This is a genomic window from Curtobacterium sp. C2H10, assembly GCF_025407985.1.
GTDB lineage: Bacteria > Actinomycetota > Actinomycetes > Actinomycetales > Microbacteriaceae > Curtobacterium.
Map to the genome: position 1 here is coordinate 1 of NZ_JABXGF010000032.1, position 40,515 is coordinate 40,515.

At 71.2% G+C, this 40,515-nt stretch carries 40 protein-coding genes and 1 pseudogene; 23 read left to right on the forward strand and 18 right to left on the reverse strand.

What is annotated here, in order from left to right; genetic code table 11:
* Nucleotides 1–14: 14 nt before the first annotated feature.
* On the reverse strand, nucleotides 15–218 hold the full coding sequence (locus HWD93_RS12315; RefSeq protein ID WP_261646967.1) for a hypothetical protein: 204 nt from the start codon (nucleotides 216–218) through the stop codon (nucleotides 15–17).
* Here HWD93_RS12315 and dacB point away from each other — a divergent pair.
* Together dacB and HWD93_RS12325 are read left to right on the forward strand one after the other, a co-directional pair.
* The gene (dacB, locus tag HWD93_RS12320) at nucleotides 217–1,335 is read left to right on the forward strand and encodes a D-alanyl-D-alanine carboxypeptidase/D-alanyl-D-alanine-endopeptidase (RefSeq protein WP_261646968.1); all 1,119 of its coding nucleotides are present in this window, start codon (nucleotides 217–219) and stop codon (nucleotides 1,333–1,335) included. The two genes, HWD93_RS12315 and dacB, sit on opposite strands and share 2 nt — an antisense overlap.
* Before the next feature lie 23 nt (nucleotides 1,336–1,358).
* Complete coding sequence (locus HWD93_RS12325; protein ID WP_261646969.1) at nucleotides 1,359–1,979, forward strand: isochorismatase family protein; 621 nt, start codon at nucleotides 1,359–1,361, stop codon at nucleotides 1,977–1,979.
* Between the two features lie 37 nt (nucleotides 1,980–2,016).
* Here the strand turns inward: HWD93_RS12325 and HWD93_RS12330 are convergent, their stop codons facing one another.
* The 8 genes and pseudogenes from HWD93_RS12330 to HWD93_RS12365 all read right to left on the reverse strand — a co-directional run bounded on the left by HWD93_RS12330 (nucleotide 2,017) and on the right by HWD93_RS12365 (nucleotide 10,084).
* Entirely contained in the window at nucleotides 2,017–3,837 is a 1,821-nt protein-coding gene (locus tag HWD93_RS12330; RefSeq protein WP_261646970.1) for an ABC transporter ATP-binding protein, read from the reverse strand.
* Between the two features lie 7 nt (nucleotides 3,838–3,844).
* A complete protein-coding gene (locus HWD93_RS12335; protein ID WP_022907338.1) occupies nucleotides 3,845–4,060 on the reverse strand; it encodes a hypothetical protein in 216 nt (71 codons plus the stop codon).
* A gap of 108 nt (nucleotides 4,061–4,168) precedes the next feature.
* A complete protein-coding gene (locus tag HWD93_RS12340; RefSeq protein WP_070418423.1) occupies nucleotides 4,169–5,581 on the reverse strand; it encodes an MFS transporter in 1,413 nt (470 codons plus the stop codon).
* 211 nt (nucleotides 5,582–5,792) lie between these two features.
* Nucleotides 5,793–6,419 (reverse strand): annotated as a pseudogene (gene ribA / locus HWD93_RS12345) (GTP cyclohydrolase II); the annotation flags it as partial.
* Between the two features lie 29 nt (nucleotides 6,420–6,448).
* Nucleotides 6,449–7,501, reverse strand: a complete 1,053-nt coding sequence (gene ribD, locus HWD93_RS12350) for a bifunctional diaminohydroxyphosphoribosylaminopyrimidine deaminase/5-amino-6-(5-phosphoribosylamino)uracil reductase RibD (protein ID WP_261646983.1) — start codon at nucleotides 7,499–7,501, stop codon at nucleotides 6,449–6,451.
* 90 nt (nucleotides 7,502–7,591) lie between these two features.
* On the reverse strand, nucleotides 7,592–8,191 hold the full coding sequence (locus tag HWD93_RS12355; RefSeq protein WP_261646971.1) for a GNAT family N-acetyltransferase: 600 nt from the start codon (nucleotides 8,189–8,191) through the stop codon (nucleotides 7,592–7,594).
* 2 nt (nucleotides 8,192–8,193) lie between these two features.
* Nucleotides 8,194–9,204: a tryptophan--tRNA ligase gene (gene trpS / locus HWD93_RS12360; RefSeq protein WP_070418426.1), complete on the reverse strand. Its 1,011-nt coding sequence runs from the start codon at nucleotides 9,202–9,204 to the stop codon at nucleotides 8,194–8,196.
* 37 nt (nucleotides 9,205–9,241) lie between these two features.
* Nucleotides 9,242–10,084 carry an exodeoxyribonuclease III gene (locus tag HWD93_RS12365; RefSeq protein WP_071296540.1) on the reverse strand — a complete coding sequence of 281 codons (843 nt, stop codon included), beginning with the start codon at nucleotides 10,082–10,084 and terminating at the stop codon, nucleotides 9,242–9,244.
* Between the two features lie 56 nt (nucleotides 10,085–10,140).
* On the opposite strand from HWD93_RS12365, the gene HWD93_RS12370 reads away from it, so the two are divergent.
* A complete protein-coding gene (locus tag HWD93_RS12370; RefSeq protein ID WP_261646972.1) occupies nucleotides 10,141–10,302 on the forward strand; it encodes a hypothetical protein in 162 nt (53 codons plus the stop codon).
* Nucleotides 10,303–10,368: 66 nt separating this feature from the next.
* Here the strand turns inward: HWD93_RS12370 and HWD93_RS12375 are convergent, their stop codons facing one another.
* The gene (locus tag HWD93_RS12375; RefSeq protein WP_070418429.1) at nucleotides 10,369–10,641 is read right to left on the reverse strand and encodes an HPr family phosphocarrier protein; all 273 of its coding nucleotides are present in this window, start codon (nucleotides 10,639–10,641) and stop codon (nucleotides 10,369–10,371) included.
* Between the two features lie 76 nt (nucleotides 10,642–10,717).
* Entirely contained in the window at nucleotides 10,718–11,488 is a 771-nt protein-coding gene (locus tag HWD93_RS12380; RefSeq protein WP_070419505.1) for a DeoR/GlpR family DNA-binding transcription regulator, read from the reverse strand.
* A gap of 266 nt (nucleotides 11,489–11,754) precedes the next feature.
* On the opposite strand from HWD93_RS12380, the gene ptsP reads away from it, so the two are divergent.
* The 4 genes from ptsP to HWD93_RS12400 all read left to right on the forward strand — a co-directional run bounded on the left by ptsP (nucleotide 11,755) and on the right by HWD93_RS12400 (nucleotide 16,709).
* A complete protein-coding gene (ptsP, locus tag HWD93_RS12385) occupies nucleotides 11,755–13,410 on the forward strand; it encodes a phosphoenolpyruvate--protein phosphotransferase (RefSeq protein WP_083403184.1) in 1,656 nt (551 codons plus the stop codon).
* A 65-nt stretch (nucleotides 13,411–13,475) separates the two neighbouring features.
* Nucleotides 13,476–15,032 carry a PTS mannitol transporter subunit IICB gene (locus HWD93_RS12390; RefSeq protein ID WP_071294736.1) on the forward strand — a complete coding sequence of 519 codons (1,557 nt, stop codon included), beginning with the start codon at nucleotides 13,476–13,478 and terminating at the stop codon, nucleotides 15,030–15,032.
* Nucleotides 15,033–15,117: 85 nt separating this feature from the next.
* Nucleotides 15,118–15,555 (forward strand): PTS sugar transporter subunit IIA, encoded by a 438-nt coding sequence (locus HWD93_RS12395; protein WP_022907882.1) that lies wholly within the window; start codon nucleotides 15,118–15,120, stop codon nucleotides 15,553–15,555.
* A complete protein-coding gene (locus HWD93_RS12400; protein ID WP_261646973.1) occupies nucleotides 15,552–16,709 on the forward strand; it encodes a mannitol-1-phosphate 5-dehydrogenase in 1,158 nt (385 codons plus the stop codon). Before HWD93_RS12395 ends, HWD93_RS12400 begins: the two co-directional genes overlap by 4 nt.
* A 92-nt stretch (nucleotides 16,710–16,801) precedes the next feature.
* On the opposite strand, the gene HWD93_RS12405 is transcribed toward HWD93_RS12400, so the two are convergent.
* Complete coding sequence (locus HWD93_RS12405; RefSeq protein WP_261646974.1) at nucleotides 16,802–17,800, reverse strand: diacylglycerol kinase family protein; 999 nt, start codon at nucleotides 17,798–17,800, stop codon at nucleotides 16,802–16,804.
* Between the two features lie 186 nt (nucleotides 17,801–17,986).
* On the opposite strand from HWD93_RS12405, the gene HWD93_RS12410 reads away from it, so the two are divergent.
* The 4 genes from HWD93_RS12410 to HWD93_RS12425 all read left to right on the forward strand — a co-directional run bounded on the left by HWD93_RS12410 (nucleotide 17,987) and on the right by HWD93_RS12425 (nucleotide 21,463).
* On the forward strand, nucleotides 17,987–19,249 hold the full coding sequence (locus HWD93_RS12410) for an ice-binding family protein (protein WP_261646975.1): 1,263 nt from the start codon (nucleotides 17,987–17,989) through the stop codon (nucleotides 19,247–19,249).
* Between the two features lie 10 nt (nucleotides 19,250–19,259).
* Nucleotides 19,260–20,204 (forward strand): NADP-dependent oxidoreductase, encoded by a 945-nt coding sequence (locus HWD93_RS12415; RefSeq protein ID WP_229086425.1) that lies wholly within the window; start codon nucleotides 19,260–19,262, stop codon nucleotides 20,202–20,204.
* A gap of 72 nt (nucleotides 20,205–20,276) precedes the next feature.
* Nucleotides 20,277–20,801: a DUF805 domain-containing protein gene (locus HWD93_RS12420; protein ID WP_261646976.1), complete on the forward strand. Its 525-nt coding sequence runs from the start codon at nucleotides 20,277–20,279 to the stop codon at nucleotides 20,799–20,801.
* Nucleotides 20,798–21,463, forward strand: coding sequence for a DUF805 domain-containing protein (locus HWD93_RS12425; RefSeq protein WP_306577305.1), 666 nt, complete (start codon nucleotides 20,798–20,800; stop codon nucleotides 21,461–21,463). Before HWD93_RS12420 ends, HWD93_RS12425 begins: the two co-directional genes overlap by 4 nt.
* A 74-nt stretch (nucleotides 21,464–21,537) precedes the next feature.
* On the opposite strand, the gene HWD93_RS12430 is transcribed toward HWD93_RS12425, so the two are convergent.
* The 6 genes from HWD93_RS12430 to HWD93_RS12455 form a co-directional block, all read right to left on the reverse strand.
* Nucleotides 21,538–22,182, reverse strand: coding sequence for a TNT domain-containing protein (locus HWD93_RS12430; RefSeq protein WP_261646977.1), 645 nt, complete (start codon nucleotides 22,180–22,182; stop codon nucleotides 21,538–21,540).
* A 75-nt stretch (nucleotides 22,183–22,257) separates the two neighbouring features.
* Entirely contained in the window at nucleotides 22,258–23,031 is a 774-nt protein-coding gene (locus tag HWD93_RS12435) for a succinate dehydrogenase iron-sulfur subunit (RefSeq protein WP_071295792.1), read from the reverse strand.
* Nucleotide 23,032: 1 nt separating this feature from the next.
* The gene (gene sdhA, locus HWD93_RS12440) at nucleotides 23,033–24,826 is read right to left on the reverse strand and encodes a succinate dehydrogenase flavoprotein subunit (protein ID WP_070418437.1); all 1,794 of its coding nucleotides are present in this window, start codon (nucleotides 24,824–24,826) and stop codon (nucleotides 23,033–23,035) included.
* Nucleotides 24,827–24,896: 70 nt separating this feature from the next.
* Nucleotides 24,897–25,343, reverse strand: a complete 447-nt coding sequence (sdhD, locus tag HWD93_RS12445) for a succinate dehydrogenase, hydrophobic membrane anchor protein (protein ID WP_070418438.1) — start codon at nucleotides 25,341–25,343, stop codon at nucleotides 24,897–24,899.
* An 11-nt stretch (nucleotides 25,344–25,354) separates the two neighbouring features.
* Nucleotides 25,355–25,804 (reverse strand): succinate dehydrogenase, cytochrome b556 subunit, encoded by a 450-nt coding sequence (gene sdhC, locus HWD93_RS12450; RefSeq protein ID WP_083295282.1) that lies wholly within the window; start codon nucleotides 25,802–25,804, stop codon nucleotides 25,355–25,357.
* Nucleotides 25,805–25,882: 78 nt separating this feature from the next.
* Nucleotides 25,883–27,121, reverse strand: coding sequence for a glycosyltransferase family 1 protein (locus HWD93_RS12455; protein WP_229086419.1), 1,239 nt, complete (start codon nucleotides 27,119–27,121; stop codon nucleotides 25,883–25,885).
* Nucleotides 27,122–27,377: 256 nt separating this feature from the next.
* Between HWD93_RS12455 and HWD93_RS12460 the strand changes: the two genes are divergently transcribed.
* The 12 genes from HWD93_RS12460 (at nucleotide 27,378) to HWD93_RS12515 (ending at nucleotide 40,430) form a co-directional block, all read left to right on the forward strand.
* Nucleotides 27,378–28,493, forward strand: a complete 1,116-nt coding sequence (locus HWD93_RS12460; RefSeq protein ID WP_070418440.1) for a mannose-1-phosphate guanylyltransferase — start codon at nucleotides 27,378–27,380, stop codon at nucleotides 28,491–28,493.
* A gap of 209 nt (nucleotides 28,494–28,702) precedes the next feature.
* On the forward strand, nucleotides 28,703–29,779 hold the full coding sequence (locus HWD93_RS12465; RefSeq protein ID WP_070418441.1) for a BMP family protein: 1,077 nt from the start codon (nucleotides 28,703–28,705) through the stop codon (nucleotides 29,777–29,779).
* A 75-nt stretch (nucleotides 29,780–29,854) separates the two neighbouring features.
* A complete protein-coding gene (locus tag HWD93_RS12470) occupies nucleotides 29,855–31,375 on the forward strand; it encodes an ABC transporter ATP-binding protein (RefSeq protein WP_261646978.1) in 1,521 nt (506 codons plus the stop codon).
* Nucleotides 31,376–31,424: 49 nt separating this feature from the next.
* A complete protein-coding gene (locus HWD93_RS12475) occupies nucleotides 31,425–32,783 on the forward strand; it encodes an ABC transporter permease (protein ID WP_374115163.1) in 1,359 nt (452 codons plus the stop codon).
* 5 nt (nucleotides 32,784–32,788) lie between these two features.
* Nucleotides 32,789–34,072 carry an ABC transporter permease gene (locus HWD93_RS12480; protein ID WP_071295798.1) on the forward strand — a complete coding sequence of 428 codons (1,284 nt, stop codon included), beginning with the start codon at nucleotides 32,789–32,791 and terminating at the stop codon, nucleotides 34,070–34,072.
* Nucleotides 34,073–34,235: 163 nt separating this feature from the next.
* The gene (locus HWD93_RS12485) at nucleotides 34,236–34,634 is read left to right on the forward strand and encodes a cytidine deaminase (RefSeq protein WP_070419511.1); all 399 of its coding nucleotides are present in this window, start codon (nucleotides 34,236–34,238) and stop codon (nucleotides 34,632–34,634) included.
* 5 nt (nucleotides 34,635–34,639) lie between these two features.
* A complete protein-coding gene (locus HWD93_RS12490; protein WP_261646979.1) occupies nucleotides 34,640–35,929 on the forward strand; it encodes a thymidine phosphorylase in 1,290 nt (429 codons plus the stop codon).
* Between the two features lie 132 nt (nucleotides 35,930–36,061).
* A complete protein-coding gene (locus HWD93_RS12495; RefSeq protein WP_261646980.1) occupies nucleotides 36,062–37,174 on the forward strand; it encodes an adenosine deaminase in 1,113 nt (370 codons plus the stop codon).
* Nucleotides 37,175–37,177: 3 nt separating this feature from the next.
* The gene (locus tag HWD93_RS12500) at nucleotides 37,178–37,624 is read left to right on the forward strand and encodes a PTS sugar transporter subunit IIA (protein ID WP_070418446.1); all 447 of its coding nucleotides are present in this window, start codon (nucleotides 37,178–37,180) and stop codon (nucleotides 37,622–37,624) included.
* The gene (locus HWD93_RS12505) at nucleotides 37,621–37,899 is read left to right on the forward strand and encodes a PTS sugar transporter subunit IIB (RefSeq protein ID WP_070418447.1); all 279 of its coding nucleotides are present in this window, start codon (nucleotides 37,621–37,623) and stop codon (nucleotides 37,897–37,899) included. Before HWD93_RS12500 ends, HWD93_RS12505 begins: the two co-directional genes overlap by 4 nt.
* Nucleotides 37,900–37,929: 30 nt before the next feature.
* Complete coding sequence (locus HWD93_RS12510) at nucleotides 37,930–38,769, forward strand: purine-nucleoside phosphorylase (RefSeq protein WP_261646981.1); 840 nt, start codon at nucleotides 37,930–37,932, stop codon at nucleotides 38,767–38,769.
* Complete coding sequence (locus HWD93_RS12515; protein WP_261646982.1) at nucleotides 38,766–40,430, forward strand: phospho-sugar mutase; 1,665 nt, start codon at nucleotides 38,766–38,768, stop codon at nucleotides 40,428–40,430. Before HWD93_RS12510 ends, HWD93_RS12515 begins: the two co-directional genes overlap by 4 nt.
* Nucleotides 40,431–40,515 lie beyond the last annotated feature (85 nt).

The window sequence follows — 40,515 nt, forward strand, 5'->3', positions numbered from 1 at the left end:
CCTGTGTCTCAGGGTCAGCCGACGACCACGGCGGCCGCGACGGCGTCCGCTACCGCGTCGAGCAGCCCGGCACCGACGACGGCCGCCCCCACCCCGACACCGACGCCGAGCGGCCGCACGGTGCCGGACGACGCCGCGGGCCCCTCCGCCCTCCGGACCTGCACGATCACGAACGCCGCCTCGGCGAGCGGCCTCGGCGCGTTCGAGGGGTACGTCATGAACGCGAAGACCGGCGAGGTGCTGTTCTCGCGCAACGGTGACGAGGCCGCGCAGACCGGCAGCGTGATGAAGACCCTGACGACGGCGACCGCGCTGGCCGTCCTCGGCGGCGACCACCGCATCCCGACCACCGTGACGAAGGAGTCCGGCGGTGCGATCGCCCTCGTCGGCCACGGTGACGCCACGCTCTCGGCAGGCGGAGCGACGGTGTACCCGGGCGCCCCGACGCTCGCGCAGCTCGCCCAGCAGGTGAAGGCGAAGCTCGGCACCACCCCGGTGACGACGATCGTCACGGACGACACGTACTGGAACGACGCCGACGCCTGGGACCCCACCTGGCCGGTGAGCGAGCGGACGATCGGCTACCAGCCGAACGTCACGGCGCTCATGGTCGACGGTGACCGCGCGAACCCGGGTGCCCAGACCTCGCCGCGCTCCACCGACCCGGTCGGTCGCGCCGGGGACCTGTTCCGCACGGCCCTCGCGAACGCCGGGGTCGCCGGTGCGGGGAACGCGCAGATCGTGCAACGTGCCACGACCAGCACGGACACGATCGCCACGGTCTCCTCGCAGCCGGTGTCGACGCTCATCGGGCAGATGATCCCGAACTCGGACAACACCCTCGCCGAGATGCTCGCGCGGATCTCGTCGAAGGAGTCCGGCTCGGACGGCTCCGCAGCCTCGCTGACCGCCGTGTACCAGGCAGCCCTGAAGTCGTACGGCGTCGACCCTGCAGGCATCGTCATCAAGGACGGCTCGGGGGAGAGCGCCGCGAACGCCGTGTCGCCGAACTTCGTCGCGCACCTCATGGTGCAGGTCGCCGCCGGTGCGAAGGGCCTCGGGACGCTCGCGAACGCCCTGCCGGTGTCCGGGCAGTCCGGCACGCTGGCCAGTCGGTTCACCGGGGCGAACGCCGTCGCCCGGGGCAAGGTGCACGCGAAGACCGGGTGGATCGACAGCGCGAACACCCTCGGCGGCTACATCGACGCGGCCGACGGCACCCGGCTGACGTTCGCCTTCTACGCGATCGGGTCCTCGCGGGCCGCGGCGCTGCCCGCACTCGACGCGGTGACGGCGGCGACGTACTCGTGCGGGAGCAGGCTCACCGGCTCCTGAGGCCGCGGGTGTTGGATGGACCCATGTCCAGGGCACTCCTCGTCGTCGACGTCCAGAACGACTTCACCGAGGGCGGTGCCCTCGGTGTGACCGGCGGGGACGACCTCGCGCGACGCATCACCGCGTTCCTCGGTCGGCACGCCGACGAGTACGACCTCGTCGTCGGCTCCCGCGACTGGCACCACGGCGACGACGACAACGGCGGCCACTTCGCCGGTCCCGAGGGTCCGGACTACGAGACGACCTGGCCGGTGCACTGCGTCGCCGGGACCCCGGGGGCCGAGTACCACCCGCGGCTCGACACCGCTCCGATCGACGTGCACGTCTTCAAGGGGCAGGGCACGCCGGACTACTCGGCGTTCCAGGCGCGCACCGAGGACGGCGTCCCGCTGCCCGAGGTCCTCGCCGAGCGCCGCGTCGTGACGATCGACGTGGTCGGCATCGCCACCGACCACTGCGTGCGCGCCTCGGCGCTCGACGCCCGGGCTGCGGGATACGACGTCGCGGTCTACGACGACCTGGTGGTCGGGGTGGACGACGCCCGGAGTGCGCGGGCGCTCGACGAGATCCGCGCCGCAGGTGGGCACGTCGACCACAGCGACATGGACGAGGGGCTGGCGAACCCCGGCGGCGCGCTCCTCTGACCTCGGCGCACCGTCGACCGACCGCTGCCGCGCCGGCTCAGACGAGCAGCTGGTGCTTCGCCAGGTCGCGGTAGAGCGGCGTCGACTCGACGAGTTCCGAGTGGGTCCCGACGCCGACGACCCGGCCGTGCTCGAGCACGACGATCACGTCCGAGTCCACCACCGTGGACAGCCGGTGCGCGATCACGAGCAGCGTGCGGTCCTCGGCCACGGCGTCGATCGCGAGGCGCATCTTCTGCTCGTTGACGCCGTCGAGCGACGAGGTGGACTCGTCGAGCAGCAGGATCGGGGGAGCGGCGAGGAGTGCCCGGGCGATCGCGAGCCGCTGCCGTTCACCGCCGGAGAGCATGACGCCGTCCTCGCCGACCTGGGCATCGAGGCCGCGGGGGTCGCGGTGCAGGACCTCGCCGAGGTTGACGGCCTCGAGCACGCGCACGCAGTCGTCCTCGGTGGCGTCCGGTGAACCGAGCAGCAGGTTCGCCCGGATCGTGCCGGCGAGCACCGGAGCGTCCTGTTCGACGTACCCGATCTGCGCGCGGAGCTCGGCGCGGTCGAGGCCACGGACGTCGACGCCGCCGAGCCGGATGACCCCGTCGGTCGGGTCGTAGAACCGTTCGATGAGTGCGAGCGTGGTCGACTTGCCCGCGCCGGACGGACCGACGAGTGCGACGCGTGATCCGCGGGGGACCCGGAAGGACACGTCGTGCAGCACCACGTCGTCGGAGGCGGTGTCGTCGTCGACGGCCGGCTCGGCGCCGTCCGCACCGGAGGCCTGGGCCGGACGCGCGTACCGGAACGACACGCGTTCGAAGGCGATCGCGTCGTCGCTCTCCACCGCGGCGGCGACACGGACGGCCTGGTCGTCCTGCGCCTCGGTCGGGAGGTGCAGGATCTCCTCGATCCGGCCGAGCGCACCGAGCGCCTGGGCGACGGCGACGGCAGCGCCCATGGCCTGGCCGAGCGGCATGATCATCATGAAGAGCAGCAGGATGAACGTGATGAGCGTCGCGATCGTGATGGTGCCGGCTGCGACCTGCGCACCACCGACGCCGAGGACGGCGATGAACGCGACCTGCATGACGATGCTCGCGACCGGGACGACGAACGCCGACATCCGCGCGATGTCGAGGCCACGACGGTAGGCCTCGGTCGCGTGGCCGTCGACCTCGTGCACCTCGCGCTCGGTGGCACCGGCGGCACGGATCGTGCGGACGGCACCGATGCCGCGTTCGACCGCCGCGGTGAGGTCGCCGACCTTCTCCTGCGCACGCTTCGACGCGACGCGGATGCGGCGGCTGAGCCCGCCGACGACGACGATCGCGACGAGCACGATGACGACGACGATGCCGAGGAGCAGCGGGTCGATGACGGCCATCGCGATGATGGCGCCGATGAACGTCAGGGCGCCGCCGATCGACTCGATGAGGCCCTGCGTCAGCACGGCGCGCAGCAGTGTCGTGTCGCTGCCGACGCGGGAGACGAGGTCGCCGGTGCGGCGCGTGTCGAACTCGGAGATCGGCAGGTTGAGGATGCGCGCGATGAGCTTCCGCCGGGTGGACAGGACGACGCCTTCACCCGCGCGCTGCAGCAGGAAGTGCTGCACACCGTTGAGGACGCCCGCGACGATGACGAGTCCGACGAGCAGCCAGACGAGGGTGCTCAGGGTGTTGCCGTGCTGGACGGCGGTGATGACCTGGTTGACGAGCAGCGGCTGCGCGAGGGACGCACCGGCACCGAGGACGCTCAGCACGATGATGACGACCATCGCGGGCTTGTTCTCGAACAGGTAGCTCAGCAGTCGGCCGAACGTGGCGCGGGGACCGTCGGTCTTCTTGGGTCTGGCGAAGGGGGAGCTCATCGTGTTCCTAGTTTCTGCCGTACTTCTTGTGCACTGCCTGGCGGCTGACGCCGAGCAGCGTCGCGATCTCCTGCCACGAGGCGCCGGCGTTCCGGGCACGTCGGGCCGCGAGTTCCTCGGTCCGGTCGAGCTCACGACGGAGTTCGCGCACGCTGGCGAGGGCGGAGAACGGGTCGTCTCCGGCTGCGCCGGCGGCGAGGCTCGTGATGGTCGGTCGGTCCACGCGTGTCAACCTACATTGACGCACCGACGGCTGTCAACCCGGGTTGACGACAGACGGGAGGCGCGGTGCCAGCCGGCACCGCGCCTCCCGTCTGCGCAGGTGGTCGCGTCAGGCGCGCGCGTCCACCGGTGCTGCGTCCGGTTCACCGGCGGTGTCCGCCGCGTCGAGCGCGGCGCTCTTCGTCTCACGGATGAAGAACAGGGCGACGAGCGTCACGACCGCGGCGATCGTGAGGTAGAGCCCGACCAGGAAGATGTTGCCGTCCGGCTGCCACAGCGCGAGCGCGATGGTCGGAGCGAGCGAAGCGCCGAGGATCGACGCGACGTTGTAGGCGATCGCCGAACCCGTGTACCGCACGTTCGTCGGGAAGAGCTCCGGCAGGAGGGCGCCCATCGGACCGAACGTCAGGCCCATCAGCGACAGTCCCACGATCAGGAACGTCACCACCGTGATCGGACCGGTCGACGCGGCGAACCAGAACTGGAACGTCAGGCCGAAGAGCGCGATGCCGATCGTGGTCGGGATGAGCGTGCGACGACGGCCGAACTTGTCGGCGAGGATGCCTGCGATCGGCGTGAAGATGCCGAAGAACACGACGCCGATCATGAGCAGCGTGAGGAACTCGCCACGGGTGTAGCCGAGGCCGATCTTCGGGACGAGGGGGCCGGCCTCGGCGCCCGTGGTGCCGTAGGACAGCGTGAACGTCGTCATGAAGTAGAAGAGGACGTAGGTCGCGACCATGCCGAAGGTGCCGACGATCACGGCGCGCCACGAGGTGCGGAACACCCGGCCGAGCGGGACCTTGGCGACCGAACCGGACTCCTGGACGCCACGGAACACCGTCGACTCGACGAGCTTGAACCGCACGTAGAGGCCCACGATCACCAGGACGGCCGACAGCAGGAACGGGAGTCGCCAGCCCCAGGCCTGGAAGTCCGGGTTCGGGGTGCCGTCGGCGCCGGCGGGCATCGCCGCGTTGATCGCGATGAACAGGCCGTTGGCGAGCAGGAAGCCGATCGGGGCACCGAGCTGCGGCATCGAGCCGAACACCCCGCGCTTGCCCTTCGGCGCGTTCTCGGTCGCGAGCAGCGCCGCGCCCGACCACTCGCCACCGAGCCCGACGCCCTGGGCGAAGCGCATCACGGCGAGGAGCACCGGCGCCCAGATGCCGATCGAGTCGAACGTCGGCAGGCAGCCGATGAGGAACGTCGCGGTGCCCATCACGAGCAGGGACGCCACGAGGGTCGCCTTGCGGCCGACGCGGTCGCCGAAGTGGCCGAAGATGATCGAGCCGACCGGGCGGGCGAAGAACGCGAGGGCGAACGTGACGAACGAGGACAGCTGCGAGGCCGTCGGGTCCTCGTTCGGGAAGAAGAGCGTCGGGAAGACGAGGACCGCGGCGGTCGCGTAGACGTAGAAGTCGTAGAACTCGATGGAGGTGCCGACGAGGCTGGCGATCACGACGCGGGAGCGCGGGTTGCCTGCGGTCTTCGGGGATGCGGGTGCCGGTGCGGCGGACATGGGGTGAGGAGACTCCGTGGATGACGCTCGGGGGGAGCGCAGCGGTGTTCCGGACGGCGGACACCGATCGGTTCGCGCGGGGTGGCGCGGGCACTGATCGGGTGCGTTCGGTTCGTGGTGGTGTACCGCTTGTGACGGGGCCACCATCGTACGACAGATGTCGTGAACCTGCGAATCCGCTGGATCGTGGCCGGGTCGGGCCGGCGCTCGGTCAGGCCAGCGGGCTGCCCGCTTCGAGGTGCGCGGGGAGCTGGTGCCCCATCCGGTCGCGCTTCGTGTCGAGGTACGCCGCGTTCTGCGCGGAGACGCCGACGACCAGCGGCACCAGGCTCTCCACCGTGATGCCGTGCTCCTCGAGCTGGCGACGCTTCTCCGGGTTGTTCGACAGGAGGCGGACGGTGGTGATGCCGAGGTCGGCGAGGATGCCGGCCGCGCCGCCGTACGCCCGCGAGTCGGCGGGGAGACCGAGCGCGAGGTTCGCGTCGAGCGTGTCGAGGCCGTCCTCCTGCAGGCGGTAGGCCTTGAGCTTGTTGATGAGACCGATGCCGCGGCCCTCTTGCCCGCGGAGGTAGATCACGACGCCGCCCTCGGCCGCGATCGTGTCGAGCGCGGCGTCGAGCTGCGGGCCGCACTCGCACTTGAGGGAGCCGAACGCCTCGCCCGTCAGGCACTCCGAGTGCACCCGGACGAGGGCGCCGTCGCGCGGTGCTGCACCGTCCGGGCCGGTGGCGATGATCGCGACGTGCTCGGCGCTCGTCACGAGGTCGCGGTACGCGCGCATCTCGAACGTGCCGTGCGTGGTCGGGACGTTCGTCGACACCTCGAACTGGACCGGGCTCCCGGGGGTGGGGGAGGTGAGTGCATCGGTCATGTGGTGCTCCGGTCGTTCTGGGGCCCCGCGATCCCGGGCTCGGCCGCCGCCGGCCGGGGTGCGCGGTGGGGTCGTGCTCGGACCAGCAGGTCGGGGCCGAGGCTGGTGGTCGATAGTACGTCCAACCGCCGACGCTCGCCGATGCTTCCCACACCGACGTCACCGAGGGCGACACGGGGGCCGCCGAGCAGGACGGGCGCGAGGTAGACGAGGTACTCGTCCACCAGACCGGCCGCGATCAGCGCCGAGGCGACGGTGGGCCCGCCCTCGACGAACACCGAGTGCACGCCGTGGTCCCGCAGTGCGCGGAGCGAGGCGGCGAGGTCGTGGCCGGACAGCGTCAGCAGGGCGCGAGGGTGGCGGCGGACCGCGGCGTCGTCGGGGACCGGCCGGTCGCCGAACACCACCGGGACGGGCTGGTCGGCGAGGAGTTCCCCGGCGTCGCCCCGCGCGGTGAGGCTCGGGTCGTCGGCGAGGACCGTGCCCGTCCCGACGAGGATCGCGTCGTGCGCGGCGCGCTGTTCGTGGACGTGCTGGCGTGCGGCCGCACCGGTGATCCACTGGCTCGTGCCGTCGGCCGCCGCGGCCCGGCCGTCGAGGCTCGACGCCCACTTCACCGTCACCCACGGGCGTCCGAGGCGCACCGAGAGGAGCCAGCGCTCGAGGAAGTCCTCGACCTCGTCGGCGAGGACGCCCGAGACGACGTCGACTCCGCCGGACCGGAGTCGCTCGGCACCCCCGTGGGCTGCCGGCCCGGGGTCGTCGACGGCGTACACGACGCGGCCGATCCCCGCTTCGAGCAGGGCGACGGCGCACGGACCGGTGCGTCCGGTGTGGTTGCAGGGTTCGAGGGTGACGACGGCGGTCGCGCCGACCAGGTGTGCGGGGTCGACCTTCGACATCGCGTCGACCTCGGCGTGCGGGGTACCGGCGCCCTTGTGCCAGCCCTCGGCGAGGACCGCTCCGTCGGGGGAGAGGATCACGGCGCCGACGCGGACGTGGTCACCGACCGCGGGGCCGAGGGCCGCGAGCTCGAGGCCACGGCGCATCGCACGGAGCTCGGCCGGCGAGACCGAGGGGTGCGCTGCGGGGGAGGCCGCGGAGTCCGACGGCCGAGGGGTGACGGTCACGGTCCGAGACTATCCGCGAACGGTCGGTGACGCGTCATCCGGGCGTGCCGTCGTCGTCTCGGCCGGCCACGGCAGGTCGGACGCGGGAGCGCCGTCGGCCCGCCGGAGCCCCTTCCACGCCGTCGTCGGAGCGCCGTCCCGCCCGGGGATGAGCGCGTCGCCGGTGCCGGTGTACGAGAACCCCGCGGCACGGGCGACCGAGGCCGAGGCGGTGTTGCCGACGTAGCACTCCCAGTACACGTCCGGCGCACCCTGCGCGAAGGCCCAGTCGAGCACGAGGCCGACGGCGTCGTGCATCAGTCCGGCGCCGCGTGCGGAGGGTGCGAGCCAGAAGCCGAGGTCCCGCCGCGCCGTGCGGTACCCGATGATCCCCTCGAGCCAGGTGGACCCTGTCCGACGGATCGCCCAGGTGTACTCGCGGTCGGAGGCCCACCCCGGACCGACGAGCGCGTCGACGAAGGTCGTGGCGTCCCGGGCGGTGTACGGCGTGGGGATCGTCGTCCAGCGCACGATGTCCGGGTCCTGGCAGGCCTCGGTGATCGCCGACGCGTCCGCCCGGGTGGGCACGTCGAGGTGCACCCGGGCGGACGACAGCGTGACGGGGCGCACGGTCAGCGCCGGGTGCGGGGCACGAAGCCGATGCGCTCGTAGACCTTCGCGAGGGTCTCGGCGGCGATCGACTCGGCACGCTCGGCGCCGACGGCGAGGAGCCGGTCGAGCTCGGCCGGGTCGTCGAGCAGCTCGAGCGTGCGGGCGCGCACGGGCTCGAGCTCGGCCACGACGGCGTCGGCGACCTCGCCCTTCAGGTCCCCGTAGCCCTTGCCCTGGAACGACTCCTCGAGCGCGGCGACCGGGGTGCCGGTGAACGCCGAGAGGATCGACAGCAGGTTCGTGACGCCCGGCTTCGCCTGACGGTCGGCCCGGATCTCGCGTTCGGTGTCGGTGACCGCCGAGCGGATCTTCTTCGCGGTGCGCTTCGGGTCGTCGAGCAGGCGGATGAGGCCGTTGTCGGACGCGGCCGACTTGCTCATCTTGCTCGTCGGGTCCTGCAGGTCGTAGATCCGTGCCGTGTCGGTGAGGATCCGGGCCTCCGGCACGACGAACGTGTCGCCGAACCGCGAGTTGAAGCGCCCGGCGAGGTCGCGGGTGAGCTCGACGTGCTGCCGCTGGTCGTCACCGACCGGCACGACCTTCGTGTCGTACAGCAGGATGTCCGCCGCCATCAGGATCGGGTACGTGAAGAGCCCGACCGACGCGGCCTCGGTGCCCTGCCGGGCGGACTTGTCCTTGAACTGGGTCATCCGGCTCGCCTCGCCGAAGCCGGTGAGGGTGTTCAGCACCCACGCGAGCTCGGCGTGCGCCGGGACGTGCGACTGCACGAACAGCGTCGCCTTGGTCGGGTCGATGCCCGAGGCGATGTACTGCGCGGCCGTCGCCCGGGTGTTCGCGCGGAGCTCGGCCGGGTCCTGCGGGGAGGTGATCGCGTGCATGTCGACGACGCAGTAGATGGCGTCGTAGTCGTCGAGCAGCGTCCGCCACTGCATGAGCGCGCCGATGTAGTTGCCGAGGTGGAGGGAACCGGCCGAGGGCTGGATGCCCGAGAAGATGCGCGTCTTGGTCATGGTGCTGTCCTGTGCTGGAGAAGTGTGGGGGTGCGGGTCAGAGTTCGTAGTCGACGACCACGGGGGCGTGGTCGGACCATCGCTGGTCGTACGCGGCAGCGCGGTCGACCGTGTACTGCGTGACCTTGGCGGCGAGCTCCGGGGTCGCCATCTGGTAGTCGATCCGCCAGCCCGTGTCGTTGTCGAACGCCTGGCCGCGCCACGACCACCACGTGTACGGCCCCTCGACGTCGCCGGCCTGGGCGCGACCGACGTCGACCCAGCCGAGACCGGGCCCGGTCGTGCCGTCGGCGCCCTCGACCTCGGCGCCCTGCTCGCCGAAGAACCGCGAGAAGTAGGCACGCTCGCGCGGCAGGAAGCCCGCGCGCTTGACGTTGCCCTTCCAGTTCTTGATGTCCCGCTGGTCGTGCCCGACGTTGAGGTCGCCGACGACGACCGCGAGCGGGTTGTGCTCGCGGAGCTTCGGCAGCCGCTCGGTCATCGCGTCGAGGAACTTCCACTTCTCGTCCTGCTTCGGGGTGTCCACCTCGCCCGAGTGCACGTACGTCGAGACGACCGTCACCGTGGTGCCGCCGATCTCGTAGTCGGCCTCGAGCCAACGCCCGGCGGAGTCGAAGTCGTCCGCACCGAGCGCGACGCGGTGCACGTGCGCGCTGTGGCGGGAGGCGATCGCGACGCCCGCCCGACCCTTCGCGGTCGCGGGGTCGTGCACGATGTCCCACTCGTCGCCGAGGAGCCCGGCGAGGTCGTCGCTCGACGCGCGGACCTCTTGCAGGGCGAGCACGTCGACGTCGCGGGTGGCGAGCCAGTCGCCCATGCCCTTCCGGAACGCGGCACGGATGCCGTTCACGTTGACGGATGCGAGGCGCAGGCGTGTCATGCAGAACACCCTATCGGCGGGTGCCGACACGGCTGCGCCGGTCGTAGCCTCGCGCCGTGACCGTCGTGATGACCGTGGGGGAGCTGCTCGCCGCGTTCCGCCCCGTGGCCGAGCAGATGCTGCTGAAGATCGCCGACGACCTGCAGGACTTCATCGCCGAGAGCGCCTTCGCCTGGGGCGAACTGCGCCCGATCCCGCCGCTGGGGCAGGAGCAGTAAGGGCGACCGGACGACGGACGGGAGGCGCGGTGCCAGCTTGCACCGCGCCTCCCGTCCGTCCTGTGGTCAGGCCGCGTCGTGGTCCGTCTTGAGGAACTCGACCAGGCTGTCCGCGGTGGTCTCGGCGTCGTCGCCGTTCACCGTGAGGGTCACCTCGTCGCCGTTCTCGATGCCGAGGCCGAGGAGCGCGAGGATGCTGCCGGCGTTCCCGGACTTGTCGCCCTTCGCGATCGTGACCTGGTGGCCGGACGCGGTCACGGTCTGGACGAAGAGGGAGGCCGGGCGTGCGTGCAGGCCGGACGCGCTGGCGACGGTGACGGTGCGGGTGGCTTCGGACATCGATGTACTCCTGTCGATGGGTGGTTGGCTCATGGTAGCGAGCGCGGGGTGGGCGGTTCCGGGGCGGGACGCAGGGTCAGTCGCGGCCGGGCCAGAAGACCTCGGTGCCGGCGGCCTCGACCTCGCGGACGAGGTCGGCGTTCACGCCGGGGTCGGTGATGATCGTGTCGATCGCGGCGAGCGGGGCGACGCGGCCGAACTCCTCGCGACCGAACTTGGTGTGGTCGGCGAGCAGGATGCTGCGGCGCGCGGACTTGATCATCGCGGACTTCACGGCGGCCTCGGCCATGTTGTGCGTCGTGAGGCCGCGCTCGGGCGTGATGCCGTTGATGCTGATGAACGCGACGTCGACGCTGACCATCCCGATGAGCTGGTGCGTCCACGTACCGACGCCGGCGAGCGAGTCGCTGCGGATGTTGCCGCCGAGCAGGTGCAGGTCGATGCCCGGCCGGTTCGCGACCGCCATCGCCACGGGCAGGGAGTGCGTCACGACGGTGAGGCCACGGTCGGTCGGGAGCAGCTCGGCGAGGCAGATCGTCGAGGTGCCGGCGTCGATCATGACCGACCCGTTCTCGGGCAGCTCGCCGAGCGCGGCCTCGGCGATGACCATCTTCTCGGCCTGGTTGATGCCGCCACGGTCGCCGACCCCCGGGTGCAGGGTGATGCGTTCGACGGGGATGGCGCCACCGTGCGCACGTCGGACCAGCCCGCGCCGCTCGAGCGAGGTGAGGTCGCGGCGGATCGTCTCCGGGGTCACCTCGAGCAGCTCGGCGAGGTCCTTGACGTCGACCCGGCCCTGCGCACGCGCCTGTTCGACGATGCGCTGGTGGCGCTCTGGTGCGTACATCGGGGCCTCGTCGTCTCGGAAGCGGTGGGGGAGTCGGAACGGAACGGACACGACCGGGCACGTCTCCGGCGACAGCGACCCGAACAGATCCGCCACCAGACGCAAACGGGCATCTGTTTCTGCATTTTTATCCCCGGATGTGTTTGTTTGTCAACGTGGATCGGGGTATGGTGCTGCTCAGTCGCACCGGCGGGGTCCCGTCTCCGCGCTGCGCGCACCGAACGAACCACCCCACCGCAAGCGCGCGTGAGATGAAGGAGTCTCGAATGTCCGAACTGCTCGGCACCGGCGTCGGCCGTGGCGTCGCCCACGGCCCCGTGCTCCGCATGGCCGACCCGCTCGGCGAACCGTCGAAGGACGCCCTGACCGGTTCGGCGGACGACGCGAAGCAGGCCGTGGCCGCCGCGATCGCAGCGGTGGCGGAGGACCTCAACAAGCGGGGGCAGCTCGCCGGCGGGGACGCCCAGGCCGTGCTCGAGGCGCAGGCGCTCATGGCGCAGGACCCGACCCTCCTCGACGACGTGCACGCCCGCATCGACGGCGGCACCAACGCCGAACGCGCCGTGTTCGAGGCGTTCGGCCAGTTCCGCGACCTGCTCGTCTCGATGGGCGGGTACATGGGGGAGCGTGCCGCCGACCTCGACGACGTCGCCCAGCGCATCATCGCCAAGCTCCGCGGCGTCCACGCCCCGGGTGTGCCCGAGTCGGACACTCCCTTCGTGCTCGTCGCCCGTGACCTCGCGCCGGCCGACACCGCACTCCTCGACCTCGACAAGGTCCTCGCCCTCGTCACGCGTGACGGCGGCCCGACCTCGCACACGGCGATCCTCGCCCGTGCCAAGGGCATCACCGCGATCGTCGGCGTGACCGGCGCGGACGACCTGGCCGACGGCACGGTCGTCGTCGTGGACGCCGCCGCCGGCACCGTCGTGACCGACCCGTCGGCCGAACTCGTCGCCGACGTCGAGCAGCGCATCGCCGACCGCCTCGCCGCGGCCGCAGCGCCCCTGACCGCCGGCGCACTCGCCGACGGGCACACCGTCCCGCTGCTCGCGAACCTCGGCAGCCCCGCCGACGCCGCGGGCGCCGTTGCTCTCGGTGCGGAGGGCGTGGGGCTCTTCCGCACCGAGTTCCTCTTCCTCGACTCGCCGAAGGCGCCGACCGTCGACGAGCAGAAGGACTCTTACAAGCAGCTGCTCGAGGCCTTCCCGGGCAAGAAGGTCGTCGTCCGGGCGCTCGACGCGGGTGCCGACAAGCCCCTGCCGTTCCTCACCGACAAGGACGAGGAGAACCCGGCCCTCGGTCGACGCGGTCTCCGGGCGCTCCGGAACCACCCCGAGGTGCTCCGCGACCAGCTCACCGCGCTCGCCCAGGCCGACGCCGAGACCGAGGCCGACCTCTGGGTGATGGCCCCGATGGTCGCCGACGCCGAGGAGACCGAGTACTTCGTCGACCTCGCCCGCGAGCTCGGGATCCGCACCGCCGGTGTGATGGCCGAGGTCCCCTCGCTCGCGCTGATGGCCGAGCAGGTGTTCACCTCCGCCGACTTCGTGTCGATCGGCACGAACGACCTGACCCAGTACACGATGGCCGCCGACCGCATGCTCGGTACCGTCGCGTCCTACCAGGACCCGTGGCACCCCGCCGTGCTCCGCCTCGTCGCGCAGCTCGGCGCAGCGGGAGCGGACGCCGGCAAGCCCGTCGGCATCTGCGGCGAGGCAGCGGCCGACCCGCTGCTCGCCGTCGTGCTCGTCGGTCTCGGCGCCACGACCCTCTCCATGACCCCCGCGGCCCTGGCCGACGTGCGCGCCGAACTCGGCAAGCACACCCTCGACCAGGCCCGCGAGATGGCCCAGGCGGCACTCGCCGCGAGCACGGCGGCGGCCGCCAAGTCCGCCGCGGCCGCGACGCACGCCGCCTGATCCGAACCCCCAGCACCACCTCCCCTCCACACGCAGCAGCAGCACCTCACAGAAAGTCACCGCACATGACAACGTCGTCCGTTGCAGCGCCCGACGCCCCCGCGAAGTCGCGGGGCGGCGCACGCGTCGCCGTTCAGAAGTTCGGCACGTTCCTCTCCGGCATGGTCATGCCCAACATCGCGATCTTCATCGCGTGGGGCATCATCACCGCCTTCTTCATCGAGACCGGCTGGACGCCCGTGGGCATCCTCGGCGGCTTCGGTGAGACGGGCGGCGTCGCGAACGTCGGCCTCGTCGGCCCGATCCTGACCTACCTCATCCCGCTCGCGATCGCGATCCAGGGTGGCCGGATGGTCTACGAGACCCGTGGTGCGGTGGTCGGTTCGATCATGACCATGGGTGTCATCATCGGCGCCAACGGCACGACGATGATCCTCGGCGCGATGATCTGCGGGCCGCTCGGCGCGTACCTCATCAAGCAGATCGACAAGCTCTGGGACGGCAAGATCAAGCCGGGCTTCGAGATGCTCGTGAACAACTACGCGGCCGGCATCCTCGGCTTCGGGTTGGCCATGGCCGGGTTCTTCTGGCTCGCGCCGCTGTTCAAGCTCATCGCCGAGGGCCTCGGCGACGCGGTGAACTTCCTCGTCCAGCACTCGCTGCTCCCGCTCGCCAGCGTGATCATCGAGCCGGCCAAGGTGTTCTTCCTCAACAACGCCATCAACCACGGTGTGCTCGACCAGCTCGGCGCGCAGCAGGTCCAAGAGTCCGGCAAGAGCATCCTCTTCCTGCTCGAGGCGAACCCCGGCCCGGGTCTCGGCATCCTGCTCGCCTTCACCTTCTTCGGTGTCGGCATCGCCCGCTCGACCGCTCCCGGCGCGATCATCATCCAGTTCCTCGGCGGCATCCACGAGATCTACTTCCCGTACGTGCTGCAGAAGCCGGTCCTGTTCATCGCCGTCATCCTCGGTGGTGCCACGGGCGTCGCGACCAACGTCGCGTTCCACTCCGGTCTCGTCGCCCCGGCGTCGCCCGGATCGATCTTCGCGGTGCTCGGTGCGACGGCGAAGGACAGCTTCCTCGGCGTCATCCTCTCGGTCATCCTGTCCGCAGCGGTGTCGTTCGCGGTCGCGTCGTTCTTCCTCATCGCGACCCGCAAGCGTGACCTCGCGAACGGTGGCGGCGACATGAGCGCCGCGATGGCGAAGCTCCAGGCGAACAAGGGCCGCGACGTCAACGCCGCGACCTCGGGCCTGCTCGGCAACAACTCCCCGGCGAACGAGGAAGAGGCGGAGGCCTCGCTCGGTGGCGTCGGTTCGGCGACCACCGCGACCGCGACCCGCGTCCAGAACCTCGTGTTCGCCTGCGACGCCGGCATGGGCTCCAGCGCGATGGGCGCCAGCGTCCTCCGCAACAAGATCAAGAAGGCGGGCATCGAAGGGGTCACGGTCTCCAACAAGGCGATCGCGAACCTCTCCGGTGACGAGGACCTGATCATCACGCAGGAGGAGCTGACGGAGCGCGCGAAGCAGAAGAACCCGAACGCACAGCACGTGTCGGTCGGCAACTTCATGAACGCGCCGCAGTACGACCAGGTCGTCGAACAGCTCAAGAACCAGTAACGAAGTGCAGTATCGGAGGGGACGGGCCACGGCTCGTCCCCTCCACACGTCCACGACGCCACGTCACGAAGCAAGGAGAACCCCGATGCCCGTCCTGCAGGAGAGCCAGATCCGGATCCACACCGAGGACACCGCACCGACCAAGTCGGAGGCGATGAAGGAGGCTGCCGAGATCCTCGAGGCTGCAGGCGCGGTCACGGCGGACTACTACCCGGCGATGCTCGAGCGCGAGAAGAGCGTCTCGACCTACATGGGGAACTTCCTCGCCATCCCGCACGGCACGAACGACGCGAAGGACGCCATCAAGTCCTCGGCGCTGTCGTTCATCCGCTACGCGACCCCGATCGACTGGGACGGCAACCCCGTCCGCTTCGTCGTCGGCATCGCGGGCGTCAACAACGAGCACCTCGACATCCTGTCCAAGATCGCGATCGTGTTCAGCGACGAGGACGAGGTCCAGAAGCTGACCGACGCACCGGACACCGCCGCGATCCTGTCGATCCTCGGCGAGGTCAACGAGTGAGCACCCCCACCGCCGTCCACTTCGGCGCGGGCAACATCGGCCGCGGCTTCGTCGGACTGCTCCTGCACGAGGCCGGCTACGAGGTCGTCTTCGCCGACGTCGCCGCGCCCCTCATCGACGCTCTCGCCGCTGCCGACTCGTACACGGTGCACGAGGTCGGTCAGAACGCGCGCGACCACGAGGTCACGAACTTCCGTGCCTTGAACAGCGCCCAGGACGAATCGGCCGTCGTCGCCGAGATCGCCACGGCGTCCATCGTCACCTGCGCCGTCGGACCGAACGTCCTGAAGTTCATCGCGCCGGTCATCGCGAAGGCGCTCCAGCAGCGCGACGCGGACGCCGCGCCGATCGCCGTGATGGCGTGCGAGAACGCCCTCAACGCCACCGACCGCCTGCGCGAGTTCATCGTCGAGGCGCTCCCCGCCGACGTCCGCGACCAGGCCCTCGCCAAGGCTGTCTTCGCGAACACCGCGGTCGACCGCATCGTCCCGGCGCAGCCCGAGGGCGCGGGCCTGGACGTCACCGTCGAGACCTACTTCGAGTGGGCCGTCGACCGCACGCCGTTCGGCGGGAACGAGCCGGAGATCCCCGGCGCCCACTACGTCGACGGCCTCGCCGCGTCGATCGAGCGCAAGCTGTTCACGGTGAACACCGGGCACGCGACCGTCGCGTACCACGGCTTCCTCGCCGGGGCGGACAAGATCTCGGACGCCATCGCGATCCCCGCGGTCCGGTCCGAGCTCGAGTCCGTGCTCGCCGAGACGAGCGACCTGCTCGTCCGCCGCCACGAGCTCGACCCCGAGGTGCACCGTGCGTACGTGCAGGCCATCATCGGGCGCTTCGAGAACCCGCACCTGCCCGACACCGTGACCCGCGTCGGCCGACAGCCGCTGCGCAAGCTCTCCCGCGACGAGCGCTTCGTGTCGCCCGCCGCCGCCCTCGCCGAGGACGGCACGGAGCCGACGGCGCTGCTCGACGCCATGGGCGCCGCGCTGCGTTTCGACGTGCCGGACGACGAGCAGAGCGTCGAACTCCAGGCGCTGCTGCGCTCGGACCGGAGCGACGCCGAGGTCGTGACCGAGATCACCGGGCTCGACGAGCAGCACCCGCTGCACGCCGCGTTCGCGGACCGGGTGCGGTCCGCGCGCGCCTAGCGTCCTCGACGCATCCACCTGACGGACTGGAGGCGCGGTGCCGGCTGGCACCGCGCCTCCAGTCCGTCACTCGCCCACGTCGGACCGCCGGGTCAGGCCGTCCGCAGCACGAGACCGCCGTGCTCGACGCGCAGGCTGGCAGCGGCCACCAGGCCGAACGGATCACCGTCCAACTGCAGCTGTTCGGGCTCGTCGAGCACGAGGTCGAGTCGCCGCGCCGTCGTGTAGCCGAGCGTCCGCGACCGCGGCAGGAAGCGCGCGAGCAGCCGTCCGAAGCGCGTCCGGTGGTAGAAGCGGTTGAGCGACAGGCCGTAGCCGATCTTCGTCCAGCCGAAGGCGCCACGTGGGCGGAACGCCACCGCGTCGAGGAGCCCGTCGTCCGGCTGCGCTTCGGGGAGGAGCAGCAGGCCCGCCGTGAGGGTCCCGCAGTTGCCCACGATGACGGTGTGCGCCCGCATGCTGTGCTCGTCGCCCTCGTCGAGGCGGTACCGGAGGTCGACCTGGTGGTTGCCGACCACGGACCGCATGATCGGGTCGGAGTAGGCGAGCCAGCCGAAGCGCTTCTTCAGCCCGGCGTTCGTGTCCGCGGCCATCCGGGCGTCGAGACCGATCCCCGCCATCACGAGGAACGCGTGCTCGGTCGTGTCCCCGTCGGCGGTGGTGAGCGCGGCGAAGGCGACGTCGACGGCACGGTCAGCGCCGTGGAAGGCCGACCGGACGGCCGCGGTGACGTCACCGATCGGGATGCCGAGGTTCCGTGCGTAGAGGTTGCCGGTGCCCGTCGGGAGCAGGGCGATCGGGATGCCGGACCCGTGCAGCACCTCGGCTGCGACCCGCAGCGTGCCGTCGCCACCGACGACCAGCACGACGTCGGGTGCGCTGTCACGAGCGGCGCGTGCGGCGGCGCGGCCGTCGTCGTCGGCCGCGGTCTCGAACCAGGCGGTGTCCGCCCAGCCGAGCGACCCCTGCTCGGTGGCGACCGCCGAGCGGAGGGCGGCGAGGTCGACCGCGGAGGGGTTCACGACGACGGCCGCGTGCTGCGGGCCGGCCGTCCGGTGCGTGCGGTCGGGGGCTGCGGGAGTGGAGGGCACCAGTCGACGGTACCGCCGGACGCGAGGCGATCGCGCCGCGGACCGGTGTGTCCGATCCCCGCGGATCCGCCGAACCTGGCAATCGGGACCCTCGCGCACAGGTGAGCGAGCGAGACTCGCGGCACGGCGAGTGCCGGGTGACTTCGACACCTGTGCGGTACCTCTCCTGAACAGGCAGGGGCCGTCATGGCCAGCACGCCCATCGTCCGCTCACTCACCCTCATCGGCACCGGGATCGGACTGGCGGCAGCGCTGGCGCTCGCGTCCTCCGGTCCCGCCTCGGCCGCGACCGTCATCGACGGTCCGATCGGGCTCGGCACGGCCGCGACGTACGGCGTCCTCGGCGCCTCGACCGTCACGAACACCGGGCCCACCACCGTCCAGGGCGACCTCGGCCTCTCCCCGGGGACCTCGATCACCGGGTTCGGCGGACCCGGCAACGGGATCGTGACCGGCACGGTGCACCAGACCGACGCGGCAGCGACCCAGGCCCAGGCCGACACCACGACCGCGTACGACGTCGCGGCGTCGCTGACCCCGACGCAGACCGGCATCTCGGAGCTGAACGGCCTCAGCCTGTCGCCCGGCGTCTACACCGGCGACGCACTGCGACTCGCGGACACCGGGACGCTGACGCTCGCGGGCAGCGCCGACTCCGTGTGGGTGTTCCAGGCCGCGTCGACGCTGACGATCGGATCGGGCACGCGCATCCTCACCACGGGTGGCGCGAGCTCCTGCAACGTCTTCTGGCAGGTCGGCAGTTCGGCGACGATCGGCAGCGCCGCGCAGTTCCAGGGCACGGTCCTCGCGGACCAGTCCGTCACGGCCACCACGGGTGCGACCGTCGTCGGGCGTCTGCTCGCGCGCACCGCGGCCGTCACGCTCGACACGAACACGATCACCGCGCCGACCGGGTGCCCGGCCCCCGGCACCCCCTCCGAGACGGTGGCTCCGACCATCACGTCCGGCACCCCCACGGCCGCGACCGCCGGCACGCCCTACTCGTTCCCGGTGACGGCGACGGGAACGCCCGCGCCCACGTACTCGGACGGCGGGACCCTGCCGCCCGGGCTCACGATCAACCCGACGACCGGGGTCATCTCCGGCACCCCGACGACGCCCGGCACCACGACGGTGACGATCACGGCGGACAACGGCACAGCCCCGGCCGACACCGAGACGTACGTGCTCACCGTCCGCGCTCCCGCGGTGGTCCCGACGCCGACCCCCACTCCCTCGGCACCGACGTCGAGCGCTCCGGCCGTGCCGGTCGCTGCGGGCTCGGGCAGCGGTGGTTCCGGGAACTCCCCGGCGGAACTCGCCTTCACCGGCAGCGACCCGACGGTGCCGCTCACGATCGCCGGAGCACTCCTCGTCGCCGGCTCCGCACTGCTCGTGCTGCGGTCCCGTACCCTGCGTGCCCGACGACGTCCGGCACCGCGCGCGTAGCGTCGGGAGCATGACGAAGCACTGGGTGGCCCCGCGGTTCGGCGGCAGCGAAGTCCTCGAGTACGTCGAGACCGAGGTGCCGGCCCCGGGGCCCGGCGAGGTGACGATCGACGTCCGCGCTGCGGGCATGAACCCCGCCGACACGAAGCACACCCGGCAGGGCGACCCGTCGGACCTGCCGATCGCGATCGGCTACGAGGTCGCGGGCGTCCTGAGCGCCGTCGGTCCGGACACCGAGATCGCGTCCGGCGGGGGAGCGGTCGGTGACGAGGTCCTCGCGTTCCGGGTCGCTGGTGGCTGGGCCGAGCGACTCACGGTGCCGGCACGGGACGTGTTCGCCAAGCCCGCGGCCCTCGGCTTCCCCGAAGCCGCGAACCTCCTGCTCGCCGGCACCACCGCCGCGGACATGCTCCGGGTGACCCGGGCCTCGGGGAACGACACGGTCCTCGTGCACGGTGCCGCCGGTGCCGTCGGGGTCAGCCTCCTGCAGCAGCTGCGCCTCCTCGGGGCGCGGGTCATCGGCACCGCCTCCGAGCGCAACGCCGACACCGTCGCGGACTTCGGCGGTGAGTGGATCGCCTACGGCGACGGGCTCGAGGACCGGGTCCGGGCACTCGTGGCCGACGGCACGGGCGACGGCGTCGACGTGGCGCTCGACTGCGTCGGGACCGACGAGGCCGTCGACGTCTCGCTCGCGCTCGTCGCGGACCGGTCGCGCATCGTCACGATCGCCGCGTTCGGTCGAGCGGGGGCCGACGGCATCCGTGCGATCGGCGGAGCCCAGCCGGAGAGCAAGGCGTTCCGAGACTCGGTGCGGCAGCGACTCATCGACCTCGCGGGCGACGGGCAGCTCGCCGTCCCCGTCGCGCGAACGTTCCCGCTCGCCGAGGCGAAGGCCGCGGCCGAGGTGCTCGAGTCGCAGCACCCCGGCGGGAAGCTCGCGCTCGTCCCCTGATCCGGCGCGGACGTGGCCGGGGCGTTCTGGTTGAATCGCACTCGTACTTCAGCCAACACCCGAGGGGGACCCATGACCGACCAGTACCCGCCGCAGAACCCGTACGGCCAGCAGCCCGCACCGACCGGGCCCGGGGGCGAACCGCCGATCTGGGCGCCCTGGTACGGCATCTCGTTCGGCAAGGCGTTCTCGCGCTTCTTCAAGAAGTACGCGACGTTCAGCGGCCGCGCGAGCCGCAGCGAGTACTGGTGGTGGTACCTCTGGAGCGCCATCATCGGCACGGTGGCGTCGATCATCACGGTCATCCTGACGGCGGCCACCGGCACGACGACCACCACGACCTCCTCGACGTACGTGGGCTTCTCGACGATGTCGACCAACCCGCTCGCCGGGACGGCCTTCTGGATCGTCGGACTCGCGCTCGTCATCCCGACGCTGGCGCTCATCGTGCGACGCCTCCACGACGCGAACATCAGCGGGCTCTTCGCGCTGCTGCTGCTCATCCCGTTCCTCGGTGCGGTCGCGGTGTTCATCATGATGTTCCTGCCGTCGAACCCGCAGGGCGCCCGGTTCGACCGACCGACCGGTTCGCGATGACGACCGGCGGCGAACCCGGGTGGGGACAGCCGGACGGGCAGCAGCCGCCGGCCGGGCAGCCGAACGGCCAGCCCTCCGCGCCGTACGGCCAACACTCGGCGCCGTACGGGCAGCAGAACGGCCAGCAGTACGGCCAGACGTTCCCGCCCTACGGTCAGCCGTACGCGCAGCTCCAGCCCCCGATCCCGGTCGGGCCGGACGGCACGCCCCCGCTCTGGGCACCCTGGTACGGCATCGGCTTCCTCGACGCCGCCACGCGGTTCTTCAAGAAGTACGCGCGGTTCGACGGGCGCGCCAGCCGGAGCGAGTTCTGGTTCTGGGCGCTCGCCAACGGGCTGGTCAACCTCGTCTTCCTCGGCGCCTACCTCGTCGCGCTGTTCTCCTGGATCGCGGCGAACACCTCGACCGACGCGTACGGCGTGGCACGGTCCGACGCCGTGGGGCCGCCCGTCGTCGCGCTGCTGATCGGCGGGGTCTGGGGGCTCTGGTGGCTCGCGACGATCGTGCCGAGCCTGGCCCTGGGGTGGCGCCGGGTGCACGACGCGAACCTGGCCGGACCGTTCTGGCTCATCGCGCTGTTCGTCGGGATCGCCGGGATCGTCTTCGGCGCCCTCGAGTCGAACCCGGCCGGTGCGCAGTACGACCGCCCCGACCTCGGGTAGCGCGACCACCACGACGAAGCGGCCCGCCCCGGCAGGGGGCGGGCCGCTTCGTCGTGGTGCGGTCGGGGCGCGGGTCAGACCACCCGGAGCCGCGAGAGCGAACCGTCCACGACCAGGTCGCGCACCGTGACGGACGGATCCGCCGTCTGGAAGCGCAACGCGCCTCCGGGCTGGTCGAACCAGGGCTGGACGAACCGGACCGTCACCAGGAACGGCCGTTCGACCAGGTAGCGGTGCGTCTCGGGCGCCGACGCGACGTGCGGCGGCAGTGAGCGCTGCGGCAGCGGGGTGTCGAGCGGGTGCAGCAGGTAGCCGTCCGGGCCACCGACGCGGTCCACGGGCACGCCGGCCGGCACCTGGATCGTGAGGCCCTGCTCGCCCGCCTGCGCCACCTGCTGCGCGAGCTGCGGGTACGTCGACGCCGCCCGGTCGCGGAGCCCGTCGAGCTCGTACCGGGGGATGTCCTTCGGCGCCGGGAACGGCCGGTTGAGGAAGCGACGGAGCATCTCGACCGCGTCCGCTTCGCCCCGGGCGGTCGCGAGACGCCGCGCGGTGCCGTAGTCGACGACCTCGAGCGCGAAGTCGCCCGTGCCCTCGACCGCCACGACGCGGAGCGCGCCCTCGACCGGGGGCTCGTGCAGGGTCTCTCCGGGGAGCTGCACGTAGCGGATCGTGTAGCTGAGCTGGTCGAGGATGGGGCGGGTGTCCGCGAAGGTCATGGAGCGGAGCCTATCGGTGGTGCCCCTGACGTGCCTTGGACGGAGCCGAGCGTCGGCCCCGTCCCGGCGACGTCGTCAGGCCCGGCCCCGCATGACGGCCTGCTTGACCTCGGAGATCGCCTTCGTGACCTGGATGCCGCGCGGGCAGGCGTCGGTGCAGTTGAAGGTCGTGCGGCAGCGCCACACGCCCTCCTTGTCGTTGAGGATGTCGAGCCGGACGTCGGCCGCGTCGTCGCGCGAGTCGAAGATGAACCGGTGCGCGTTCACGATGGCGGCGGGACCGAAGTACTGGCCGTCCGTCCAGAACACCGGGCAGGACGACGTGCACGCGGCGCAGAGGATGCACTTCGTGGTGTCGTCGAAGCGCGCACGGTCGGCCACCGACTGGATGCGCTCCTTGCCCGGGGTGGGGGCGGTCGCGGGCTGCAGGAACGGCTGGACCTCACGGAAGGACTTGAAGAACGGCTCCATGTCGACGACGAGGTCCTTCTCGAGCGGCAGGCCCTTGATCGCCTCGACGTAGATCGGCTTCGACACGTCGAGGTCCTTGATCAGCGTCTTGCACGCCAGCCGGTTGCGCCCGTTGATGCGCATCGCGTCGGAGCCGCAGACGCCGTGCGCGCAGGAGCGCCGGAAGGTCAGGGAGCCGTCCTGGTCCCACTTGATCTTGTGGAGCGCGTCGAGGATGCGGTCGGTCGGCAGCATCATGACGTCGAAGTCCTGCCAGCGCGGCTCGTCGTCGACGTCCGGGTCGAAGCGGCGGATGATGAGCGTCACCGGGAACGATCCGGGAGGGGCGTCCTGCACGGTGTCGGTGCGGGGTGCGTCGGAGACCAGGGTGTCGGTCATCTCAGTACTTCCTCTCCATCGGCTGGTACCGCGTCACGACGACTGGCTTCCAGTCGAGGGTGATGTGGTCGTCGGCGAGTGACGAGTGCGGGTCGCCCGTCAGGTACGCCATGGTGTGCTGCATGTAGTTCTCGTCGTCGCGCTTCGGGTAGTCGTCGCGCATGTGGCCACCGCGGGACTCCTTCCGGTTCCGGGCGGAGTACACGACGACCTCGGCGAGGTCGAGCAGGAACCCGAGCTCGACGGCCTCGAGCAGGTCGGTGTTGAACCGCTTGCCCTTGTCCTGCACGGAGACCTGCAGGAAGCGGTTCCGGAGCGTGTGGATGGTCTCGGTGACGCGGGCGAGCGACTCGTCGGTGCGGAACACCTGCGCGTTCTTGTCCATCTCGTCCTGCAGTTCCTTGCGGAGCACGGCGATGCGCTCGGTGCCGGTCGAGGCACGGAGCTGGGCGAGCATGTCGCGGACGCCGGCGGCCGGGTCCTCGGGCAGGGGCAGGAACTCGGCGGTCTTGACCCACTCGGCCGCGTTGTTGCCCGAGCGCTTGCCGAAGACGTTGATGTCGAGCAGCGAGTTGGTGCCGAGGCGGTTCGAACCGTGGACGGATACGCAGGCGCACTCGCCGGCGGCGTAGAGCCCGGGGACGACCGTGGTGTTGTCGTACAGGACCTCGGCGTCGGTGTTGGTCGGGATGCCGCCCATCGCGTAGTGCGCCGTCGGCATGACGGGCACCGGCTCGACGACCGGGTCGACACCGAGGTAGGTGCGCGCGAACTCGGTGATGTCGGGGAGCTTGGTCTCGAGCACCTCGGCCCCGAGGTGCGTGCAGTCGAGCAGCACGTAGTCCTTGTTCGGCCCGGCGCCACGGCCCTCGGCGACCTCTTGCACCATGCACCGGGCGACGATGTCACGCGGGGCGAGGTCCTTGATGGTGGGAGCGTAGCGCTCCATGAACCGCTCGCCCGAGGCGTTGCGGAGGATCGCGCCCTCGCCGCGGGCGCCCTCGGTGAGGAGGATGCCGAGGCCGGCGAGCCCGGTCGGGTGGAACTGGAAGAACTCCATGTCCTCGAGCGGGAGGCCGGTGCGCCAGACGATCCCGACGCCGTCGCCGGTCAGGGTGTGCGCGTTCGAGGTGGTCTTGTACATCTTGCCGAAGCCACCGGTCGCGAAGATCATCGCCTTGGCGTGGAAGACGTGGAGGTCACCGGTCGCGAGCTCGTACGCCACGACACCGGCGGGCTGCTTGCGGGTGACGCCGTCCTCGCCGACGACGTCGACCATGATGAGGTCGAGCGCGTAGAACTCGTTGAAGAAGTTCACGCCGAGCTTCACGCAGTTCTGGAACAGCGTCTGCAGGATCATGTGGCCCGTGCGGTCCGCGGCGTAGCAGGCCCGGCGGACGGGGGACTTGCCGTGGTCGCGGGTGTGACCGCCGAAGCGCCGCTGGTCGATCTTGCCCTCGGGCGTGCGGTTGAACGGCAGCCCCATGTTCTCGAGGTCGATGACCGCGTCGATGGCTTCCTTCGCGAGGATCTCGGCGGCGTCCTGGTCGACCAGGTAGTCGCCGCCCTTGATCGTGTCGAAGGTGTGCCACTCCCACGAGTCCTCTTCGACGTTGGCGAGCGCCGCGGCCATCCCGCCCTGCGCCGCACCGGTGTGCGAACGCGTCGGGTACAGCTTCGAGATGACGGCCGTCTTCGCCTTCGGGCCGGCCTCGATGGCGGCACGCATGCCGGCACCGCCCGCGCCGATGATGACGATGTCGAACTGGTGGTGGTGAACGGTGGTCTCGGTCACTGGGGCCTTTCAGGAGTGGTGCCGCGCCGGCAGGGGCGTGCGGCGGCGAGGTCGAGGACGCGTGCTGCGGCTACTGGGCCGGGCAGAACGACGGCAGGTCCGCGGCGGCTGCGCCGGCGGGGCACGGGTCGAACGTCCAGCACACGAGCAGGCCGAGCACGATGAGCACGACGCAGGCGATGAGGATCGCGACGAGCAGGGTCTTGCGGATGCCCGGCTTCGACACGTAGTCGTTGACGATCGTCCGCATGCCGTTCGAACCGTGGATCAGCGCGAGGACGAGCATGAGCGAGTCCCACACCTGCCAGAACGGCGACGCCCACTTGCCGGCGACGAACGCGAAGTCGATCTGCTTGACGCCTTCGCCCGCCACCATGTTGACGAAGAGGTGCCCGAAGATCAGCACGACGAGCAGGACGCCCGAGCCGCGCATGTAGATCCAGCCCCACTTCTCCCAGTTGGTGGAGCGGCGGGCTGCTGCTGCCGAGCGCGGGGGCTCGATGGTCTGCGTGGTCATCCGGATGCCCCCTAGTTGAAGTCCGCGACGAGGTTCATGAGCTGGCGCGGCAGGAAGCCGGCGATGGCGATCGCCCAGAGGACGATCACGATCCAGAACATGGCCCGCTGGTACTTCGGGCCCTTCGACCAGAAGTCGATGAGGATGATCCGGAGCCCGTTGAACGCGTGGAAGACGATGGCCATCACGAGCGCGATCTCACCGAGGTTCATGATCGGCGTCTTGTACGTGCCGATGACCGCGTTGTACGCCTCGGGGGAGAGCCGCACGAGGGCGGTGTCGAGGATGTGCACGAGCAGGAAGAAGTAGATCGCCACACCGGTGATCCGGTGCAGGACCCAGGACCACATGCCGGTGGACCCCCGGTAGAGCGTCCCCTGCGGTGTCCGAGAAGCGCGCGGCGCCTCGATCGTCACCCGGGGTGCGGCGGTCGCCGTACCCCCTGCGGTCTGCTCGGCCATGAGCTCGTCCTCCCATAGGACGGGCTCGCCCGATCGGCGAGCCCTTGCCGTTCGTGTTCGTGTGGAACACGACCCATCCTATGCGCGTGCGCTGACCTTCTCGTGCCAACCGGTCCGGGCACCCCGCGTCGTGGCGGGCGGCGCGCCGATCGTGCGGGCCGTGTCGTGGTGGTCGAGCAGTTCGTCGCCGATCGCCTCCCACGTCGTCCCCTCGACCCGGAGCCGCCCGGCGGAGCCCATCCGCTCGGCCAGGGCGCGGTCGTGGTGCAGGGCGAGGACGGCTCGGCGCAGGGCCTGTGGCTCGTCCGGGTCGTACAGCTCGCCGTCGAGTCCCGGCGCGACGAGGTCGAGCGGCCCGCCGGCGCTCGGCGCGACGACCGGCAGCCCGCTGGCGTGCGCCTCCTGCAGGGTCTGGCCGAATGTCTCCGCCGGTCCCGTGTGGACGAACAGGTCCAGGGCCGCGTAGGCGTCCGCGAGCGCGTCCCCGCGGAGCGGACCGGTGAACGTGACGTCCAGGTGGCGGAGGCGCCGTTCGAGCGCGGCCCGGGACGGACCACCGCCCGCGACCACGATCCGGATCCCGGGGATGCCGCCGAGCTCCGCGAGCCGCTCGACCTCCTTCTCGGGCGCGAGCCGCCCGACGTACCCGACGATGGTCTCGCCGCGCGGGGCGATCCGCCGCCGGAGCGCCCGCACGTGCGCCGACGAGCGGCGCGCGGGGTGGAACAGCTCGGTGTCGACGCCGCGGCCCCAGCGCGCGACGCGGGGGACGCCGTCCTCGGCGAGCATCGCCGCGGTCGCGCTCGACGGCGCGAGCGTCAGCGAGGCGCCGGCGTGGATGCGTCCGAGGATCTTCCGCACCAACGGGACGGTCGCGGTCAGGCCGTTGCGGCGGGCGAACCCGGCCACGTCGGTCTGGAAGACGGCGACGGAGGGGATGCCGAGCCTCCCGGCCGCCGTGATCGCGCGCCCGCCCAGCAGGAACGGACTCGCGGCGTGGAGCACGTCGGCGCCGGAGGCGGCGAGGATCGTGTCGAGCACCGGGTGGGGGAGCGCGACCGGGAACTGGCGGTAGGCCACGGCCGGTACCCGGTGGACGTCGAAGGAGCGGTACCGCTCCACCGCGGTGCGCGAGCGGAACTGCGCGATGCCGGGGGTGTCCGGCGCGATGACGACCGCGCGGTGACCGCGGCGTTCCAGGTGGTCCAGCACCGCGAGGACGCTGGTGGTGACGCCGTTGAGGGTGGGCAGGAAGCTCTCGGTCACGACGGCGACGGTCCGTTGGGACGTGCCGCGCTCCACGCTGCGTGCGTTCATGGCGGTGTCCATGCTCCGCGCGCGGCGTGTCCCCGCGGGGCCGTCGACGTGAACGCCCGGCACGCAGGCGGTGAACAGCCGCGTCGGCGGGTGGCGAACGGTCGCGTCCGCGCGTGGTGGACGACCGGACTGGAGGCGCGGCGCACGACCGGCGGGCCGGCTGCGATGGCCGTGTGCGGACTCCCGCACCGCGTGCGTGCGGGAAGCGTGCGGGAACCACCCAGGTCGCGCCCGGCCGCACCGGTACGGTGAGCACGTGGCAGACGCACTCGAGGACTTCTACGCGATCATCCCCGCCGGGGGCATCGGATCGCGGCTCTGGCCGTTGTCGCGTGCCGACGCGCCCAAGTTCCTGCACGACCTGACCGGGTCCGGCACCTCGCTGCTCCGGCAGACGTGGGACCGCCTCGCGCCCCTGGCCGGCGAGCAGCGGATCATGGTCGTCACCGGCCGTGCGCACCGGGTCGCCGTCGAGTCGCAGCTCCCCGGCGTCGAGGACCACAACGTCGTGCTCGAGAGCGAGCCGAAGGACTCCACGGCGGCCATCGGCCTCGCCGCGGCGATCCTGCGCCGCCGCGAGCCGGACGTCGTCATCGGCTCCTTCGCGGCGGACCACGTCATCGGTGACGCCCGGGGCTTCCGCCGGTCGGTCCGCGAAGCGGTCGTCGCCGCACGCGCCGGCTACATCACGACGATCGGCATCACGCCGACCGAGCCGGCGATCGGCTTCGGCTACATCCACGCGCACGACGACCCGATCGGCATCGAGGGCGCCCCGACCGCCCACGCGGTGCGCTCCTTCGTCGAGAAGCCCGACCTCGACACCGCGCGCTCGTACGTCGAGCAGGGCACCTACCTCTGGAACGCGGGCATGTTCATCGCCCGCGCGGACGTGCTGCTCGCCGAGATCGGCCGGACGAAACCCGAGCTGCTCGCCGGCATCGAGGAGCTCGCCGACGCGTGGGACACCTCGGCCCGTGGTGCCGTCGTGGACGCGGTGTGGCCGAACCTCGAGAAGATCGCCATCGACTACACGGTCGCCGAGCCCGCCGCCGCCGCAGGGCGCATGGCGGTCATCCCCGGCGACTTCGACTGGGACGACGTCGGCGACTTCGCCTCGCTCGCGAAGCTGCAGTCCGGCGGCCGCGCGAACAACCTCGCGGTGCTCGGGGACGGCGCTCGCATCCTCGCGGACTCGTCGAGCGGCATCGTCGTCTCGCACAGCCAGCGGCTCATCTCGCTCATCGGCGTCGAGGACATCGTCGTCGTGGACACCCCCGACGCCCTGCTCGTGACCACCAGTGCGAACGCGCAGCGCGTCAAGGGTGTGGTGGATGCACTGAAGATCAGCGGCCGCGGCGACGTCCTGTAGCGCTCCATCACGAAAAGCGCTTGACGCCCCCCGAACTGGGGGCAGAACCGTGACTTCGCGTTACGGGCGCGTTTCGGCGCGGTCGCGATCCCGTAACTGATCCCAGGAGTCCCTCAGGGGCGTTCTGTACCGGCCGGGCGGTCGTGTACTGTCGCCACGATCGCCCGGAACGCACGTGGTCCGGGCACGCTCCCCGGAGGAACCCACCCGTGACATCTCGTACCCGTCAGGTCCTGCTGAGCTCCCTCGCGCTCGCCGGTACCGTCGCCGTCCTCGCCGGTTGCTCGGCCGCCCCGTCCGACACCGCGTCCGGCGACAACAAGACCAGCTTCCGCCCCTGCATGGTCTCCGACGCAGGTGGCTTCGACGACAAGTCGTTCAACCAGCTCGGGTTCGAGGGCATGAAGGACGCCGCGTCCGACCTCGGTGCCACCTACAAGTCGGCCGAGTCCAAGGACGCCACCGTCTACGACTCGAACATCGAGCAGCTCATCGGCCAGAACTGCAACCTCATCGTCACCGTCGGCTTCAACCTCGCCGACGCCACGAAGAAGCAGGCCGCGGCGAACCCCGACACCGACTTCGCGATCATCGACGACAACTCGATCGACGCGAAGAACGTCAAGCCGATCACCTTCGACACCTCGCAGGCGGCGTTCCTCGCAGGCTACGCGGCCGCCTCGTACTCGAAGAGCGGCGTCGTCGGCACCTTCGGCGGCATGCAGATCCCGACCGTCACCATCTTCATGGACGGCTTCGCGGACGGCGTGAAGTACTACAACGAGCAGAAGTCGAAGGACGTCAAGGTCGTCGGCTGGGACGTCGACAGCCAGAAGGGCTCCTTCACGGGCGGCTTCGAGGCCGGCACGCAGGCCAAGGCCGTCGCGCAGACCCTGATCGACCAGGACGCCGACGTGATCTTGCCCGTCGGTGGCCCGATCTACCAGTCGGCTGCCGAGGCCATCAAGGACGCGAACAACGGCTCCGTGCTGATCGGTGCGGACAGCGACCTCTACGAGGCCGACCCGCGCTACAAGGACATCGCGTTCACGTCCGTCGAGAAGGGCATGCGCCCCGCCGTCAAGGACGTCGTCGAGCAGGCCGCCGACAAGAAGTACTCCAACGAGCCGTACGTCGGCACGCTGAAGAACGACGGCGTCGGCATCGCGCCGTTCCACGACTACGCCGACAAGGTCGACAGCGGCCTCGAGAAGGAGCTCGACACCATCAAGTCGGGCATCATCGACGGCTCGATCAAGGTCGAGACCAAGGCGACCGTCAAGTAGTCCGGTGAACGCGGGCGGGGGAACCTCCCTCGCCCGCGTTTCCGTGCGTCGATCACAGAAACAGACCCAGAGAACATGAAGCTCGAACTCCGCGGCATCACGAAGCGGTTCGGCCCCCTCGTCGCCAACGACCACATCTCGCTCACCGTCGAGCCCGGTGAGGTCCACTGTCTCCTCGGGGAGAACGGCGCCGGCAAGTCGACCCTGATGAACGTCCTGTACGGCCTGTACCAGGCGGACGAGGGCGAGATCCTCCTCGACGACGTCGTCCAGGACTTCGACGGACCCGGTGACGCCATGCGTTCCGGCATCGGCATGGTGCACCAGCACTTCATGCTCGTCCCCGTCTTCACCGTGGCCGAGAACGTCATGCTCGGCCAGGAGCAGACCGCGTTCGGCGGCCGGCTCGACCTCGCCGGCGCCCGCAAGCGCGTGCGGGAGATCTCCGAGCGCTTCGGGTTCGACGTCGACCCGGACGCCAAGGTCGAGGACCTCCCCGTCGGTGTCCAGCAGCGGGTCGAGATCATCAAGGCACTGTCCCGCGACGCCTCGGTCCTGGTGTTCGACGAGCCGACGGCCGTCCTCACCCCGCAGGAGACCGACGAGCTGATGGGCATCATGCGGCAGCTCCGTGCGGCCGGCACCGCGATCGTGTTCATCACCCACAAGCTGCGCGAGGTCCGCGAGGTCGCCGACCGCATCACCGTGATCCGCCTCGGCAAGGTCGTCGGCGAGGCGTCACCCACCGCGACGAACAACGAGCTCGCGGCGCTCATGGTCGGCCGTGCCGTCTCCCTCGTCGTCGACAAGGCACCGGCCACCGGTGGTGAGGACGCGCTCGTCGTCGACGGACTGACCGTCACCGACCCGTCCGGCATCGTCCTCGTCGACGACGTCTCGTTCACGGTCCGACGCGGCGAGGTCCTCGCCATCGCCGGGGTGCAGGGCAACGGGCAGACCGAGCTGACCGAGGCGATCCTCGGCCTCGAGCCGGTGCACGCCGGCCGCGTCACGCTCGACGGGCGCGAGCTCACCGGCCGCACCGTCAAGCAGATCCTCGACGCCGGCGTCGGCTTCGTCCCGGAGGACCGGAAGGAAGACGGGCTCGTCGGCGAGTTCACCATCGCCGAGAACCTCATGCTCGACCGTGCCGACCACGCCGAGTTCGTCCGCGCCGGCACGATCCGATCGGCGGAGCGCGACGCGTTCGCCGACGAGAAGATCGCCGAGTTCGACATCCGCACGCCGAGCCGCACCACCGCGGCCGGTCGGCTGTCCGGCGGCAACCAGCAGAAGATCGTCCTCGCCCGCGAGCTGAGCCGCGACCTGCGCCTCTTCGTCGCGGCACAGCCGACCCGCGGCATCGACGTCGGGTCGATCGAGTTCGTGCACAAGCGCATCGTCGCCACCCGCGACACCGGTGTCCCGGTCATCGTCGTCTCCACGGAGCTCGACGAGGTCGTGGCACTCGCCGACCGGATCGCCGTGATGTACCGCGGCGGGATCGTCGGCATCGTCCCCGCGGACACCCCGCGCGACGTCCTCGGCCTGATGATGGCCGGGGAACTCCCCGAAGGAACGGAACAGGTCGCATGATGGCCGGGGAACTCACAGAGCCCACCACGACCGGAACGGAGCTGGCAGCGTGAGCAACACGCCAGACAACACGCAGCCGGATGCCCAGCCGACGGCCGACACGCAGCCGGACGCACCGCTGACCGACGACCGCCTGCAGGACGTCGAGTCCACCCCGCACCTCATGACGGACTCCGCCGAGGACACCGAGCGACGCCAGGGCGGCGACCGCTGGCAGGCCGCACTGCAGGGCATCGTCAACGGCTCCGCGCTCGTCACGGTCCTCGCCGTCGTGCTCGCCCTCGTCGCGTGCGGCATCCTCATCGCCATCACCGACGAGAACGTCCGCTCGGCCGCCGGGTACTTCTTCGCCCGTCCGGCCGACACCTTCCGGGCGATCGGCACCGCGGTCGGCGGCGCGTACGCGTCGCTGTTCGAGGGGTCCGTCGTCAACTTCGGCGCGTCGAGCTTCCAGCAGGCCATCGTGCCGCTGACCCGCTCGATCGACTACGCCGTGCCGCTCATCGCGGCCGGTCTCGGCATCGCGCTGTCGTTCCGCGCCGGCCTGTTCAACATCGGCGGCCAGGGCCAGATCCTGATGGGCGCCGCGGCGGCCGGCTGGGTCGGCTTCTCGTTCGACGGCCCCGCGGCGATCCACATCCCGCTCACGATCGTCGCCGGCATCGTCGGCGGTGCGGTGTGGGCCGGGATCGTCGGCGTCCTCAAGGCGCGGACGGGTGCCAACGAGGTCGTCCTCACGATCATGCTCAACTACGTCGCGCTGTACCTCGTGAGCTACCTGCTCCGCACGCCGGGCCTGCTGCAGGCGCCGGGCAGCCCGAACCCGATCTCGCCCGCGACGAAGGACAGCGCGGTGCTCCCGCCGCTGTTCGGGGTGCGCTACGGCGTGGACCTCGGCTTCGTCGTGGCGATCATCGCGGTCGTCGTCGTGTGGTGGCTCGTGAACAAGTCCTCGCTCGGCTTCCGCTTCCGCACCATCGGTGAGAACCCGCGTGCCGCGCGCGTGGCGGGCATGAGCGTGCCGTCCCTGACCATCTGGGTCCTCGTCATCTCCGGTGCCCTCGTCGGCATCGCCGGCGCGTACCAGGTACAGGGCGCGGTCACGACCGGGTTCACCTCCGGCATCGACGCCGGCATCGGGTTCGACGCCATCACCGTGGCGCTGCTCGGCCGGTCGAAGCCGTGGGGCGTGTTCTGGGCCGCGATCCTGTTCGGCGTGCTGAAGAACGGTGGCTACGCCATGCAGGCCGCGAACGGCATCCCGATCGACATCGTGGGCGTCATCCAGGCCCTCATCGTCCTCTTCATCGCGGCGCCGCCGCTCGTCCGCGCGATCTTCCGGATCCCGCAGCCGGGTGCTCGTCGCCGAACCCGCAACAAGCAGAGCAAGAAGGCGGTCGCCGCGTGAGCACCATGACCCCCACCGCGGTCCCCGCGCTCCCCGCGCAAGGCCGCGGCCTCGAGACGACCCGCAGCTGGAAGGCCGCGATCGGGTACGGCGTCTTCACCGTGATCGCGCTGCTGCTCTTCGGCGTCGCACACCGACCGGGCACGGCCACGTTCCGCCTGTCCTCCAAGGGTGACTTCTTCGCTCTGCCGAACCTTCCACTGCCGTCCACGGCTACGGGCGTCGTCGTCATCGTGCTCCTCGCACTCGCCACCGTCTACGCGGTCGTCGAGACGCGCGCGTTCCGTCGGGTCCGCCTGTGGGTGACCGCGCTGTTCGCGATCGTGTTCGTCGTGGGCTTCCTCGCCTGGGCCGTCGCGGGTGACTCGATCACGATTCCGGGCATGCTCGTGGGCGCGCTCGGTCTGAGCGTCCCGCTCGTGTTCGGCGCCCTCGGCGGCGTGATCTCGGAGCGTGTCGGCGTCGTGAACATCGCCATCGAGGGCCAGTTCCTCGCCGGTGCGTTCACCTCGGCGCTCGTCGCGTCGGTCACGGGTACACCGTGGGCCGGCCTCGTCGGTGCCGTCGTCGCCGGTGTCCTGGTGTCGTTCATCCTCGCGGCGTTCAGCATCAAGTACCTCGTCGACCAGGTGATCGTCGGTGTCGTCATCAACGCCTTCGTCTCCGGGCTGACCGGCTTCCTGTACTCGCAGGTGCTCTCGCCGAACGCGTCGACGCTCAACGTGGGCCTGCGCTTCCCGAAGCTCGAGATCCCGCTGCTGCACCAGATCCCGATCATCGGCCCGATCTTCTTCGAGCAGACCGTCGTGGTGTACCTGGCGTACGTGGCGGTGGCGGTGGTCACGTTCGGGCTCTTCAAGACCCGGTGGGGCCTGCGCCTCCGTTCCGTCGGCGAGCATCCGCAGGCCGCGGACACGGTCGGCATCAACGTGAACCGCACCAGGTTCTGGAACGTCTCGCTCGCGGGCGCCATCGCCGGTCTCGGCGGTGCGTACTTCACGCTCGACGCGGTCGGCGGCTTCACGAAGGACATGACCGCCGGCGCTGGCTACATCGCGCTCGCCGCCGTGATCTTCGGTCGCTGGGACCCGATCCGCGCGATGCTCGCGGCCCTGCTGTTCGGGTTCGCGTCCAACCTGCAGAACGCGCTCAGCGTCGTCCAGGGTTCGCCGGTCCCGAGCGAGTTCCTGCTCATGCTCCCCTACGTGGTGACGATCCTCGCGGTCGCCGGCTTGGTCGGGCAGGTGCGCGGTCCCGCGGCGGCCGGCAAGCCGTACATCAAGAGCTGACGGCCAGGAGGCACGGCACATGACCGACACGCACGCTGCGGGCGACGACCAGATCGCGTCCACCGACGCGACCGCCTGGGCGGACCCGGCCACGGCCCTTGACGGGCGCGGCGGCCGGACCGCCGCCGACGGGACGGGGGCCGAGCCGCGCCTCCCGTCCGACGTGGACTGGACCGCCCTGCGGACCGCCGCGACGGCCGCGATGGGGCACGCCTACGCGCCGTACTCGTCGTTCCCGGTGGGCGCCGCGGCGCTCACCGACGACGGCCGGATCGTGTCCGGCTGCAACGTCGAGAACGCGTCCTACGGGGTGACGCTCTGCGCGGAGTGCTCGCTCGTCTCGCAGCTGCACATGACCGGCGGCGGCAAGCTCGTGGCGTTCACGTGCGTCGACGGCGACGGGGCGACCCTGATGCCGTGCGGCCGGTGCCGCCAGCTGCTCTTCGAGCACTCCACCGAGGGCATGCTGCTCGAGACCGTCTCCGGCATCCGCACCATCGACGAGGTCCTGCCGGACGCCTTCGGGCCGCGGACCCTCGCCACCTACCAGCAGGAGCACTGATCCACATGGCCGTCGAGCCGTTCGACACCGTCGACCTCATCCGCACGAAGCGCTCCGGGGGAGTCCTGAGCACCGCCGAGGTCGACTGGCTCGTCGACGCCTACACGCGCGGCTACGTCGAGGACCCGCAGATGGCGGCGATGGCGATGGCGATCTTCCTGAACGGGATGGAGCGGCGCGAGATCAAGGACCTCACCCTCGCGATGATCGCGTCGGGGGAGCGGATGTCGTTCTCGTCGCTCGGCAAGACGACGGTCGACAAGCACTCGACCGGTGGTGTCGGCGACAAGATCACGCTGCCGTTGGCGCCCCTCGTGGCGTCGTTCGGGGTCGCGGTACCCCAGCTGTCGGGCCGCGGGCTCGGGCACACCGGCGGGACGCTCGACAAGCTCGAGTCGATCCCCGGGTGGCAGGCGGCGCTGTCGAACGACCGTCTCCTCGAGGTGCTGACCGACGTGGGCGCGGTCATCTGCGCCGCCGGTACCGGCCTGGCTCCGGCCGACAAGAAGCTGTACGCCCTGCGGGACATCACCGGCACCGTCGAGAGCATCCCGCTCATCGCGTCGAGCATCATGTCGAAGAAGATCGCCGAGGGCACGGGTGCGCTCGTGCTCGACGTGAAGTTCGGGTCGGGGGCGTTCATGCCCTCGTACGAGGCGTCGCGCGAGCTCGCGCGGACGATGGTCGACCTCGGGAACGACGCCGGGGTGAAGACCTCGGCACTGCTGACCGACATGGAGGTCCCGCTCGGGCTGACGATCGGCAACGCGCTCGAGGTGCGGGAGTCGGTCGACGTGTTGGCGGGCGGGGGTCCAGCCGACGTCGTCGCGCTGACCGTGGCGCTGGCGACCGAGATGCTGACGCTGGCCGGGTTGCCGGACGCCGACCCGGCGGCCGCACTGGCCGACGGCCGAGCGATGGACACCTGGCGGCGGATGATCCAGGCGCAGGGCGGGGACCCCGCAGCCGCGTTGCCGGTCGCCCGCGAGCAGCACGTCGTCACCGCGCCGTCGTCGGGCGTGCTCGCGCAGCAGGACGCCCTGCCGTTCGGCGTCTCGGCCTGGCGCCTGGGTGCCGGCCGCGCGCGCGCGCAGGACCCGGTGCAGGCCGGGGCGGGCATCGAGCTGCACGTCAAGCCCGGTGACACCGTCGCCGCGGGGCAGCCGCTCTGGACGCTGCACACCGACGACGCGTCGCGGATCCCGCGGGCGCTCGAGTCGCTCGAGGGTGCGTGGTCGATCGGCACCGAGGCGCCTCGGCGTGGGCCGATCGTGCGCGAGCGCATCGCGGGCTGAACCCGGGCCGTGGGACCGGCCACCGGCCGGGCTGCGGCTGCCTGCCCGGCTGTGGAGAGCCTCCAGTGGGTCCCGTCGTCTGTTGTGCACAGGTGCCTGCGCGGGGTCGGTGACCACCGATAGCCTGGGTGCATGAGCTCCGACGCCACGACCTACCGCCTGCCCGACGCCGGAGCGGTCATCAACGACCTGCCGAAGGTCTCGCTGCACGACCACCTCGACGGTGGCCTGCGCCCGGCGACGATCGTCGAGCTCGCCGGTGCCGCGGGCGTCACCCTGCCGACCACCGACCCGGCTGAGCTCGGGCAGTGGTTCGCCGACCAGTCGAACTCCGGCTCGCTCGTCGAGTACCTGAAGACCTTCGACGTCACGATCTCGGTGATGCAGACGGCGCCGCAGCTGCACCGCATCGCGAAGGAGTTCGTCGAGGACCTGGTCGCCGACGGCGTCGTCTACGGCGAGGTCCGCTGGGCGCCCGAGCAGCACCTGCAGGGCGGGCTCACGCTCGACCAGGCGGTCGAGGCCGTGCAGGCCGGCATCGAGGAAGCGGTCGACGCCGCCGGCGGCAGCATCCGCGTCGGCCAGCTCGTCACGGCGATGCGCCACGCCGACCGCGCCCTCGAGATCGCCGAGCTCGCCGTCCGGCACCGCGACGCCGGCGTCGTCGGCTTCGACATCGCCGGTGCCGAGGCCGGGTTCCCGCCCTCGAACCACCGTTCGGCGTTCGACTACCTCGCGTCCGAGCTCTTCCCCGTGACGGTGCACGCGGGCGAGGCCGACGGGCTCGCCTCGATCCGCTCCGCGCTCGTCGACGGGCGGGCACTGCGCCTCGGCCACGGCGTCCGCATCTTCGAGGACGTCGTCCTGTCCGACGCCGGTGACGGCTCGACGCTCGCCTCCCTCGGCGAGGTCGCCTCGTGGGTGCGCGACCGTGAGATCCCGCTCGAGGTCTCGCCGTCGTCGAACCTGCAGACCGGGGCCGTCGCGGCGTGGGGCGACGACCTCGCCGACCACCCCTTCGACGTGCTCTACCAGCTCGGCTTCCGGGTCACGGTGAACACCGACAACCGCCTGATGAGCGACACCTCGCTGTCGAAGGAGCTCGCGCTGCTGGCGGGCACGTTCGGCTACGACCTCGACGACCTCGCGGCGTTCCAGATCAACGCGGCGCTCGGCTCGTTCCTGCCGCTCGAGGACCGCGAAGAGATCATCGCCACCATCACGGCCGGCCACCAGGAGGCCTGACGCATGCCACTGCCGCCGCTGCCGGACTCCGCCGTCGTGCTCGGGGCGACCGCGTCCTCGTGGCGCGACGCGCTCCGGCTGGCCGGCGGTGCCCTCGTGTCGTCGGGAGCGGCCACCGAGCCGTACACCGACGCCATGATCGGCCTGGTCGAGGAACACGGGCCGTACATCGTCATCTCGCCCGGGCTGGCGTTCGCGCACGCCCGGCCGGGGCCCGCCGTGCTGCGTGACGGGCTGTCCGTCGTGACGCTCGACGCGCCGGTGTCGTTCGGGCACCCGCACAACGACCCCGTGCGTGTGGTGCTCGGGCTCGCGGTCGCCGGGGTCGGCACCCACCTCGAGTCGATCGGGGAGATCGCGAACCTGTTCAACGACGCCTCGGTGACCGGTCGGATCGCCGATGCCGCCACCGCGGACGAGGTTCGCGCGATCATGGGGGTCACGGCATGAAGATCGTCACCATCTGCGGCGCGGGCATCGGTTCCAGCGCGATCCTCAAGGTGAACGCCGAGAAGGCCCTCGCGGCCCTCGGGCTGACCGCGTCCGTCGTGGCGGCCGACGTCGCGTCCGTGCAGAAGGTGTCCGACGACGCGAACGTGATCCTCACCAGCCAGGAGTTCGTCGAGGCGATCGGGTCCACCTACGCCGAGGTCATCGTGATCCGGAACCACTTCGACCAGGCCGAGATCACGGCCGCGGTGGACCGGGCGCTCGGCGAACACTGACGCCGGTTCCGTGGCCTCTAGAGTTGGGGCATGAGCACGGAGAACCCGCTGAACGACCCCGCCGCCGACCCGTTCGAGGTCGCGCGTGACGCCGCCGAGGTCATCGCCTCGAAGTCCGGCATCGAGCGCCACGACATCGCCCTGACCCTCGGGTCCGGGTGGGGGAAGGCCGCGGACCTCATCGGCGAGACCGTGTCCGAGATCCCCGCGTCCGAGGTCCCCGGCTTCAGCGCCTCGGCCGTCCCCGGGCACTCCGGTACGGTCCGCTCGATCCGTCTCGCCGACGGCCGGCACGCGCTGGTCATCGGTGCGCGCACGCACTACTACGAGGGCCACGGGGTCCGTCGGGTCGTGCACAGCGTCCGGACCGCGGCGGCGACCGGCGCCTCGATCATGGTCCTGACGAACGGTGCCGGGGGCATCAAGGAGCACTGGACGCCCGGCACGCCCGTCCTCATCAGCGACCACATCAACCTCACCGCGGACAGCCCGCTCGAGGGCGCGACGTTCGTCGACCTCACCGACCTGTACTCGGCGCGGCTCCGGTCGGTCGCTCTCAGCGTGGACCCCTCGCTCGACGAGGGCGTCTACACCCAGTTCCGCGGTCCGCACTACGAGACGCCGGCCGAGGTCCAGATGGCGAAGACCATCGGCGGGCACATCGTCGGCATGTCCACCGCGCTCGAGGCCATCGCGGCGCGGCAGGCCGGCATGGAGGTCCTCGGCTTCTCGCTCATCACGAACCTCGCCGCCGGCATCCAGAAGACGCCGCTGTCGCACGCCGAGGTGCTCGAGGCCGGGCGCGAGGCCGAGCCGGTGATCGCCGACCTGCTCGCCCGCGTGGTGACCGCGCTGGGCTCCGCGTCGTGAAGCTCGACGTCGACGGCGTGCTCGCTGCTGCTCGTGCCTGGAGCGCGCAGGACCCGGACCCCGAGACCCGTTCCTCGCTCGATGCGGCGATCGACGCGGCGGCGACCGGCGACGGTCCAGCCGTGCAGGACCTCGCCGCGCGGTTCGCCGGGCGCCTGGCGTTCGGCACCGCCGGCCTCCGCGCCGAACTCGGGTACGGACCGCTCCGGATGAACCGGGTCGTCGTGACTCAGGCCGCCGCGGGACTCGCGCGCTTCCTCATCGACACCGGGCGTCGACGCAGCGTCGTCATCGGGTACGACGGCCGGGTGAACTCGGACGTCTTCGCCCGAGACTCCGCCGAGGTCATGCGCGGCCTCGGGCTCGAGGTCACCCTGCTGCCGTCGGCGCTCCCCACGCCCGTGCTGGCGTTCGCCGTGCGGCACCTCGACGTCGGTGCCGGGGTGATGGTGACCGCGAGCCACAACCCGCCGCGGGACAACGGCTACAAGGTCTACCTCGGCGAGGACGACGAGGGGTCGCAGATCGTCCCGCCCGTCGACGCCGACATCGCCGCCGCGATCGACGCCGTCGCCGCGGGCTCGATCGCGGACCTGCCCCGTGCCACCGACTACACCGTCGCCACGTCCGAGCTGCTCGACGCCTACGTGTCCGCCACCGCGGCGACGGTCGCAGCGCCCGGGCTCGCTCCGGACGCGCAGCCGAAGGTCGTCTACACGGCCATGCACGGCGTCGGGTGGGAGACCGCCCGCGCGGTGTTCGAGGCGGCCGGGTTCGCCGTGCCGGTGACCGTGCCCGAGCAGATCGAGCCGGACGGGGCGTTCCCGACGGTGTCGTTCCCGAACCCCGAGGAACCGGGGGCGATGGACCTGTCGATCGCCCGCGGGGTCGCTGTCGGTGCGGACCTCGTCATCGCGAACGATCCGGACGCCGATCGGCTGGCGCTGGCGATCCCGGACGGCGACGGTTCCTTCCGCAGGCTCTCGGGCAACGAGGTCGGCTGGCTCCTCGGGTGGCGCGCTGCCGCCCGGGCGTCCGACGACGGTGTGCGGGGAACGCTCGCGGCGTCGATCGTGTCCTCGCCGGCGCTCGCACGGGTCGCGTCGCGGCACGGGCTGGAGTACCGCGACACCCTCACCGGCTTCAAGTGGGTCTCCCGCGTCCCCGGGCTGCTGTTCGGGTACGAGGAAGCGCTCGGCTACCTGGTCGACCCGGAGGTCGTCCGCGACAAGGACGGCATCTCGGCGGCGCTGTCCCTGCTGTCCCTCGCCGCGGACCTGGCCGCCCAGGGGTCGTCGATCGCCGGGCAGCTCGACGCCTTCGCGGCCGAGTTCGGGGCGTTCGCGTCAGGGCAGGTGGCGACCCGGGTCGACGACCTCTCCCGCATCGGTTCGATCATGGCGTCCCTGCGGTCGACGCCGCCGACGACGCTCGGCGGGCTGTCGGTGCTGTCGGTGACGGACTACGCCGGAGGTGTCGAGGGCTTCCCGCCGTCGGACATCCTCCGCTACGACCTGACGGGTGACGCCCGCGTGATCGTCCGCCCGAGCGGGACCGAGCCGAAGGTGAAGGTCTACATCGACACCGTCGCGGCGACCCCCGCCGAAGCGCAGTCGCTCGTCGACGCCCTCGCCGCCGACATCCGCCCCCTGGTGTCGTAGGCGCGGCCGCGCCGGCGGCGGCGCTGGCGGCTCTGGCGGCGCTGGCGGCTCACCGCGCGTCGAACCACGTTTCCGACGTCGAACC

Excerpts from the sequence above, each read along its gene's own strand:
- dacB (WP_261646968.1), top strand. The coding sequence starts at position 217 with ATGAACGCGAAGACCGGCGAGGTGCTGTTCTCGCGCAACGGTGACGAG.
- HWD93_RS12470 (WP_261646978.1), top strand. The coding sequence starts at position 29,855 with ATGAAGCTCGAACTCCGCGGCATCACGAAGCGGTTCGGCCCCCTCGTC.
- sdhC (WP_083295282.1), bottom strand. The coding sequence starts at position 25,804 with ATGGCCGAGCAGACCGCAGGGGGTACGGCGACCGCCGCACCCCGGGTG.
- HWD93_RS12380 (WP_070419505.1), bottom strand. The coding sequence starts at position 11,488 with ATGTACGCACCAGAGCGCCACCAGCGCATCGTCGAACAGGCGCGTGCG.
- HWD93_RS12505 (WP_070418447.1), top strand. The coding sequence starts at position 37,621 with ATGAAGATCGTCACCATCTGCGGCGCGGGCATCGGTTCCAGCGCGATC.
- HWD93_RS12495 (WP_261646980.1), top strand. The coding sequence starts at position 36,062 with ATGAGCTCCGACGCCACGACCTACCGCCTGCCCGACGCCGGAGCGGTC.
- HWD93_RS12410 (WP_261646975.1), top strand. The coding sequence starts at position 17,987 with ATGGCCAGCACGCCCATCGTCCGCTCACTCACCCTCATCGGCACCGGG.
- HWD93_RS12480 (WP_071295798.1), top strand. The coding sequence starts at position 32,789 with ATGACCCCCACCGCGGTCCCCGCGCTCCCCGCGCAAGGCCGCGGCCTC.
- HWD93_RS12390 (WP_071294736.1), top strand. The coding sequence starts at position 13,476 with ATGACAACGTCGTCCGTTGCAGCGCCCGACGCCCCCGCGAAGTCGCGG.
- ptsP (WP_083403184.1), top strand. The coding sequence starts at position 11,755 with ATGTCCGAACTGCTCGGCACCGGCGTCGGCCGTGGCGTCGCCCACGGC.
- HWD93_RS12435 (WP_071295792.1), bottom strand. The coding sequence starts at position 23,031 with ATGACCGACACCCTGGTCTCCGACGCACCCCGCACCGACACCGTGCAG.
- HWD93_RS12420 (WP_261646976.1), top strand. The coding sequence starts at position 20,277 with ATGACCGACCAGTACCCGCCGCAGAACCCGTACGGCCAGCAGCCCGCA.
- HWD93_RS12375 (WP_070418429.1), bottom strand. The coding sequence starts at position 10,641 with ATGTCCGAAGCCACCCGCACCGTCACCGTCGCCAGCGCGTCCGGCCTG.
- HWD93_RS12340 (WP_070418423.1), bottom strand. The coding sequence starts at position 5,581 with ATGTCCGCCGCACCGGCACCCGCATCCCCGAAGACCGCAGGCAACCCG.
- HWD93_RS12425 (WP_306577305.1), top strand. The coding sequence starts at position 20,798 with ATGACGACCGGCGGCGAACCCGGGTGGGGACAGCCGGACGGGCAGCAG.
- trpS (WP_070418426.1), bottom strand. The coding sequence starts at position 9,204 with ATGACCAAGACGCGCATCTTCTCGGGCATCCAGCCCTCGGCCGGTTCC.
- HWD93_RS12395 (WP_022907882.1), top strand. The coding sequence starts at position 15,118 with ATGCCCGTCCTGCAGGAGAGCCAGATCCGGATCCACACCGAGGACACC.
- sdhD (WP_070418438.1), bottom strand. The coding sequence starts at position 25,343 with ATGACCACGCAGACCATCGAGCCCCCGCGCTCGGCAGCAGCAGCCCGC.
- HWD93_RS12415 (WP_229086425.1), top strand. The coding sequence starts at position 19,260 with ATGACGAAGCACTGGGTGGCCCCGCGGTTCGGCGGCAGCGAAGTCCTC.
- HWD93_RS12510 (WP_261646981.1), top strand. The coding sequence starts at position 37,930 with ATGAGCACGGAGAACCCGCTGAACGACCCCGCCGCCGACCCGTTCGAG.
- HWD93_RS12500 (WP_070418446.1), top strand. The coding sequence starts at position 37,178 with ATGCCACTGCCGCCGCTGCCGGACTCCGCCGTCGTGCTCGGGGCGACC.
- HWD93_RS12330 (WP_261646970.1), bottom strand. The coding sequence starts at position 3,837 with ATGAGCTCCCCCTTCGCCAGACCCAAGAAGACCGACGGTCCCCGCGCC.
- HWD93_RS12325 (WP_261646969.1), top strand. The coding sequence starts at position 1,359 with ATGTCCAGGGCACTCCTCGTCGTCGACGTCCAGAACGACTTCACCGAG.
- ribD (WP_261646983.1), bottom strand. The coding sequence starts at position 7,501 with ATGCGCCGTGGCCTCGAGCTCGCGGCCCTCGGCCCCGCGGTCGGTGAC.
- HWD93_RS12490 (WP_261646979.1), top strand. The coding sequence starts at position 34,640 with ATGGCCGTCGAGCCGTTCGACACCGTCGACCTCATCCGCACGAAGCGC.
- HWD93_RS12430 (WP_261646977.1), bottom strand. The coding sequence starts at position 22,182 with ATGACCTTCGCGGACACCCGCCCCATCCTCGACCAGCTCAGCTACACG.
- HWD93_RS12315 (WP_261646967.1), bottom strand. The coding sequence starts at position 218 with ATGACGTACCCCTCGAACGCGCCGAGGCCGCTCGCCGAGGCGGCGTTC.
- HWD93_RS12365 (WP_071296540.1), bottom strand. The coding sequence starts at position 10,084 with ATGACACGCCTGCGCCTCGCATCCGTCAACGTGAACGGCATCCGTGCC.
- HWD93_RS12455 (WP_229086419.1), bottom strand. The coding sequence starts at position 27,121 with ATGAACGCACGCAGCGTGGAGCGCGGCACGTCCCAACGGACCGTCGCC.